The organism is Janthinobacterium sp. HH106 (genome assembly GCF_001758725.1).
GTDB lineage: Bacteria > Pseudomonadota > Gammaproteobacteria > Burkholderiales > Burkholderiaceae_D > Janthinobacterium.
Map to the genome: position 1 here is coordinate 1 of NZ_LRIC01000025.1, position 56,056 is coordinate 56,056.

At 64.4% G+C, this 56,056-nt stretch carries 53 protein-coding genes (1 of these 53 cut by a window edge); 29 read left to right on the forward strand and 24 right to left on the reverse strand.

What is annotated here, in order from left to right; all coding sequences use genetic code 11:
- From JAB8_RS11165 to ompA, 3 genes are all read right to left on the reverse strand, one after another.
- A partial coding sequence (locus tag JAB8_RS11165; protein WP_175445187.1) for an HAD hydrolase-like protein occupies positions 1-450 on the reverse strand: 450 nt, incomplete at its 3' end.
- Between the two features lie 68 nt (positions 451-518).
- On the reverse strand, positions 519-1,214 hold the full coding sequence (gene ubiG / locus JAB8_RS11170; RefSeq protein WP_070219394.1) for a bifunctional 2-polyprenyl-6-hydroxyphenol methylase/3-demethylubiquinol 3-O-methyltransferase UbiG: 696 nt from the start codon (positions 1,212-1,214) through the stop codon (positions 519-521).
- 125 nt (positions 1,215-1,339) lie between these two features.
- Positions 1,340-2,050, reverse strand: coding sequence for an outer membrane protein OmpA (gene ompA, locus JAB8_RS11175; RefSeq protein WP_070219395.1), 711 nt, complete (start codon positions 2,048-2,050; stop codon positions 1,340-1,342).
- 656 nt (positions 2,051-2,706) lie between these two features.
- On the opposite strand from ompA, the gene gyrA reads away from it, so the two are divergent.
- The 15 genes from gyrA to JAB8_RS11250 all read left to right on the forward strand — a co-directional run bounded on the left by gyrA (position 2,707) and on the right by JAB8_RS11250 (position 19,887).
- Positions 2,707-5,385 carry a DNA gyrase subunit A gene (gene gyrA / locus JAB8_RS11180; RefSeq protein WP_070289556.1) on the forward strand — a complete coding sequence of 893 codons (2,679 nt, stop codon included), beginning with the start codon at positions 2,707-2,709 and terminating at the stop codon, positions 5,383-5,385.
- 154 nt (positions 5,386-5,539) lie between these two features.
- The gene (locus JAB8_RS11185; RefSeq protein ID WP_070219422.1) at positions 5,540-6,124 is read left to right on the forward strand and encodes a DUF2059 domain-containing protein; all 585 of its coding nucleotides are present in this window, start codon (positions 5,540-5,542) and stop codon (positions 6,122-6,124) included.
- A gap of 24 nt (positions 6,125-6,148) precedes the next feature.
- A complete protein-coding gene (gene serC, locus JAB8_RS11190; protein WP_070289557.1) occupies positions 6,149-7,240 on the forward strand; it encodes a 3-phosphoserine/phosphohydroxythreonine transaminase in 1,092 nt (363 codons plus the stop codon).
- A gap of 83 nt (positions 7,241-7,323) precedes the next feature.
- Complete coding sequence (gene pheA, locus JAB8_RS11195) at positions 7,324-8,394, forward strand: prephenate dehydratase (RefSeq protein ID WP_070289558.1); 1,071 nt, start codon at positions 7,324-7,326, stop codon at positions 8,392-8,394.
- Positions 8,395-8,567: 173 nt separating this feature from the next.
- Entirely contained in the window at positions 8,568-9,674 is a 1,107-nt protein-coding gene (gene hisC, locus JAB8_RS11200; protein WP_070219398.1) for a histidinol-phosphate transaminase, read from the forward strand.
- 4 nt (positions 9,675-9,678) lie between these two features.
- Positions 9,679-10,587 carry a prephenate dehydrogenase/arogenate dehydrogenase family protein gene (locus tag JAB8_RS11205; RefSeq protein WP_070289559.1) on the forward strand — a complete coding sequence of 303 codons (909 nt, stop codon included), beginning with the start codon at positions 9,679-9,681 and terminating at the stop codon, positions 10,585-10,587.
- An 18-nt stretch (positions 10,588-10,605) separates the two neighbouring features.
- The gene (gene aroA / locus JAB8_RS11210) at positions 10,606-11,961 is read left to right on the forward strand and encodes a 3-phosphoshikimate 1-carboxyvinyltransferase (RefSeq protein WP_070289560.1); all 1,356 of its coding nucleotides are present in this window, start codon (positions 10,606-10,608) and stop codon (positions 11,959-11,961) included.
- A gap of 111 nt (positions 11,962-12,072) precedes the next feature.
- The gene (cmk, locus tag JAB8_RS11215; RefSeq protein ID WP_070219400.1) at positions 12,073-12,741 is read left to right on the forward strand and encodes a (d)CMP kinase; all 669 of its coding nucleotides are present in this window, start codon (positions 12,073-12,075) and stop codon (positions 12,739-12,741) included.
- Between the two features lie 119 nt (positions 12,742-12,860).
- A complete protein-coding gene (gene rpsA, locus JAB8_RS11220) occupies positions 12,861-14,573 on the forward strand; it encodes a 30S ribosomal protein S1 (protein WP_071650172.1) in 1,713 nt (570 codons plus the stop codon).
- A 17-nt stretch (positions 14,574-14,590) separates the two neighbouring features.
- Complete coding sequence (locus JAB8_RS11225) at positions 14,591-14,896, forward strand: integration host factor subunit beta (protein ID WP_008446215.1); 306 nt, start codon at positions 14,591-14,593, stop codon at positions 14,894-14,896.
- Positions 14,897-15,136: 240 nt separating this feature from the next.
- Complete coding sequence (locus JAB8_RS11230; protein ID WP_029496228.1) at positions 15,137-15,439, forward strand: LapA family protein; 303 nt, start codon at positions 15,137-15,139, stop codon at positions 15,437-15,439.
- Positions 15,440-15,485: 46 nt separating this feature from the next.
- Positions 15,486-16,661: a lipopolysaccharide assembly protein LapB gene (lapB, locus tag JAB8_RS11235; RefSeq protein WP_070219401.1), complete on the forward strand. Its 1,176-nt coding sequence runs from the start codon at positions 15,486-15,488 to the stop codon at positions 16,659-16,661.
- Between the two features lie 79 nt (positions 16,662-16,740).
- Entirely contained in the window at positions 16,741-18,108 is a 1,368-nt protein-coding gene (locus JAB8_RS11240) for a UDP-glucose/GDP-mannose dehydrogenase family protein (protein WP_070289561.1), read from the forward strand.
- Positions 18,105-19,058: a D-glycero-beta-D-manno-heptose-7-phosphate kinase gene (rfaE1, locus tag JAB8_RS11245; protein WP_070219403.1), complete on the forward strand. Its 954-nt coding sequence runs from the start codon at positions 18,105-18,107 to the stop codon at positions 19,056-19,058. Before JAB8_RS11240 ends, rfaE1 begins: the two co-directional genes overlap by 4 nt.
- 166 nt (positions 19,059-19,224) lie before the next feature.
- Positions 19,225-19,887: a helix-hairpin-helix domain-containing protein gene (locus JAB8_RS11250; RefSeq protein WP_070289562.1), complete on the forward strand. Its 663-nt coding sequence runs from the start codon at positions 19,225-19,227 to the stop codon at positions 19,885-19,887.
- Positions 19,888-19,980: 93 nt separating this feature from the next.
- Here the strand turns inward: JAB8_RS11250 and JAB8_RS11255 are convergent, their stop codons facing one another.
- A complete protein-coding gene (locus tag JAB8_RS11255; RefSeq protein WP_070289563.1) occupies positions 19,981-21,546 on the reverse strand; it encodes a phospholipase D family protein in 1,566 nt (521 codons plus the stop codon).
- 199 nt (positions 21,547-21,745) lie between these two features.
- Here JAB8_RS11255 and JAB8_RS11260 point away from each other — a divergent pair, with 199 nt between their 5' ends.
- Positions 21,746-23,110: a M20/M25/M40 family metallo-hydrolase gene (locus tag JAB8_RS11260; protein WP_070289564.1), complete on the forward strand. Its 1,365-nt coding sequence runs from the start codon at positions 21,746-21,748 to the stop codon at positions 23,108-23,110.
- Here the strand turns inward: JAB8_RS11260 and JAB8_RS11265 are convergent.
- Positions 23,107-24,876, reverse strand: a complete 1,770-nt coding sequence (locus JAB8_RS11265; protein ID WP_070289565.1) for an FAD-dependent oxidoreductase — start codon at positions 24,874-24,876, stop codon at positions 23,107-23,109. The genes JAB8_RS11260 and JAB8_RS11265 overlap by 4 nt on opposite strands.
- A gap of 252 nt (positions 24,877-25,128) precedes the next feature.
- On the opposite strand from JAB8_RS11265, the gene cysM reads away from it, so the two are divergent.
- Complete coding sequence (gene cysM, locus JAB8_RS11270; protein WP_070289566.1) at positions 25,129-26,031, forward strand: cysteine synthase CysM; 903 nt, start codon at positions 25,129-25,131, stop codon at positions 26,029-26,031.
- 99 nt (positions 26,032-26,130) lie between these two features.
- On the opposite strand, the gene JAB8_RS11275 is transcribed toward cysM, so the two are convergent.
- The 5 genes from JAB8_RS11275 to JAB8_RS11295 form a co-directional block, all read right to left on the reverse strand.
- Positions 26,131-26,463, reverse strand: a complete 333-nt coding sequence (locus JAB8_RS11275) for a hypothetical protein (protein WP_034751784.1) — start codon at positions 26,461-26,463, stop codon at positions 26,131-26,133.
- 438 nt (positions 26,464-26,901) lie between these two features.
- Positions 26,902-28,047, reverse strand: a complete 1,146-nt coding sequence (mltB, locus tag JAB8_RS11280; RefSeq protein ID WP_227742120.1) for a lytic murein transglycosylase B — start codon at positions 28,045-28,047, stop codon at positions 26,902-26,904.
- Between the two features lie 8 nt (positions 28,048-28,055).
- Entirely contained in the window at positions 28,056-30,077 is a 2,022-nt protein-coding gene (locus JAB8_RS11285; RefSeq protein WP_070289567.1) for a DUF3488 and transglutaminase-like domain-containing protein, read from the reverse strand.
- Positions 30,074-31,060 (reverse strand): DUF58 domain-containing protein, encoded by a 987-nt coding sequence (locus JAB8_RS11290; RefSeq protein ID WP_070289568.1) that lies wholly within the window; start codon positions 31,058-31,060, stop codon positions 30,074-30,076. The genes JAB8_RS11285 and JAB8_RS11290 overlap by 4 nt, the downstream gene beginning before the upstream one ends.
- 5 nt (positions 31,061-31,065) lie before the next feature.
- A complete protein-coding gene (locus tag JAB8_RS11295; protein ID WP_070219410.1) occupies positions 31,066-31,974 on the reverse strand; it encodes an AAA family ATPase in 909 nt (302 codons plus the stop codon).
- 226 nt (positions 31,975-32,200) lie between these two features.
- Between JAB8_RS11295 and JAB8_RS11300 the strand changes: the two genes are divergently transcribed.
- Entirely contained in the window at positions 32,201-33,127 is a 927-nt protein-coding gene (locus tag JAB8_RS11300) for a histone deacetylase family protein (protein WP_070219411.1), read from the forward strand.
- A gap of 12 nt (positions 33,128-33,139) precedes the next feature.
- Here the strand turns inward: JAB8_RS11300 and JAB8_RS11305 are convergent, their stop codons facing one another.
- Both JAB8_RS11305 and JAB8_RS11310 read right to left on the reverse strand, forming a co-directional pair.
- Complete coding sequence (locus JAB8_RS11305; protein ID WP_070219412.1) at positions 33,140-33,466, reverse strand: hypothetical protein; 327 nt, start codon at positions 33,464-33,466, stop codon at positions 33,140-33,142.
- A 158-nt stretch (positions 33,467-33,624) separates the two neighbouring features.
- Positions 33,625-34,365 (reverse strand): hypothetical protein, encoded by a 741-nt coding sequence (locus JAB8_RS11310; RefSeq protein ID WP_070289569.1) that lies wholly within the window; start codon positions 34,363-34,365, stop codon positions 33,625-33,627.
- Positions 34,366-34,623: 258 nt separating this feature from the next.
- Here JAB8_RS11310 and ylqF point away from each other — a divergent pair, with 258 nt between their 5' ends.
- Positions 34,624-35,571 (forward strand): ribosome biogenesis GTPase YlqF, encoded by a 948-nt coding sequence (ylqF, locus tag JAB8_RS11315; RefSeq protein WP_071650173.1) that lies wholly within the window; start codon positions 34,624-34,626, stop codon positions 35,569-35,571.
- 149 nt (positions 35,572-35,720) lie between these two features.
- On the opposite strand, the gene JAB8_RS11320 is transcribed toward ylqF, so the two are convergent.
- Positions 35,721-36,596 carry a class III extradiol ring-cleavage dioxygenase gene (locus JAB8_RS11320; protein ID WP_070289570.1) on the reverse strand — a complete coding sequence of 292 codons (876 nt, stop codon included), beginning with the start codon at positions 36,594-36,596 and terminating at the stop codon, positions 35,721-35,723.
- Positions 36,597-36,708: 112 nt separating this feature from the next.
- Between JAB8_RS11320 and JAB8_RS11325 the strand changes: the two genes are divergently transcribed.
- Entirely contained in the window at positions 36,709-37,599 is an 891-nt protein-coding gene (locus JAB8_RS11325) for a LysR family transcriptional regulator (protein WP_070289571.1), read from the forward strand.
- Here the strand turns inward: JAB8_RS11325 and JAB8_RS11330 are convergent, their stop codons facing one another.
- On the reverse strand, positions 37,600-38,484 hold the full coding sequence (locus JAB8_RS11330; protein WP_070289572.1) for a hypothetical protein: 885 nt from the start codon (positions 38,482-38,484) through the stop codon (positions 37,600-37,602).
- On the reverse strand, positions 38,481-40,733 hold the full coding sequence (locus JAB8_RS11335) for a M1 family metallopeptidase (protein ID WP_071654403.1): 2,253 nt from the start codon (positions 40,731-40,733) through the stop codon (positions 38,481-38,483). Before JAB8_RS11335 ends, JAB8_RS11330 begins: the two co-directional genes overlap by 4 nt.
- A 223-nt stretch (positions 40,734-40,956) precedes the next feature.
- On the opposite strand from JAB8_RS11335, the gene JAB8_RS11340 reads away from it, so the two are divergent.
- From JAB8_RS11340 to JAB8_RS11360, 5 genes are all read left to right on the forward strand, one after another.
- The gene (locus JAB8_RS11340; RefSeq protein ID WP_070289573.1) at positions 40,957-42,492 is read left to right on the forward strand and encodes a TonB-dependent receptor; all 1,536 of its coding nucleotides are present in this window, start codon (positions 40,957-40,959) and stop codon (positions 42,490-42,492) included.
- Between the two features lie 146 nt (positions 42,493-42,638).
- Positions 42,639-43,310 carry a thiol:disulfide interchange protein DsbA/DsbL gene (locus JAB8_RS11345; RefSeq protein WP_070219418.1) on the forward strand — a complete coding sequence of 224 codons (672 nt, stop codon included), beginning with the start codon at positions 42,639-42,641 and terminating at the stop codon, positions 43,308-43,310.
- Between the two features lie 14 nt (positions 43,311-43,324).
- Positions 43,325-43,549 (forward strand): hypothetical protein, encoded by a 225-nt coding sequence (locus tag JAB8_RS11350; RefSeq protein WP_070219419.1) that lies wholly within the window; start codon positions 43,325-43,327, stop codon positions 43,547-43,549.
- A gap of 247 nt (positions 43,550-43,796) precedes the next feature.
- Positions 43,797-44,543, forward strand: a complete 747-nt coding sequence (locus JAB8_RS11355; protein WP_070289574.1) for an SDR family oxidoreductase — start codon at positions 43,797-43,799, stop codon at positions 44,541-44,543.
- A 136-nt stretch (positions 44,544-44,679) separates the two neighbouring features.
- Positions 44,680-45,210 (forward strand): ester cyclase, encoded by a 531-nt coding sequence (locus JAB8_RS11360; protein WP_070289575.1) that lies wholly within the window; start codon positions 44,680-44,682, stop codon positions 45,208-45,210.
- A gap of 9 nt (positions 45,211-45,219) precedes the next feature.
- Here JAB8_RS11360 and JAB8_RS11365 read toward each other — a convergent pair whose 3' ends face one another.
- The 7 genes from JAB8_RS11365 to JAB8_RS29500 form a co-directional block, all read right to left on the reverse strand.
- Complete coding sequence (locus JAB8_RS11365; RefSeq protein WP_254679499.1) at positions 45,220-46,131, reverse strand: LysR substrate-binding domain-containing protein; 912 nt, start codon at positions 46,129-46,131, stop codon at positions 45,220-45,222.
- Complete coding sequence (locus JAB8_RS11370; RefSeq protein ID WP_070289576.1) at positions 46,128-47,024, reverse strand: efflux RND transporter periplasmic adaptor subunit; 897 nt, start codon at positions 47,022-47,024, stop codon at positions 46,128-46,130. Before JAB8_RS11370 ends, JAB8_RS11365 begins: the two co-directional genes overlap by 4 nt.
- Before the next feature lie 38 nt (positions 47,025-47,062).
- Positions 47,063-47,263: a DUF1656 domain-containing protein gene (locus JAB8_RS11375; protein WP_070224633.1), complete on the reverse strand. Its 201-nt coding sequence runs from the start codon at positions 47,261-47,263 to the stop codon at positions 47,063-47,065.
- Complete coding sequence (locus tag JAB8_RS11380) at positions 47,253-49,397, reverse strand: FUSC family protein (RefSeq protein ID WP_070289577.1); 2,145 nt, start codon at positions 49,395-49,397, stop codon at positions 47,253-47,255. Before JAB8_RS11380 ends, JAB8_RS11375 begins: the two co-directional genes overlap by 11 nt.
- Positions 49,398-49,407: 10 nt before the next feature.
- Complete coding sequence (locus JAB8_RS11385; RefSeq protein ID WP_070224646.1) at positions 49,408-49,914, reverse strand: MarR family transcriptional regulator; 507 nt, start codon at positions 49,912-49,914, stop codon at positions 49,408-49,410.
- 73 nt (positions 49,915-49,987) lie between these two features.
- Positions 49,988-51,400: an efflux transporter outer membrane subunit gene (locus JAB8_RS11390; RefSeq protein WP_070289578.1), complete on the reverse strand. Its 1,413-nt coding sequence runs from the start codon at positions 51,398-51,400 to the stop codon at positions 49,988-49,990.
- A gap of 132 nt (positions 51,401-51,532) precedes the next feature.
- Entirely contained in the window at positions 51,533-51,850 is a 318-nt protein-coding gene (locus tag JAB8_RS29500) for a DUF4148 domain-containing protein (protein ID WP_071654404.1), read from the reverse strand.
- A gap of 286 nt (positions 51,851-52,136) precedes the next feature.
- On the opposite strand from JAB8_RS29500, the gene JAB8_RS11400 reads away from it, so the two are divergent.
- From JAB8_RS11400 to JAB8_RS11410, 3 genes are all read left to right on the forward strand, one after another.
- A complete protein-coding gene (locus JAB8_RS11400) occupies positions 52,137-52,466 on the forward strand; it encodes a hypothetical protein (protein ID WP_070289579.1) in 330 nt (109 codons plus the stop codon).
- 115 nt (positions 52,467-52,581) lie between these two features.
- Positions 52,582-52,899, forward strand: coding sequence for a hypothetical protein (locus tag JAB8_RS11405; protein ID WP_070224630.1), 318 nt, complete (start codon positions 52,582-52,584; stop codon positions 52,897-52,899).
- A gap of 87 nt (positions 52,900-52,986) precedes the next feature.
- Positions 52,987-53,463: a DUF2244 domain-containing protein gene (locus JAB8_RS11410; protein ID WP_070289580.1), complete on the forward strand. Its 477-nt coding sequence runs from the start codon at positions 52,987-52,989 to the stop codon at positions 53,461-53,463.
- Here the strand turns inward: JAB8_RS11410 and JAB8_RS11415 are convergent.
- Both JAB8_RS11415 and mgrA read right to left on the reverse strand, forming a co-directional pair.
- Positions 53,448-53,933: a hypothetical protein gene (locus tag JAB8_RS11415; RefSeq protein WP_070289581.1), complete on the reverse strand. Its 486-nt coding sequence runs from the start codon at positions 53,931-53,933 to the stop codon at positions 53,448-53,450. The genes JAB8_RS11410 and JAB8_RS11415 overlap by 16 nt on opposite strands.
- 75 nt (positions 53,934-54,008) lie before the next feature.
- The gene (gene mgrA / locus JAB8_RS11420; RefSeq protein ID WP_070224627.1) at positions 54,009-55,049 is read right to left on the reverse strand and encodes an L-glyceraldehyde 3-phosphate reductase; all 1,041 of its coding nucleotides are present in this window, start codon (positions 55,047-55,049) and stop codon (positions 54,009-54,011) included.
- A 120-nt stretch (positions 55,050-55,169) separates the two neighbouring features.
- On the opposite strand from mgrA, the gene JAB8_RS11425 reads away from it, so the two are divergent.
- Positions 55,170-56,056, forward strand: the 5' portion of a protein-coding gene (locus JAB8_RS11425; RefSeq protein ID WP_070289582.1) for a CYTH and CHAD domain-containing protein. It continues 712 nt past the right edge of the window; 887 of the gene's 1,599 nt are visible here — the first part of the coding sequence; its start codon is at positions 55,170-55,172; the stop codon falls past the right edge of the window.

Genomic DNA, 56,056 nt, shown 5'->3' on the forward strand with positions numbered 1-56,056 from the left:
GTGGGGTTTCGGGTGGGGCATCGTGTCGCCCGAGATCACGCAGCCGGCGCCGCCCAGGCCGATCTGGCCCACCAGCGGGTCGGTGAAGCGGGCGGCCTTGTTGGTGACCACGCCCCAGGCCAGGCCCAGGGCGCTCAAGCCTTCCAGCATGGCGGGGATGCCGTCGAATAAACGGCTTTCCACGGCCAGGGCCGCTTCGTAATTGTTCAGGAAGCCGTCTTTCAGCGCTTCGTAGCCGCTTTCGCCCGGTTGGACGCCATACGATGCGCCTATCATGCCGCGCGCGCCGGCCGAGGCCGTGGGGCGCAGGATGTCATACGGAGTCGGCGCCAGGCCGGCGCGCGCGCGCAGCAGGTTGATGGCCGCCGCCAGGTCGGGCGCGGTGTCGGCCAGGGTGCCGTCGAGGTCGAACAGGATGGCGCGCGGGGCTGGCAGATGGTCAGTGATCATGGCGGGCAAAGTGTGTCAAGTAGGAATGAAAAATGGCGGCCGCAGCCGCCTTGTATTGTGCGTGATGGTTACAGCGGCCGGGTGCAGGCCACCAGATAATTGACGCTGGTATCGCTATTAAGTGAGTAAATCTTGGTCAGCGGATTGTAGCCCATGCCGCGCATGCTGTTGACGTCCAGGCCGGCACTGCGCAGGTATTGCGACAGTTCGGCCGGGGTGATGAATTTGTCATAGTCGTGCGTGCCCTTCGGCAGCAGACGCAGCAGGTATTCGGCACCCAGGATGGCGAACAGATACGCTTTCGGGTTGCGGTTCAGGGTCGACAGGAAAACGTGGCCGCCCGGTTTCACCAGGGTGGCGCAAGCCTTGACGATGGCGGCGGGGTCCGGCACGTGCTCGAGCATTTCCATGCACGTCACGACGTCGTACTGGCCCGGCTCTTCCGCGGCCATGGCTTCGGCGGCGATCAGCTTGTAGCGTACCTTGGCACCGGATTCCAGGCTGTGCAGGTCGGCCACTTTCAATGCCTTGTCGGACAGGTCGATGCCCGTCACGTCGGCGCCCTTGCGGGCCATCGATTCGGCCAGGATGCCGCCGCCGCAGCCGATGTCGATCACGCGTTTGCCGGCCAGCGGCACTTTCGCGTTGATCCATTCCAGGCGCAGGGGATTAATTTCGTGCAGGGGACGAAACTCGGAAGTGGGGTCCCACCAGCGGTGGGCCAGCTCACTGAATTTTTGGATTTCGAGAGGGTCGGCGTTCATAGGTCGAATAATAGCGGCAATTTTACAATTGGGCAGCCACGGACGAAAAAAAACCCCGCCGTGGCGGGGTTTTTCAGCTGTTCTTGACTTGCGCGATGATTTGCGCCGAGTCGAGGGGGCAGCTATTACTTGTTGCGGGTACCAACAACTTCGATTTCCACGCGACGGTTTTTCGCACGGCCTTCGGCAGTTTTGTTATCAGCAACAGGTTGTTTTTCGCCTTTGCCTTCGGTGTACACGCGGTTGCTTTCAACGCCTTTGGTAACCAGGTAGGCTTTGACAGCATCAGCACGACGTACCGACAGTTTTTGGTTGTAAGCATCGGTGCCGACGGAGTCGGTGTGACCCACAGCGATGATGACTTCCAGGTTGATGCCGCCCAGTTGTGCGGTCAGCTCGTCCAGCTTGGCTTTGCCTTCTGGCTTCAGCGTAGCTTTGTCGAAATCGAAGAATGCATCAGCGGCGAAGCTGACTTTTTCCGAGGTAGGAGCAACGACGACTGGCACTGGCACGACTGGTGCTGGTGCTGGTGCAGGTACGACTGGCGCTGGAGGTGCTACGCATTTGCCGTCTTGCAGGGTTTCTGGCTCTACGCACAGTGGTACGTCGCAACCTGGCACTGCGTCAGCAGGTGTCCAGTAGCCGGTGCGCCAGCACAGGCCGAATGGGTCACGCACGATCACGCCGCGGGCATCTTGCACGTAAGCGCTTTTCGGGCTTGGTGCTTGGATGTCAGTGGTAACTGGCGCGAATGGTGGGGAGGTTGGGGTTTGGGCCGAAGCCGAGCCAGCAATCACTGCGGATGCAGCGAAAAACAGCGTTACAAATTTATTCATTCTTTTTTCCTTTCGGGGGGTGATATCCGCAGAACAACACTGCGCTACTGGTGCTACGTGCCAAGATTTTATCATGTAGACCATATGCGCTCGTTTCAGATTGCGAAACTAGCAATTAACTTCCCAGTCATTTTGCCACACGCATCAGGGGCGCACGACCGTGGTTAAATCAAAGCTTGCCCGATTTTAGACCGTGCGTTGTTTTTGCGCAACGAAAATGCCCATTTGTAACGCATCTGTAACAATTGATCGCTTTTCTTGCCACTTTTAAGGGCAGGTGTCTTGAACTGACATTGCCGTTGTGCATTATCGGCAGAGCAACATGCACGACCCCGGTGCAAACTGCCAATGTTGCTGGTCTGGCCAATTTGTACAGGTAGCTGGGCGCGCATGCTAAAATCGTGCGCTTGACTGTTAAGAGTGCCGGGCAAATGCCCACGGCGGCACTGCATGGCCAGCACGTACCCTTGCGGTACCCGTACTGGCCTTGCCGCCAGCCCGCCGATTTGTTTTGGCACTCTGCGACATGGAAGCCGGGCCACGCCAGCAGCGCGCGGCGCGGCGTCCACGACGACAGCCACCCAGGATATGCAGTATTGCGTCATACATTGCGTAACAGATAAGTTAACCACAGCCTGAGATCAGTCGAACCGCCAATGGATCAATTCGCAAAAGAAACAATTCCTATTTCCCTCGAAGAAGAGATGCGCAAGAGCTACCTCGATTACGCCATGAGCGTGATCGTCGGTCGCGCCTTGCCCGATGCGCGCGATGGCTTGAAGCCAGTGCACCGCCGCGTCTTGTTCGCGATGCATGAAATGAATAACGTGTGGAACCGCCCTTACGTCAAGTGCGCCCGCGTGGTCGGCGAAACCATGGGTAAATACCATCCCCACGGCGATGCCTCGATCTACGACACACTGGTACGCATGGCGCAGGATTTCTCGCTGCGCTACATGCTCGTCGATGGCCAGGGCAACTTCGGTTCCGTCGACGGCGACGGCGCCGCGGCGATGCGTTACACCGAGTGCCGCCTCGACAAGATCGCCGGCGAGCTGCTGGCTGATATCGACAAGGACACCGTCGACTTCCAGCCCAACTACGACGGCAAGGAAAAGGAACCGACGGTCTTGCCGACGCGTATCCCGAACCTGCTGATCAATGGCTCGTCCGGTATTGCCGTCGGCATGGCGACGAACATTCCGCCACACAACATCACCGAAGTCATCGACGGCGCGCTGCACGTGCTGCGCAACCCCGATTGCACGATCGATGAATTGATCGAGCTGATCCCGGCGCCGGACTTCCCGACGGCCGGCATCATCTATGGCGTGTCCGGCGTGCGCGACGGCTATCGCACGGGCCGCGGCCGCGTTGTCATGCGCGCCAAGACCCACTTCGAGGAATACGGCAAGGATGGCGGCCGCATCGCCATCATCGTCGACGAGCTGCCCTTCCAGGTCAACAAGAAATCCTTGCTGGAACGCATCGCTGAAAACGTGCGCGACAAGAAGCTCGATGGCATTTCCGACATCCGCGACGAATCCGACAAGTCGGGCATGCGCGTGGTGATCGAGCTGAAGCGGGGCGAAGTGCCGGAAGTGGTGCTGAACAACCTGTACAAGCAGACCCAGTTGCAAGACACCTTCGGCATGAACATGGTGGCCCTGGTCGATGGTCAGCCGAAGCTGCTGAACCTCAAGCAGATGCTGCAATGCTTCCTGTCGCACCGCCGCGAAGTGGTCACGCGCCGCACCGTGTTCGAACTGCGCAAGGCGCGCGAACGCGGTCACGTGCTCGAAGGCCTGGCGGTCGCGCTGGCCAACATCGATGACTTCATCGCCATCATCAAGGCCGCGCCGACGCCGCCGATCGCGAAGGTCGAGCTGATGGCCAAGGCCTGGGATTCGTCCGTCGTGCGCGAAATGCTGGCCCGTACGGGCGACGGCACGACGCCGGGCGGCGTCGATGCCTACCGTCCGGAAAACCTGCCGAAGCACTACGGCATGCAGACGGATGGCCTGTACAAGCTGTCGGACGACCAGGCGCAGGAAATTCTGCAGATGCGCCTGCAGCGCCTGACCGGCCTGGAGCAGGACAAGATCGTCAACGAGTACAAGGACGTGATGGAACATATCGCCGACTTGCTCGACATCCTGGCCAAGCCGGAACGCGTCACCGTCATCATTACCGATGAAATGACCCTGGCGAAGAACGAATACGGCGCCGGCAACAAGGACGTGCGCCGCTCGCAGATCGAGCTGAACGCGACCGACCTGGAAACGGAAGACCTGATCACGCCGCAGGACATGGTCGTGACCCTGTCGCACACCGGCTACATGAAGGCCCAGCCGATCACCGAATACCGCGCGCAGAAGCGCGGCGGCCGCGGCAAGCAGGCCATGGCGACGAAAGAGGAAGACTGGATCGACCAGCTGTTCATCGCCAACACGCACGACTACATCCTGTGCTTCTCGGATCGCGGCCGCATGTACTGGCTGAAGGTGTGGGAAGTGCCGCAAGGCTCGCGCAACTCGCGCGGCAAGCCGATCGTCAACATGTTCCCGCTGCAGGACAACGAAAAGATCACCGTGATCCTGCCGCTGTCGGGCGAGAACCGCACGTTCCCGGAAGACCATTACGTGTTCATGTCGACCAGTCTGGGCACCGTCAAGAAGACGCCGCTGAAGGACTTCAGCAATCCACGCAAGGCCGGCATCATCGCGGTCGACCTGGACGACGGCGACTTCCTGATCGGCGCGGCGCTGACGGACGGCCAGCACGACGTGATGCTGTTCTCCGATTCGGGCAAGGCAGTGCGCTTCGACGAAAACGATGTGCGTCCGATGGGCCGCACGGCGCGCGGCGTGCGCGGCATGAACCTGGAAGAAGGCCAGCACGTGATCGCCCTGCTGGTGGCCGAGAACGAGCAGCAGTCGGTGCTGACGGCCACGGAAAACGGTTACGGCAAGCGTACGCCGATCACCGAATACACGCGCCATGGCCGTGGCACCAAAGGCATGATCGCCATCCAGACCAGCGAGCGCAACGGTAAAGTGGTTGCCGCGACCCTGGTCGATGCCAGCGATGAAATCATGCTGATCACCACCGGCGGCGTCCTGATCCGCACCCGCGTGTCGGAAATCCGCGAGATGGGCCGCGCGACGCAGGGCGTGACCCTGATCGCCGTGGAAGACGGCACCAAGCTGTCCGGCCTGCAGCGCGTGGTGGAAACGGATATCGACGACGTCGAGCTGACGACGGAGGCGGGCACGGATGCCGCACCGGCAGCGGCCGAACCAGCCGATCCTGTCGACCCGGCCCAGCCGGAGTAAGATGATTGGGGCTCTTTCGGGAGCCCCAATTGCTATTGGCGCGTCTTTTCGTGGTGCTGCCAGCAGAATTTCGTAGGTCGGCTTAGCCCGTCGGGCGTAAGCCGACATGCATCCGGCAGTGCCCTTTTACCAGTCATTCAACATCCCGCATGTCATGAGAAAAATCGTCGCCACCTTCTTCGCCGCGTTTTCGCTGGCCTTCCTTGCGACCCTGCCGGCCCTGGCCCAGAGCACGCAAGCCACACCCGCGCGCCAGGCGGCGCCCAGCCCCGCCATGAAAGTGGCCGTGCGGCGCATGCTCGACGCGATGCAGTTCCCGCAACTGACGCGCAGCATCTTCGACCAGATGCTGCAATCTGTGCCCGCCATGATCCGCCAGTCGGCGCAGCAGCAAATCAACAGCAACCCGAAACTGGACGAGCAGCGCAAGGCGCGCGCGCTGGCCAGCGCCGAGGAAGAAATCCCCCTGGCCATCGCCACCCTGACGCAGGTACTGGCCGACCCGACCCTGATCGACGAGCTGGGCGACGAAATGGTGCCCCTGTATGCGCGTTTTTACACGGTGCCGGAAGTCGAGCAGCTGACGGCCTTCTACAAGACGCCGCTGGGCCGCAAGATGCTGGCCACCATGCCGCAGCTGTCGGCCGAATCGATGGCCATCAGCCAGCGCGTGCTGATCCCCCGCGTGAACGCCGTGCTTGATCAGGTCATGCGGGCGGCCACGCAATCGCCCCAATAATTTCATTTCACTAAGGACCGTATCGTGACCCATATCTACAACTTCTCCGCCGGCCCCGCCGTTCTGCCCAAGGAAGTGCTGGCGCAAGCGGCCGCCGAGATGCAGGACTGGCACGGCAGCGGCATGTCGGTGATGGAAATGAGCCACCGTGGTCCCGAATTCATCTCCATTTACAAGCAGGCCGTGGCCGACCTGCGCGAGCTGCTGGCCGTGCCCGAGAACTACAAAATCCTGTTCCTGCAGGGCGGCGGCCTGGGCGAGAACGCCATCATCCCGATGAACCTCGTGGGCCTGGCCGCGCAGCAGCCGGCCACCGTCGACTTCGTGCACACGGGCTCGTGGTCGGGCAAGTCGATCCAGGAAGCGGCCAAGTATGCCAATGTGAACGTGGCCGCGTCCTCGAAGGCTGCCCGTTTCACTGGCGTGCCGCCCGTCGCCGAATGGAAGCTGACGCCAGGCGCCGCCTACCTGCACATCTGCACCAATGAAACCATCGACGGCGTGGAGTTCCAGCAGGCGCCAAGCGTGCCGCCAGGCACCACCATCGTGGCCGACATGTCCTCGCACATTTTGTCGCGCGTGATCGACGTGTCGCAATACGGCGTGATCTTCGGCGGCGCGCAGAAAAATATCGGCCCGGCCGGCCTGACCCTGGTCATCGTGCGCGAAGACTTGCTGGGCAAGGCGCTGCCGATCTGCCCGTCGGCGTTCGACTGGACCATCGTGGCCGAACATGAGTCGATGTACAACACGCCGCCCACCTACGGCATCTATATCGCCGGCCTGGTTTTCCAGTGGCTCAAACGCCAGGGTGGCGTTGCAGCCATGGAACAGCGTAATATTGAGAAAGCGGCGCTGCTGTACGCGGCGCTCGATGCGGACGACTTCTACCAGAACCGGGTCGACCCTGCATACCGTTCGCGCATGACCATCCCGTTCTATCTGCGCGATGAAAGTCTGAACGACGCATTCCTGGCCGGCGCCAAGCAGCGCGGCCTGCTGCAACTGAAGGGCCACAAGTCCGTCGGCGGCATGCGTGCATCGATCTATAACGCGATGCCGATCGAGGGCGTGCAAGCCCTGGTCACCTATTTGAACGAGTTTGCCGGACGCTGAGTCGCTTAACCGACCGCGCCGGCCCGCCGCCGGCGCAGGCCGCGCGGCCATGATTGAAGTACAGCTGACGAAACAAACCATCCATGACCGATAAATTGAAACCGCTGCGCGAACAGATCGATGCGATCGACGCGCAAATCCTCGAACTGCTGAACCGCCGCGCGCAAATCGCCCAGCAGGTGGGCCACGTGAAGGCCGAGACGCAGGCGCCCGTATTCCGTCCCGAGCGCGAAGCGCAGGTGCTGCGCGGCGTGGCCGAGCGTAATCCCGGCCCCATGGGCAACCGCGAAGTGCAGACCATCTTCCGCGAAATCATGTCGTCCTGCCGCTCGCTGGAAAAGCGCGTGACCGTGGCCTACCTTGGCCCGGCCGGCACCTTCAGCGAGCAGGCCGTGTATCAGCAGTTCGGCAGCGCCGTCGAAGGCTTGCCGTGCGCGTCCATCGATGAAGTATTCCGTTCCGCCGAGGCGGGAACGGCGGACTTTGGCGTCGTGCCGATCGAAAATTCCTCGGAAGGCGCCGTCAACCGCACGCTCGACATGATGCTGCAGACTAGCCTCATCATCAGCGGCGAGGTGGCGATCGCGGTGCACCACAGCCTGATGACGAAGAGCGGCAACATGGATGGCGTCACGTCGATCTGCGCCCATTCGCAGGCGCTGGCGCAGTGCCAGGTCTGGCTGAACCAGAACTACCCGCATATCGAGCGCCGCGCCGTGGCCTCGAATGCCGAGGCGGCCCGCATGGCCGGCGAAGACGGCACGGTGGCGGCGATTGCCAGCGAACTGGCCGGCGCGCAGTACAAGCTGGGCGTGGTCAAGGGCCATATCCAGGACGACCCGCATAACCGCACGCGCTTTGCCGTCGTGGGCACCTTGCAGACGGCGCCGTCGGGCAAGGACCAGACCTCGCTGGTGCTGGCCGTGCCGAACAAGGCGGGCGCCGTGTACCAGCTGCTGGCGCCCCTGGCCAGGCACGGCGTGTCGATGACGCGCTTCGAGTCGCGCCCGGCGCGCATGGGCAGCTGGGAGTATTATTTCTATGTCGACGTGGAGGGCCACGTGCACGATGCGGCCGTCGCCCAGGCGCTGGCCGAGCTGCAGAGCAATGCGGCGTTTTTCAAGGTGCTGGGGTCGTATCCGGTCAGTTTGTGACTTCGTTGACTGGTGTCGGATTACGCTGCGCTAATCCGACCTACGGTAAGCTGTAGGTTGGGTTAGCGCAGCGTAACCCAACAAACAACCACGGTAAGCCGTAGCTTGGGTTAGCGCAGCGTAACCCAACAACAGCCACCAGCCTAATCATTCACCAACTTTTAAAGAACACCATGTCTAAAAATATCGGTCCAGAATACGTCCGCGCCATCGCCCCTTATCAGAGCGGCAAACCGATCGCGGAAGTTGCGCGCGAATTCGGCCTCGACGAGGCAGCCATCGTCAAGCTGGCGTCGAATGAAAACCCGTACGGCATGCCGGAATCGGCGAAGCAGGCGATGATCGCCGCCATCGATGACCTGGGCCGCTACCCGGACGCCAACGGCTTCGACTTGAAAGCCGTGCTGTCCAAGCGCTACGACGTGCCTGCCGACTGGATCACCCTGGGCAACGGCAGCAATGACATCCTGGAAATCGCCGCGCACGCCTTCGTGCAGCATGGCCAATCCGTCGTCTACTCGCAGTACTCGTTTGCCGTGTACGCGCTGGCCACGCAAGGCCTGGGTGCGCGCCACATCGTCGTGCCGGCGCAAGCCTACGGCCATGACCTCGACGCGATGGCTGCGGCGATTGCCGACGACACGCGTCTGGTCTTCATCGCCAACCCGAACAACCCGACCGGCACCTTCCTGTCGGCCGCGCAGCTCGAAGCCTTCCTGCAGAAAGTGCCGGCGCATGTCGTCGTCGTGCTCGACGAAGCCTACAACGAATTCCTGTCGGCCGACGACCAGTACGAGTCGACGGCCTGGGTGCGCCAGTATCCGAACCTGGTGGTGTCGCGCACCTTGTCGAAGGCGTATGGCCTGGCCGGCCTGCGCATCGGCTTTGCCATCGCCCAGCCGGTGCTGACGGACCTGATGAACCGCATCCGCCAGCCGTTCAACGTCAACTCGCTGGCGCAGGCCGCCGCGATTGCCGCCCTGAACGACAAGGCATTCCTCGAGCAAAGCGCGCGCAACAACGCGGCCGGCTACCAGCAGTTCACGGAGGCGTTCGACGCCCTGGGCCTGGAATACGTGCCGTCGCACGGCAATTTCGTGCTGGTGAAGGTGGGCGACGATGACGAGGCGGGCGCGCGCGTCAACCTGGCATTGCTCAAGCAGGGCGTGATCGTGCGTCCGGTCGGCAGCTATGGCTTGCCGCAATGGCTGCGCATTTCCATCGGCCTGCCGCAGGAAAACGCCATCCTCATCGCCGCGCTGACGAAAGCGCTGGCCTGACGATATGATGACGCCTGCACTGAACAAGGTAGTCATCTTTGGCGTGGGCCTGATTGGCGGTTCGTTCGCGCGCGCCTTGAAACATGTGGGCGCGGTCGGCACGGTGGTCGGCATGGGCCGCTCGCCGGCCTCGATGGCGCGCGCGCTCGAACTGGGCATCATCGACGAGATCGGCGGCGACATGGCTGCTGCCTTGCTTGGCGCCGACCTGGTGCTGGTCGCCGCGCCCGTGGCGCAGACGGGCGCCATCCTGGCGTCCATCGCGCCGCACCTGCAGCCCGGCACCATCGTCACCGACGCGGGCAGCACGAAAAGCGACGTGGTGGCGGCCGCGCGCGTGGCCCTGGGGGGCAAGGTGGCGCAATTCGTGCCCGGCCACCCGATCGCGGGACGCGAGACGAACGGCCCCGATGCGGCCATCGTCGATCTGTATCAAGGCAAGAAAGTGGTGCTCACGCCGCTGGCGGAAAATAGCGCCGCCGATGTGGAGCGGGTGGCGGCCGCGTGGCGCGCCTGTGGCGCCATCCTGCACACCTTGAGCCCCGAAGAACATGACAAGGTGTTTGCCGCCGTCAGCCACCTGCCGCATCTGCTGGCCTTTGCGCTGGTCGACGACATCGCCAAGAAACCGCACGCGGGCCTGCTGTTCCAATACGCGGCCAGCGGCTTTCGCGACTTTACGCGCATCGCCGGCTCATCGCCGGAAATGTGGCGCGACATCAGCCTGGCCAACCAGCCGGCGCTGCTGCATGAACTGGACGCCTACCTGGCGCAGTTGACGACCTTGCGCGCCCATCTGGCCGCGCACGACGGCGCCGCCATCGAGGGCGTGTATGCGAACGCCCAGCACGCGCGCCAGCAATGGATCGAGGCGATCGAAACGGCGGAAATACCGGCCGCGCCCCCACGATAAATACTCAAGGATTCCAGCATGACCCAGACCAAGCACTATCCCCACCATATCGATCTGAAGCCGGTGATGCACGCCGAAGGCACGGTGCGCTTGCCCGGCTCGAAAAGCATTTCCAACCGCGTGCTGCTGCTGGCCGCGCTGGCCAAGGGCACGACGAAGATCATCGACCTGCTCGCCTCCGACGACACCTTCGTCATGCTGACTGCCCTGACGTCGCTGGGCGTCAAATGGACGCAGGATGAATTGACGGGCGACCCGGCCACGGCCCACCAGGTGCACCACGTGGAAGGCTGCGGCGGCGTGTTCCCGCACCACGAGGCGGACCTGTTCATGGGGAACGCCGGCACGGCGATCCGCCCGCTGACGGCGGCGCTGGCCGTGATCGGCGGCGACTACACCTTGCACGGCGTGTCGCGCATGCACGAGCGCCCGATCGGCGACCTGGTCGACGCGCTGAACGCCGTCGGCACGCAGATCGAGTACACGGGCGAGCAGGGCTTCCCGCCGCTGCGCATCCGCCGCGGCCACATCCACGCGCAACGCATCGCCGTGCGCGGCAACGTGTCGAGCCAGTTCCTGACGGCCCTGCTGATGGTGGCGCCGCTGATGGCGCGCGACCATGCGATCACCATCGATGTCACGGGCGAGCTGATCTCGAAGCCGTATATCGAGATCACCCTGAACCTGATGCGCCGCTTCGGCGTGACCGTCGAGCATGACGGCTGGCAGTCGTTCACCGTGCAGCCGGGCCAGCACTATCAAAGCCCGGGCACGATCCACGTGGAAGGCGACGCCTCGTCGGCCTCGTATTTCCTGGCGGCCGGCGCCATCGGCGGCGGTCCCGTGCGCGTGGAAGGCGTGGGGCGCGACAGCATCCAGGGCGACGTGCGTTTCGTCGAAGCCTTGCAGCAGATGGGCGCGACCATCACCATGGGCGAGAACTGGATCGAGGCGCGTTCGAACGGCGTGCTGAAAGCCGTCGACATGGACTTTAACCATATTCCCGACGCGGCCATGACGATCGCCGTGGCGGCCCTGTACGCGGACGGTACCTCGACCTTGCGCAATATCGCCAGCTGGCGGGTGAAGGAAACGGACCGCCTGGCCGCCATGGCGACGGAATTGCGCAAACTCGGCGCCGAAGTGGAAGAGGGCGCCGATTACCTGCGCGTGACCCCGCCGGCCGAAATCCAGGCAGCGACCATCGACACGTATGACGACCACCGCATGGCCATGTGCTTCTCGCTCGCTTCGCTGGACGGCGCCGCGCGCCGCGGCAACGAGATGCGCATCAACGACCCGAAATGCGTGGCCAAGACCTTCCCCGAGTATTTCGCCGCCTTCGCGGGGATTGCCAAAGATACTCTTATTTAACCGAAATCCGGGGTCAGACCCTCTCCACCCGCAACGCCAGTTCAGGCGTTGACGCAAGCGGGGGTCTGACCCCAGCCCTTTTGGGTTTAGTTTTTTTAAAGTGACAAAATAATGCCAACATCCACCATCCCAGTCATCGCCATCGACGGCCCCACCGCTTCCGGCAAGGGCACGGTGGCGCACCGCGTGGCCGACAAGCTGGGCTTTCATTACCTGGACTCGGGCGCGCTGTACCGCCTGACGGCCTTGAGCGCGCTGCGCCGCGGCACGGACTTGCGCGACGAGCACGCGCTGGCCAAGCTGGCCGAGCACTTGCCTTGCCACTTCGCCAATGGCGAGATCCTGCTGGCGCAGGAAAATGTCACCGAGCAGATCCGTGCCGAAGAGGTGGGCAATACGGCGTCGAAAATTGCCGTATTGCCAACTGTGCGCCATGCTCTGGTCAGCTTGCAGCTGGGTTTTCGCAAGACGCCGGGCCTCGTGGCCGACGGGCGCGACATGGGCACGGTGATCTTCCCGCATGCCCAATTGAAGGTCTTCCTCACGGCCAGCGTCGAGGCGCGCGCGCAACGGCGCTACAAGCAATTGATAGACAAGGGTTTTTCTGCTAATATGGAAGACCTTCTGATGGATTTGCAGGCGCGGGACGAACGTGATACTCACCGTGCGATTGCGCCGCTGGTCCCCGCGGAAGGGGCGCATGTCCTCGATACGTCGGCAATGACGGCAGATGATGCCGTTGAAACCGTGTTGAAATGGTATGCAGCTGCAGCAAAATAGTGTGATTTCTATGCTATGTGGTGCCCGTTGACGGCTCCTGGCCTGTCCGGGTGTGTCAAAAACCTAACCCAGTTTAAGTCGCATCGTGCGATCTCTGCTGGATAACCTGTGTGAACCCTATGTCTACTGTTACAACTAACGAATCTACCGGTATGGAAAGTTTTGCTGCGCTCTTCGAGGAATCGTTGTCGCGTCAAGATATGCGCTCCGGCGAAGTTATTTCCGCTGAAGTCGTGCGCCTCGACCACAATTTCGTGATCGTGAACGCTGGCCTCAAATCCGAAGCATTCATCCCTGTCGAAGAATTCAAGAACGACCACGGCGAACTGGAAGTCAAAGTTGGTGACTTCGTTTCCGTGGCGATCGAATCGCTGGAAAACGGTTTCGGCGATACCATCCTGTCGCGCGATAAAGCCAAGCGTCTGGCTTCGTGGCTGGCTCTGGAAAAAGCGATGGAATCGGGCGAAATCGTCGTCGGTACCGTCAATGGTAAAGTCAAAGGCGGTCTGACCGTGTTGACCAACGGCATCCGCGCATTCCTGCCGGGCTCGCTGGTTGATACCCGTCCTGTCAAAGACACCACCCCATTCGAAGGCAAAACCCTCGAATTCAAAGTGATCAAGCTCGATCGCAAGCGTAACAACGTGGTTCTGTCCCGCCGCGCCGTCATCGAAGCTTCGATGGGCGAAGAGCGTCAGAAACTGATGGAAACGCTGAAAGAAGGCACGGTCGTGACCGGCGTCGTCAAAAATATCACCGACTACGGCGCGTTCGTGGATCTGGGCGGTATCGATGGCCTGCTGCACATCACCGACCTGGCATGGCGCCGTGTACGTCACCCGTCGGAAGTACTGACGGTTGGCCAGGAAATCACCGCCAAAGTCCTGAAATACGATCAAGAGAAAAACCGTGTTTCGCTGGGCGTGAAACAACTGGGCGACGATCCTTGGACCGGTCTGTCCCGTCGTTACCCACAAAGCACCCGTCTGTTCGGTAAAGTAACGAACCTGACCGACTACGGCGCGTTCGTTGAAGTGGAACAGGGTATCGAAGGTCTGGTACACGTTTCCGAAATGGACTGGACGAACAAAAACGTTGCTCCTAATAAAGTTGTCCAACTGGGCGACGAAGTAGAAGTGATGGTTCTGGAAATCGACGAAGAGCGTCGTCGTATTTCGCTGGGCATGAAACAGTGCAAAGCCAATCCATGGGACGACTTCGGCGTTACCCATAAGAAAGGTGACAAAGTCCGCGGCGCGATCAAATCGATCACCGACTTCGGCGTGTTCATCGGCCTGGCCGGCAACATCGACGGTCTGGTGCACCTGTCCGACCTGTCCTGGACCGAAACCGGCGAAGAAGCCGTGCGTCGCTTCAAGAAAGGTGATGAACTGGAAGCCATCGTTCTGGCCATCGACGTTGAGCGCGAGCGCGTTTCCCTGGGCGTCAAGCAACTGGAAGGTGACCCATTCAACAACTTCGCAGCCATGAACGACAAAGGCTCGCTGGTCACCGGTACCGTTAAATCGGTTGAGCCTAAAGGCGCCGTGATCCAACTGTCCGAAGAAGTTGAAGGCTACCTGCGCGCTTCCGAAATCTCGCGCGACCGCGTTGAAGATGCTGGTACGCACCTGAAAGTCGGCGACACCGTCGAAGCGATGGTGTTGAACATCGACCGCAAAGCCCGTGGTATCCAACTGTCGATCAAAGCGAAAGACAACGTGGAAACCCAGGAAGCCATGCAGAAGATGGCAGCTACCGACAACAACGCAGCTTCGGGCACCACCAGCCTGGGCGCCTTGTTGAAAGCTAAGTTCGATAACAAGAACTAAGACTGCGGATACGGCAGATGACAAAGTCCGAGCTGATCAACCGCCTCGCTGAGCGTTATTCTCAGCTGGTGGCGAAGGATGCGGAGTATGCCGTCAAGACCATTCTCGATGCGATGACCAACGCCCTGGCGACCGGTCAGCGTATCGAGATCCGCGGTTTTGGCAGTTTTGCCCTGAACAGCAGGCCCCCGCGCATCGGCCGCAACCCGAAATCCGGCGACAAGGTGATGGTTCCTGAAAAACGGGTACCCCACTTCAAACCGGGCAAACAGTTGCGCGAGCGGGTGGACGCGATGGTCGGGCAACCGATCATCGAGGATTAATCGTCTGCTGGAAGGCGACATAAAGAGCGGCGTCCTTGGATGCCGCTTTTTTTTGTTAATATGCTGTAGAGCACTGCTCAAACCTACTGCGCGTCGCGCTTTGCGGCCGGCGATGCTCACCGTACTTCAGTACGGTTGCGCTTCTCGGCCACAAATCGCTGCCGCTCGCTACGGTTTGATCAGCACTCTACGTTTGTGCCATGTGGTACGGGCATTTTTTTGTTCACTCTGGACCTATCGATGAAAATCATCTCCACCATCGTTGGCTGTGTTCTTTTCGTCCTGTTCTTCAGTTTTGCGCTGAAGAATGCGCAGGTTGTCGACCTGCATGTTTTCCTCAATTATGAAATTCGCGGCCCCCTGGTCCTGATGCTGCTGGGCTTTTTTGTCGCCGGCGCCAGCCTGGGCGTACTGGCGCTGACGCCGACCGTGTTCCGTCACCGCCGCGAAGCGAACAAGCAAAAGACCACCATTGCTGCGCTGCAGACCGTTGGCGTGGCCAGCAATGTCCAGCCGCAACCGGACAGCGTGAGCGCGCAGTAAGCGGCGCCGTCGCTCCTATCTCTCTTACTCGAATAAAAACAATCGCATGGATTTTGAACTCTGGTGGCTCTTGGGTATCCCGATGTTTTTCGCGCTGGGCTGGATCGCCGCGCGCGTGGACATTCATCAACTGGTGTCGGAATCGCGCAGCCTGCCGCGCAATTACTTCAAGGGCTTGAATTTCCTGCTCAACGAGCAGCATGACAAGGCCATCGACGCCTTCATCGAAGTCGTCAAGCTGGACCCGGAATCGGCCGATATGCACTTTGCGCTGGGCAACCTGTTCCGCCGCCGCGGCGAAACGGAGCGCGCCATCCGCGTGCACCAGAACTTGCTGGCCCGTCCGGACTTGCCGCTGGAACAGCAGGGCCACGCCGCCTACGAACTGGGCATGGATTACCTGAAAGCAGGTCTGCTGGACCGCGCCGAAGAAACCTTCAACAGCCTGGTCGACACGCAATATGCGGCCCAGGCGCGCCGCGCGCTGCTGGAAATCTACCAGCGCGAAAAGGAATGGCCACGCGCCATCGAAGCGGCCGTGGGCTTGCAGGAATCGGGCGCCGGCGCGCGCCAGAAGGAAATCGCCCAGTTCTATTGCGAACTGGCGCATGACGCCCTCGTGCACATGAAGCCGGACGACGCCATGCCGCTGCTGGAAAAAGCCTTGCAGACGGACCGCAAGAGCGTGCGCGCCACCATCCTGACGGGCGACGTGCTGCTGGCGCGCGGCGATGTGGAAGGCGCGCTGACCACCTGGCGCCGCGTGGAACAGCAAAGCGTGCCGCACGTGGCCCTGGTCGCGCAGCGCCTGATGGATGGCTACACCAAGCTGGGCCGTGCACAGGAAGGCGTCAACCTGCTGCGTTCCTACCTGGAAGAGGCATCGTCGATCGACCTGATCGAAGTCGTCTTCAAGGCCGTTATCGAGCTCGACGGCGTGGAAGCGGCGAAGCAGCTGGTCAGCGCCGAGCTGCGCCGCACGCCGACCCTGCTGGGCCTCGACAAACTGCTGGAAGCGCGCATGATGGACGCCCCGGCCGCCATCTGGTCCGAGCTGTCGATGGTGAAAAACCTCGTGCACGGCTACACGCAGAAGCTGGCCCGCTACCAGTGCAGCCATTGCGGCTTCAAGGCACGCCAGTTCTATTGGCACTGCCCTGGCTGCAACAAGTGGGAAACGTATCCACCGCGCCGCACAGAAGAACTTAACGTCATGAACTGATTCGTACACGTCACCTTGCCCTGAGCAATGTGGCGTGTACTTCTATGTAAGACCTGCTTTTTATCCATACGGTACATCCATGAAAATCACTATTATCGGCACCGGCTATGTTGGCCTCGTGACCGGCGCCTGCCTGGCGGAGCTGGGCAACGACGTCTTTTGCCTCGACCTGGACGCACAGAAGGTAGCCTTGCTCAACAGCGGCGGCATCCCCATCCATGAACCGGGCCTGGAAGAAGTCGTGGCGCGCAACCGCGCCGCCGGACGCATGACCTTTTCCACCGACGTCGAAGCGGCCGCCGCGCACGGCGCGATGCAATTCATCGCCGTCGGCACGCCGCCCGATGAAGACGGCTCGGCCGACCTGCAATATGTGCTGGCCGCCGCGCGCGGCATCGGCAAGTACATGACGGACTTCAAGGTCATCGTCGACAAGTCGACCGTGCCCGTCGGCACGGCCGAAAAAGTGCGCGCCGCCATCCAGGGCGAACTCGACGCGCGCGGCGTGGCCGCCACGTTCTCGGTGGCATCGAATCCGGAATTCCTCAAGGAAGGCGCGGCCGTCGAAGACTTCATGCGCCCCGACCGCATCGTCATCGGCGTCGACGCCACGCCGGAAGGCGAACGCGCGCGCGAATTGCTGAAAAGCCTGTACGCGCCGTTCAACCGCAACCACGAACGCACTTACTGGATGGATGTACGCTCGGCCGAATTCACGAAATATGCGGCCAACGCCATGCTGGCCACGCGCATCTCGTTCATGAATGAACTGGCGAACCTGGCCGACAAGGTGGGCGTCGATATCGAAGCCGTGCGCCACGGCATCGGTTCCGACCCGCGCATCGGCCACAGCTTCCTGTATGCGGGCTGCGGCTATGGCGGTTCCTGCTTCCCGAAAGACGTGCAGGCGCTCGAGCGCACGGCACGCGGCCACGGCCAGGAATTGCTGATCCTGCGCGCCGTCGAAGCCGTCAACGACCAGCAGAAACAGGTGCTGGGACGCAAAGTGGTCACTCGCTTCGGCGAAGATCTGACGGGCCGGCATTTCGCCGTGTGGGGCCTGGCCTTCAAGCCGAATACGGACGACATGCGCGAAGCATCGGCCCGCGTGCTGCTGGCCGACTTGCTGGGACGCGGCGCCACGGTGGCCGTGTACGACCCCGTCGCCATGGCCGAGGCGCGCCGCGTGCTGCAACTGGACTTGACGCCGGAGCAATTGGCCAGGGTGCGCTTTGCCGACAGCCCGAAGGATGCGCTGCAGGACGCCGATGCGCTGGTCATCGTGACCGAGTGGAAAGCCTTCCGCAGCCCCGACTTCGAGCAGGTCAAGACGCGTCTGAAGCAGGCCGTGATCTTTGACGGACGCAATCTGTTCGAGCCGGCCGTCATGGCCGAGAACGGTATCGAATACCACGGGATCGGTCGCTCGATCCTGACGCGCGCATGAGCGCCCAGGAGGTAGTCGCCTTGACGGCGCCGGCCGCGCTGGCCCAGGTACGCCTGCTGGTGGTGGGCGATGTGATGCTGGACCGCTATTGGTTCGGCGATGTCAGCCGTATTTCGCCGGAAGCGCCGGTGCCCATCGTGCGTATCGAGAAGCGCGAAGAGCGCCTGGGCGGCGCGGCCAACGTGGCGCGCAACGCGGCCGCGCTGGGAGCGAAGACGAGCTTGCTGGGCGTGGTGGGCGACGACGAGGCCGGCAGCCAGGTCGAGCGCCTGCTCGAAGGCGGCGGCATCCACAGCTATCTGCAGCGCGATGCGGCCATTTCCACCATCATCAAGCTGCGCGTGATCGGCCGCCAGCAGCAGATGCTGCGCATCGACTTCGAGGATGCACCGAGTGATACCGTGCTGCGCGACAAGCTCAAGCAATTCAATGCCCTCTTGCCGCACTACGACGTGGTGATCCTGTCGGACTACGCCAAGGGCAGCCTGGTGAACGTGGCCGAGATGATCAAGGCGGCCCGGGCGGCCGGCAAGATCGTCATGGTCGACCCGAAAGGCGATGATTTCAGCCGCTATACGGGAGCGTCAGTGCTCACTCCGAACAAGTCGGAACTGCGCCGCGTGATCGGCAACTGGAGCACGGAAGAGCAGCTCACGGAACGCGCGCAGCAGATGCGCGCGCAGCTGGGCCTGGACGCCTTGCTGCTGACCCGTTCCGAAGAGGGCATGAGCTTGTACACGGCCGACGAGGTGCTGCACATGCCCACCGATGCGCGCGAAGTGTTCGACGTCTCGGGCGCCGGCGACACGGTGATCGCCACCATGGCGGCCATGCTGGGCGCCGGCATGGGCCTGGGCGACGCCGTGCGCACGGCCAACCGGGCCGGCGGCATCGTCGTCGGCAAGCTGGGCACGGCCACCGTCACCCGCGACGAGCTGTTCTCCCAATAACCATGCTGTACCACCTGCGCCGGAGCGTTTGATCTGGCGCAGGTTTTCCCATCCTTCCGCCGTCCCGTCTTGTCAACCGTATCACGTCCCAGCCGTTAAAGCCGTTAAGGCGCTGCTCTTCCCTTGCGTTCGAGTCATCTTGAAACCACACCACGGAGAGATACCCATGTTCAAAAAAATACTGCTGGCCATCGCCACCTTGATCGCGACGATGGGCTTTGCCTTTGCCCAGGTCGATGTCAACAAGGCGGACCAGGCGGCACTCGACAGCGTCAAGGGCATCGGCCCCGTCACGTCGAAAGCCATCATCGACGAGCGTGCCAAAGGCGGCGCCTTCAAGGATTGGGCCGATTTTGAAAGCCGCGTGAAGGGCATCGGTCCGAAAAGTTCCGTGAAGTTGTCGGAAGCGGGCTTGCAAGTGAATGGCCAGGCCAAGTCCGGCGCGCCGGCGGCACCCGCTCCGGCGGCGAAAGCTACCCCGGCAAAAAAGGAAGCTGCTGTGAAGGAAGTTGCAGCGAAAGAAGCCGCACCGAAGCCAGCTGCTGCGACCGACACCGCTGCGGCGCCAGCCAAGACAGCCGCTGAAGCGAAAAAAGAAGCTGCTGCCGCGAAGAAAGAAGCCAAGGCTGCCGCCGCTGCCGCCAAGAAAGAAGCTGCCGCCGCGCCTGCCGCTGCAGCGGCCGATGCCGCTCCCATGAAAACGGCTGCCGAAGCGAAGAAGGAAGCTGCCGCTGCCAAGAAAGAAGCGAAGGCTGCTGCCGCTGCCGCGAAGAAAGAAGCGAAACTGGCTGCCGCCGAGGCGAAGAAAGCGGAAGCCGAGAAAAAATAAGCGTTTTGTCGTAAAGCGTGTTGCGTGGTGGTGCCGCGCAGCACGAGAAGAAAACCCCGCGTGGTACCGGCCGCGCGGGGTTTTTTTATACACCTACAGCTGCGATTCGATCGGCAGCCAGCGCATCACGGACACCAGCAGGCGGCGCCAGAAGCCGGACTCCGGATCGTGCGTCCACACTTTGGCGGGCTGCTCGGTGGCGTCGGACCAGCGCAGGGCGCCGTTGTCGAGGAACAATCGATAGCTGGTGTCGCTCGCCGTCGAATGCAGGAACAGCGCGCGCATGTCGGCCGCCAGCGCGGCATCGTCGAACAGCACGCCCATTTCCGTATTCAGCTGGGCCGAGCGGGGATCGAGGTTGAAGGAACCGACGAAGCCCCGCTGGCCATCGACCACCACGGCCTTGGTATGCAGGCTGGCGCGGCTCGACCCCATCAGGCTGATGCGCTTGCGGTGCTGGGTCTTCAATTCGAACAGGGCGACGCCGCCACCCAACAGCGCCTGGCGGTAGCGCGCATAGCCCGCATGCACGAGGGCCACGTCGGTGGCGGCCAGCGAGTTGGTCAGCACCTGGACCTGGACGCCGGCCGCGATCTTGTCGGCCAGCATCGTGCTCAGCGCCGCGCCGGGCACGAAGTAGGGCGAGGTCAGCAGCGCTTCCTCGCGCGCGTCCGTCAGCAGCGGCAGCAGGCTGTGCATGAGCCAGTGCTCGCTGCGCTGCAAACTGGCCACGGGCGCGGCTTTTTCCGGCGGGTCCGACAGCACCTGCACTTGCCCGCTCCAGTGCAGGCGCAGCCGGCCATCAAGGTGGGCCTGCAGCTGGCCCGCATCGGTCAGCTGCTGGAGGTAGGGGGAAGCGCCCACTTCGCCCGTGAGCGTATCGAGGCGCGCACGCACAGCCTGCAGTTCCGGCGCGCCCGCGTCCTTGCCGGCGTGCAAGGCGCGTATGGGGAGGACGGCGCGGCTGTTCCAGAAGCGGTCGAAGATGTCGCTCGTCTGCTGCACGGCGGGTCCCACCAGCAGCAAGTCGGCATCCTGGAAATTGACTTGCTCGGCGGCATCAAAATATTCATCGCCGATATTGCGCCCGCCGACGAGGGCCACCCTGCCGTCGACGATCCAGGCCTTGTTGTGCATGCGCCGGTTCAGGCTGACGGCGCGCAAGGCCATTTCCACGGCGCGCCACCAGATGCCGTCGCGGTTGCGGCTTGGATTGAAGATGCGCACGTCGATCAGCGGATGGCTGTCGAGCGCGAGGATGGCGGCGTCCTGGCCGCGTGCGTTAATGTCGTCGAGCAGCACGCGCACGCGCACGCCGCGGTCAGCCGCGCGCAGCAGTTCGCGCACCAGCAGGCGTCCCGTGACGTCGTTATGCCAGATGTAGTATTGCAGGTCGATGCTGCGGCCCGCTTCGCGCGCGCTCAGGGCGCGCAGGGCAAACGCTTCCAGGTTGTCGTCGATCAGGGCCGTGCCGCTGTGGCCCGGGCGTTGCGCCAGCTGCGGCGCCAGCACGCGGTCGAGCAGGGTGGCATCCGTCGCCACGGGCAAGGCCGTTCCCGGCGCGCCCAGCGAACGTTCGGCGAAGCGCCCGTAGCTGTACAGGGCAGCGATGCTGAGCACGGCAAACAAGGTGGCCAGCAGCAGCAATTTGACGAGCATGCGGCGCACCGTCAGCGGACCGCGCGCATGCTGCGGCGTGCGGGATGGAGGGCGGTCTGGCGCATGCGTGCCTTTCGTGAACGGGGGAGTGGCCGATTGTAGCAGTTTCTACAATGCACGATTTTCGACCTGGAACATCCTTGCCTGCCGTCAAAAATGCGAGAATGGCCAGCTCAATCAATCATCGGGAGACGGCGGCATGGCAGGGATTGTGACGGCAATGACGGCAATGACGGCAGCCATGCTGTCGGCGAGTGTGGCGGCTGCGCCGGGCGCCGAACCGGCGCAGCAGCAGATACGGCAAGTGGTGGCCGACATCTCGCCGCAGCGCATCGAGGCGCATGTGCGCAAGCTGGTCAGTTTCGGGACGCGCCACACCATGTCCGATACCGTGTCCGACACGCGCGGCATCGGCGCGGCCCGGCGCTGGATCAAGGCGGAGCTGGAGCGCTGCGGCGCGCAGGCGGGCGGACGACTGCAGGTGGCGTTCGACAGCCATGTGGCGCCCGTGTCGAAACGCATTGCGCGGCCGACGGAAATCGTCAACGTGGTGGCGACCTTGCCGGGCAGCCAGCCGCAGTCGGCCGGGCGCATCTATGTCGTCAGCGGCCATTATGACTCGCGCGCCACCGACGTGATGGATGCGCAGGGCGACGCGCCCGGGGCCAACGATGACGCCTCGGGCACGGCGGCCGTCATTGAAATGGCTTGCGCGATGGCGCGCCACCAGTTCGACGCCACGCTCGTCTTCATGGCCGTGGCGGCCGAGGAACAGGGTTTGTTGGGTTCCGGCCACTGGGCGCAGCAGGCAAAGTTGAACAAGCTCAACATCGCCGGCATGCTCAATAACGACATCATCGGCAGTTCGCGCGCGGAAGACGGCACCGTCGATGGCGGCCAGGTGCGCCTGTTTGCCGAGGGTATCCCGGCCGTGAAGGAGATGAGCGACGGCGTGCGTGCCCTGGTGGCGACGGGCGGCGAAAACGATTCGCTCTCGCGCCAGCTGGCGCGCCATGTGAAACAGGTGGGCGAGCGCTACGTTCCCGGTTTCAAGGTCAACGTCATCCAGCGCGCCGACCGCTACCTGCGCGGCGGCGACCATATGCCGTTCCTGGCGCAAGGCTACGCGGCGCTGCGCTTTACGGAACCGCACGAGGATTTTGCTCACCAGCACCAGGATGTGCGCGTGGAAAATGGCGTGCAGTACGGCGACCTGCCGCAATTCGTCGATGACGAGTATGTGGCGAAAGTGGCGCGCGTGAATGCGGCGGCGCTCGCGTCACTGGCCCTGGCGCCGGCCGCGCCCGCCGGCGTGCAGGTGCGCACGGCCCAGCTGGAAAACGCCACTGCACTGGTCTGGCAGCCGAACACGGAACCGGACCTGGCCGGTTACCGCATCGTGTGGCGCGCCACGACGGCCGACCAGTGGCAGGGCGCGCAGGATGTGGGCAAGGTCACCGAGGCCAAGGTCAAGCTATCGAAAGACAGCTATTTCTTTGGCGTCCAGGCCATCGACAACGACGGCAATGTCAGCGTGGCCACCTATCCCATGCCCTTGCGCTAGGCGCTGTTGACAGGCAAGCGGGCAAGGAAACCGTGAATCTGGGAAACGACGGCCGCGCCTTCGCCCACGGCGGCAGCGACGCGCTTGGTGGAACCGGCGCGCACGTCGCCGATGGCGAACACGCCCGCCACGCTCGTTTCCAGCGCGGCCCGTTCCGGCAAGTCCGGAGGCGGGTAGGCTAAATGCGCGCCGTGGCCATGGGCGCGGCATTCGGCGCGCGTGACGTCGAAGCCCGTGCGGATAAAACCCTGCTCGTCGACGGCCACGGCGCAGTCGTGCAGCCAGTCCGTGTTCGGATCGGCGCCCACGAACAGGAATACACGGCGCACGGCGCAATCGCACTCCTTGCCCGTCTGGTTGTTGCGCCAGCGCACCTCCGTCAAGCCGTCGTCGTCGCCTTCGAGGGCGATGATTTCCGTGTGCGTGTGCAAGGTGATATTGGGCGTGGCGGCGATGCGCTCGATCAAATAGCTCGACATGCTGGCCGCCAGTCCCTCGCCGCGGATCACCATGTGGACCTTTGCGGCGTGGCTTGAGAGAAACACGGCGGCCTGGCCGGCCGAGTTGCCGCCGCCCACCAGGATGATTTCTTCCTGCCGGCACAGCTTGGCTTCGATGGGCGAGGCCCAGTAATACACGCCCCGTCCCTCATACGTTTTCAGGTTGGCCAGCGAGGGACGGCGATAGCGCGCGCCGCACGACAGCACCACCGTGCGGGCGCGCACCTGGGTGCCGTCGCACAGCTTGACGCGCAGCGGCCAGCTGTCGCACAGCAAGTTGGCGGCGCTGGCCGGGGTGGCGATCTCGACGCCGAACTTTTGCGCCTGCACGTAGGCGCGTCCTGCCAGTGCGCGGCCGGAAATGCCGGTGGGAAAGCCCAAATAATTTTCGATGCGCGCGCTGGCGCCCGCCTGGCCGCCGTACGCGCGCTGCTCGAGCGCCAGCACCGATAGCCCTTCCGAGGCCGCATACACGGCCGTGGCCAGGCCGGCGGGACCGGCGCCCACCACCAGCACGTCGAAGAGTTTGTCGCCGGACAAATCGGGCAGCATGCCCAGGCAGCGTCCCAGTTCCGCATTGCCGGGATTCTTCATGATCTTGCCGTCCGGACAGACCACCAGCGGCCATTCCTGCGGCGTGGGCTGGTAGCGCTGGGCCAGCGTGGCGGCCGCCGCATCGGTGGCCGGATCGAGCACCGTGTGCGGATGGCCATTGCTCGATAAAAAGCTTTGCAGATGGAACAGATTACCATTGCCGCGCGGGCCCACCAGCACGGGCCCACCCGAATTCGATTCGATCAGCGCCACGCGGCGCAGGATCAGGGCGCGCACGATGCGTTCGCCCATCTCCGCCTCGGCCACGATCAGCGCGCGCAGGGATTCCGAACTGATGTCGAGCAATTCCACCTCGCCCACGGCGCTGCCGTTGACGAGGGTGGGGCGGCCGGACAATTGCGCCACCTCGGCAATGAAGTGGCCGACGCCCACTTCGCGCAGCACGGACGCCTGCCCCAGCACTTCGTGGCGCGTGATGCTGACCCGCCCGGACAGTATCACCAGCATGCCGAAGCTGCTGCTGCCCGCCTCGAACAGCGTTTCGCCATCGGCAAAGCGCCGCCGCGTGCCGTAGCGCTGCAAGCGCTGCAGTTCGAGCGCATTGAAGACGGGCGAGATCTGGTGGCTGCGGCCCTGCAAGTCGAGGGTGGCGAGCTGGACGGGATCGTCCTGCGTCGTTTCGGGAATGAATTCGGGTGTGCTGCTGGCCATGGCGGGTCCGTTCGGAGGCTGAATAAGCAAATAACAAAAATAACTAACAGTGACGAGTCTAGCGCATGCGGCGCGCGCCTGCCGCAATACCCTTTGCGCACGCCCGGAAATGGCGGGGCGGCAGGCGCCATGCGGCGCGTCGCGGTGCAGCCGCATGCATACGCGGGCCCGGAAGCGGCCGCCGATCAGCGATACGCCGTCCAGCATCTCATATTAGAATGGGTCTTTGTTGAATCTACTCAAACAGACACGATGGCTTACAAGACACTTGAAGATACGATAGGCAATACCCCGCTGGTGCAACTGACGCGCTTGCCGGGTGCCGATGCGCTCGCGCGCAACAACGTCATCCTGGGCAAGCTGGAAGGCAACAATCCGGCCGGCTCCGTGAAGGACCGCGCGGCCATGTCCATGCTCAAGCGCGCTGAAGAGCGCGGCGTCATCAAGCCGGGCGATACCCTGATCGAGGCGACCAGCGGCAATACGGGCATCGCGCTGGCCATGGCCGCTGCCTTGCGCGGTTACAAGATGCTGTTGCTGATGCCCGACAATCTGAGCGTGGAGCGCCGCCAGAGCATGGCCGCCTACGGCGCCGACATTTTATTGACGCCGAAGACGGGCGGCATGGAATATGCGCGCGACCTGGCCGAGCAGATGCAGAAGGACGGCCGCGGCGTGATCCTCGACCAGTTTGCCAACGAAGACAATTCGCGCGCCCACTATGAAAGCACGGGGCCGGAAATCTGGCGCGATACCAATGGCCAGGTCACGCATTTCGTCAGCGCCATGGGCACGACGGGCACCATCATGGGCGTGTCGCGCTATTTGAAGGAGCAAAATCCCGCCATCCAGATCATCGGTGCCCAGCCCGAGGACGGTTCGCAGATTCCCGGCATCCGCAAGTGGCCGGAAGCGTACTTGCCGAAAATTTACGACAAATCGCGCGTCGACCAGGTGGAATACGTGAGCCAGGGCGTGGCCGAGCGCATGGCGCGCAGCCTGGCGGCGGAAGAGGGCTTGTTCTGCGGCATCTCGGCAGCCGGCGCGTGCGAAATCGCGCTGCGCATCTCGCAAACGGTGGAAAACGCGACCATCGTGTTCGTCGTCTGCGACCGTGGCGACAGATATCTGTCCACAGGTGTTTTCCCTGCGTAACGGGGAAGGATGTGAAGTGAGGTCGGCCAGAACGGCCTGAGAACTGCTGGAAATACCCCCTCCCCATGGCGGGGAGGGAAAACCTGCGAACTGGCAGGATCAGCCTTGTGGCGTTTCGCCTTCTTTTGGCTTGAATTGCTTGTCGCTGATGCGGAATTTGTTACGACGGTCACCCATCAGGTAACGCAGGTCGCGGATGCTCAGGTCGCTGACTTCGTGCATGCGGATCAGCAGCGATGCGCCGACCGGCAGGCGGTGGTGGCGAATTTTACTGATGACCGGTGGCGCCACTTCCAGCGCGCGGGACAAGGCTGCGTCGTTTTTCAGGCGCAGGTTTTCGATCAGGGTATCGAGCAGTCTGTTTGGGTTGTACTGGAGCAGATCGTCGGAGTCCGAATCGCTGTTCATATCAATGCCGACTTGGTTTGTCATGATGTTATTGTTCCTTCTGTAGTTGCACTGCAAAGTAAAAAACACTCGGAGCTCGCTCTTGCTGCGTTCATGTTCATTCTTTACTAAAAGGAACGAATTCACACACGGTACGATCCGGGATACAGTTTTTCATGATATATACACAATTGTACAACAGGATTCAATTTCAGGCGGGAAAGCCCGCTAATCTTGCTTTGTACAGAACCGGTGTTGTCTAGCTGCAACACCTATTTATTCTTTATTATGCTCTATGATAGAGCAAAAATTGTACTTTGACAAAAGTTAAGTATAAAACCACTACTGCATCCCGTGCCGCACAAAGGCTGGCGAGCGAGGCTGGCACATGTTATCGGCCCCACCATAGACCTGTTTGCCGGTCGCTTCAACATCGCTTACGCTTTCTTACAAGTAATATTATAACTTTACACTGACTTTCGGTTAGCGTGCGCGCACTTGACTGATGGCCTTGCCCAGGTCAATCACTGACATGGCATAAAAATAACTTCTGTTGTACTGAGTTATAGCAAAGAAGTTATTGGTTGCCAAGTGATACTCAGTTGCTTCTGAACCATTTTGTAAATCGATCAAGCCAAACAACATGTTCTGGGGCGTGGCCACGACGGTACTCACGCCGGCTTCCTGCAATTCACCCAGCCGGTATTTTGCTTGCAAGCCCTGGCCGACGAACTTTTCCCATGTGCGGCTGGCCGACACGGTGACGGGATACGTGCTGATGGCCGGGTCGTCGCGCCGCCAGCCATGTTCGACGAGGAAATGCGCGACGCTGCCGATGGCGTCGGCCGTGGAATTACGCAGGTCGATATGGCCATCGCCATCGAAGTCCACCGCATATTTCATGATGCTGCTGGGCATGAATTGAGGCAGGCCGATGGCGCCCGCATACGAGCCGAGCAGGGTCAAGGGATCGATGCCATCCTTGCGCGCGTACAACAGCGCGTTTTCCAGTTCTCCCTTGAAAAATTCCATGCGCGCGGCGCGGGTCGGGCTGTCCGGATAGGAAAACGCCAGGGTCGTCAGCGCGTCGAGCACGCGGAAACGGCCCGTATTGCGTCCGTACACGGTTTCCACGCCGATGATGCCGACGATGATCTCGGCCGGCACGCCATATTCGCGCTCGGCGCGCGCCAGCGCTTCCGCATTCTCTTCCCAGAATTTCACGCCCGCATTGATGCGCACCGGCTCGATGAAGCGGGCGCTGTACGCTTGCCAGTTCTTCGGCTTGCCGGGCGGCGCCGGCTTCATCAGCTGCACGGTCGATTCGACATAGCGCACCTTGCCGATCAGGGTATCGAGCCCGGCGCGGTCAAAGCCATGCTTGGCGGACATGTCGTCGAGGAAGGCGCGTACTTCTTTCCAGTTGGCATAGTCGACAAACTCGCCTTCGAAGTCGAATTTTGCCGGTGCTTTCTTGGCTGTCGCCTTGGCGGGCGGGGCCTTGGCCGCGCGCACGGCGCGGGCGCGGTCGGCAGCGGAAATATGGCTGTTTTCCCCAGCGTGCGCGGTCGTCAGGCACAGGGGAAGGGAGAGGAGCAGGGACAGGGCGGAGGTTTTGATCGGTAACAAGGAGCGTCTCATCGGCATTGGGTTAACAGGCGGCGCAAGCTGCGCCGCGCGCGGAGTTGTTCGTCTGGGTGGGCATTACCATACTTCATCGCGGCATAGATTGCCAGAAACTGTGCGATGGCGGCGTGCGCCTCTTGTGTGGCCTTGCCTGCGGCCAACCGTGCAGCATAGCCGTGCGGACCTTCATGCGGCGCACGGCTGTAGCCGCGCCGCGCCTGCTGGCGGCAAAATTGTGCGTACAGGGCGTCGAGCGGATCGCCTTGCCGCGCCTGCCGCCACCAGACCAGTCCACCGGCCACGGCGGACAGCACGGCCAGCACGGCGCAAGCGACTGCCAGCTGCTTCGCTGGCAAGTTTTTCAAGTGATCGAGCATGGCGCGCTGGCGTTGTGTCGTGGTGTCGAGCACCCAGCTGCTCCAGGCGTGCTCGGCCTGCTGCCATTGCTGGCGCCAGGCGGCAAGCGCCCCGTGCGCGCCGCCGTCGAGGCCGGCCAGGGCGCGCCACGCCGTCAGCGGCGACGGGGGCGGCGGCAGGGCGGCGTCAAGGCTGCGTTCCGTGCGCAGGGGCGCGACGGCGCCAGTGGGATCGATGCGCACCCAGCCCCGGCCCGCCAGCCACACTTCGCTCCAGGCGTGGGCGTCGGACTGGCGCACCGTCAGGCTGGCGCCGTCACTGTTGCGTGCGCCGCCCTGGTAACCGGTGACGACGCGCGCGGGAATGCCCATGGCGCGCATCAGCACGACAAAGCTGCCCGCGTAATGTTCGCAAAAGCCCGCCTGCGTGCGAAACAGGAAGTCGTCGACGCCATGCTTGCCCAGCAGCGGCGGTTGCAGGGTGTAGCGGAAGGGCGCGCGGCGGAAGTGATCGAGCACGGCGGCGATGGCGTCGGCGGGCGCCAGCGCATGCGCGCCGCTGCCGCGCAGGGCGCGGGCCCAGGCCACGCTGCGCGGATTGCTGCCAGCGGGCAAGGCCAGCCATGGCTGTTGCTGCGCGGCCGACAAGCCGGCCTGCAGCCGGTAGCGCGCTTGGGAACTGGCGCGGTAACGCACGGTCGAAGTAATGGGCTGTATGGTCAGCACTTCCAGCGCCGACGACACGACATACGGGTTGCCGGGCAAGCGTTCGATGCTGCGCGGCACGTCAAGCGCGAAGATGCGCCGCTGGCCGCTCGCCTGCAAGGTGACTTCGTATTGGCTGGGCTGGCCTTGCAGCGCGATGTCGATGCGGCTGTCGCCGGCAGTCGGGCGCCTGCCTGCGCCCCTGCGCGTCCAGGTGGCGCCGTCGAAGTCGCCCAGCACCACGCCGCGCCAATACAGCTGGTCTTGCGGCGGGATCGGCGTGCTGAAACGGGCCGTAAAGACAGGGTCGCTTGACAGGGCCAGCGAGGCGATGGCGCCCGGCTGCATGCTGTCGGACAAGCCCGTGCGTGCCTGCGCGTCTTCTGGTGCGGCGCCCCACAGGGGGCCGTCGACGCGCGGCACGGCAAGAAACATGACGGCCGACAGGGGGACGGCCAGTGCCAGCATGCGCCCCAGCAAATTTAACCGTTGCGCCAGGCGGGGCTGCACGGCGCCGTACTGGGCCGACAGCAGGGCGGCCAGCAGGACGATGACGGTGGCCAGCATCCAGGCAGCGCTGAGGATGCCTTGCGTATGGAAAAAGTTCGCCAGCAGAAGGAAAAAACTGAGGAAGACGAAGACGAAGATGTCGCGCCGGCCATGCATTTCCAGCGACTTCAAGGCCAGCAGCAGGGCCAGCATGGCCACGCCGGGATCGCGTCCCAGCACGGTGCCATAGCTGGCGTAGACGCCGGCGATGCCGAACAGGGCCAGCGGCGCAAGCAGGGTTAGCTGCGGCTGGCGCCTGCCCCGCACGGTAATGACGGCGCGCCACAGCAGCAGGGCGGCGCTTGCCATCGACAGCCATGGGGGCAGGTGCAGCGCGTGCGGAGCCAGCACCATGGCGGCCGCCAGCAACAGCAGCACAATGTCGGCTTTCTCGCGCGGCAAGCTGTTGAACCAGCGGATCATGGTGACTCCTTGCTGGGAGGTGAGTCGTGCAGGGCCAGTGCGCGCAAACAGGCGTCGCGCTGGCTGGCGCCCAGGGCCGGTGCCAAGGTCAGCGCGCCCAGGCGCAAGCCATATGGCAAGCCCGTGCGTTCCGCCTGCAGCACCCAGGCGGCCAGGCGCGACAGGCGCGCTTCCGGCGCCAGCGCGTGCAGCGAGGCGTGCTCGAACACGATGCTGCCATGGGATGCGCCTGCCGGCGCGCCGGCGGCAGGCTGGAATTGCTTGCTGAATACGTGCTCGCCGTCGTGGCGGGCGATCTGGCGCCAGGCCAGGCGGTGCAAGGGATCGCCTGGCCGGTAGGCGCGCACGCCGGCCAGTTCCAAGGTGCCATCGGGCGGGTCTGGCTGCCGTGCCTGCTTTGCCTGCTGCACCGTGAAGGCAGGCAAGGGCAGCGGCGGCGCGCCCTGTTCTGGCTGCGGATACACGAGCACGCGCGCGTCGGGCTGCCAGTGGCACCATGCCACAAACAGGCCCAGCGGAAAACTGCCGGACAGGCGCACGGAGGGTGCATCGAGCCATCCCCGCTGCGGCGCCGCCACGACGATGCTGACGGCCGCTTCCCCGTGGGCGGCGATGTCGGCCAAGCTGGGCGCTGCCTCTACACCGCTGATGGCAAGGTGGATCGCATGGCGCGGGCGCGCGCTGCGGTTGATCAGGCGCAAGGTGAACAAGGCGTGGCTGCCCGCGAACACGGGGTTGCCCGGCGTGGCGGCCAAGGCCAGGCCCGCCAGGTTGCGGCTGGCAAACAGCATGTCGGCGATGGCGCAGGCGGCGGCGAAATACGTGAGCGCATAACCGAGGCCCAGGCGGTAATTGACGGCGGCGATCCACAGCGCCAGCAGCAGCGCGGCAAACGCCAGGCCCGCGCGCGAAGGGCGGATGTGCACGCGCTGCGCGCCCAGCCAGGGACGCGCCGGCAGCCAAGAGATATTGCGCCAGCGCATGCCGCTCAGACGGGAATGCTCAACAGCATGTGCTGCAGCAGCGCGCGGCTATCCAGCGAGCCTTGCGCCGCATGCAGGCGGTGGGCGCAGACGGGCAGCAGCACGGCTTGCACATCGTCGGGCGTGACGTGGTCGCGTCCGGCCAGCGCGGCCCAGGCGCGCGCCGCCTGCAGCAGGGCCAGCGCGGCGCGCGGGCTCAGGCCATCGGCAAACACGCCCGGCGCGCGCGTGGCATGCACGAGGGCCAGCACGTAGTCGACGACGGCGGCCGAGGCGTGGATGGCGCGCAGGCCCGCTTGCGCCTGCAGCAATTCTTCCGCGTTCATGACGGCAGGCAAGGTGTGCAGCATGGCGCGGCGGTCGGCGCCCAGCAGCAGCGCCCTTTCCGCGGCCGCATCGGGGTAGCCCAGGGTGACGCACATGAGAAAACGGTCGAGCTGCGATTCGGGCAGGGGGAAGGTGCCCAGCTGGTGCGCGCAGTTCTGCGTGGCGATGACGAAAAACGGCTGCGGCAGCGCATGCGTGACGCCGTCGAGCGTCACTTGCCGCTCCTCCATCGCTTCGAGCAGCCCCGATTGCGTCTTCGGCGTGGCGCGGTTGATCTCGTCGGCCAGCAGCACTTGCGTGAACAGGGGGCCGGGATGAAAGAGGAAGCTGCCGCTGCCCCGGTCATACACGCTCATGCCGGCCACATCGGCGGGCAGCAGGTCGCTGGTGAATTGCTGGCGCTTCCATTGCAGGCCCAGCGAGATGGCCAGCGCATGGGCCAGGGTTGTCTTGCCCACGCCGGGCACGTCTTCGATCAGCAGGTGGCCGCCGGCCAGCACGCAGGCGAGGGCCTGGCGGATCTGCAAGTGTTTGCCGACGAGAACTTCGCCGATCTGCTGTGCGGCCTGGTGTATTTTCGAAAACATGCTATTTCTATCACAGTAAGTCGGATTATTTAATTTACAATCGCTTTGGCCAGGTCAAGTCGTGCCGCCCGCCCGTTGCGCGCACGTGGTAGATTAGAGAGGCAGCAAGGACGCCAAGGGCGGCACAGACCAGCCAGTGATTTTATGCGAGAACGCGCAGGGCGAACAGGAATGCCATGCAGTGTTCCCGGAGAATGGACAGAGACAGAGGTAACCAGTACAGCGCATGAGCACAGCCATTTATACCCATCCCGATTGCCAGCGCCATGAAATGGGCGACTGGCACCCAGAATCACCGGCCCGCTTGCAGGCCATCAACGATCAATTGATCCTTGCGCACATCAGCGACCTGGTCGAGCATCGCGACGGCGTGCGCGCGCAATTGTCCGATATCGAGCGCAACCACAGTGCCACGGCCATCGGCCTGGTGCGCGACAATGTGCCGCAGGAGGGCGATTACTATCCGCTCGACGGCGACACCCTGCTCAACGCGCACAGCTACGAGGCGGCACTGGCTGCGGCCGGCTCGGCCGTGGCAGCCACGGATGCCGTCATCGATGGCGAGATCAGCAACGCCTTCTGCGCGATCCGCCCGCCCGGCCACCATGCGCGGCCCAGCGAACCGATGGGTTTCTGCCTGTTCAATAATGTCGCCATCGCCGCCAAGCATGCGCTCGACGTGCGTGGCCTCGAGCGCGTCGCCATCGTCGACTTCGACGTGCACCATGGTAATGGCACGGCCGAGTCCGTGGCGCACGACCCGCGCATCCTGATGGTGAGTTTTTTCCAGCACCCGTTCTATCCGTACAGCGATGTGGAATCCTACACGGACACGCGCGTCAACGTGCCCGTGCCGGCCCGCTCGAAGGGCGATGCCGTGCGCCAGCTGGTGCTCGACCACTGGCTGCCGGCGCTGCACCGGCAACAGCCGCAGATGATTTTCATTTCCGCCGGTTTCGATGCCCACCGCGAAGACGACGTGGGCGGCATGGGCCTGGTGGAGGCCGACTACACGTGGATGACGCAGCAGATGATGGCCGTGGCCCATCAGTATGGCAAGGGCCGCATCGTCAGCTGTCTCGAAGGGGGCTACAACCTGTCGTCCCTGGGCCGCAGCGTGGCGGCGCACGTGAAGGCGCTGGCGGAACTGTAACGGCGCAACGCACTACAGCAAGGTGGGACGGCGGCTGGAATGCGTGTGGCGGTGGGTCTGATAGTCGAGCGCGTCGCCGGCCATGAAGCGGCGCCATGCTTGCGTGTAGACAAGCGATGATTTATCCGCATCGAAGCTGTCGAGCTGCAACATGTCGCGGTGGTGCTTGATTTCATTGACCAGTTGGTCATACAGCATTTGCAAGCCATAACTGTCGGCGCTCTGACGTTTCAAGCGCTCCTCGAGCTGCGCCACTTGCCCCTGCAGCTGCCTGCATTCCTTCTTCCAGTCATTGCGCGGCACGCGCTTGGGCGCCATGCCAGTGTGTTCCATCATCATATCGAGCTATCCCATCGCCTGTCTCCGTGCGCCTGTGCCAGCCAGTCCGGAAAACATTGCTTTTCATTTAAGAGGCGATATTAGAGCATACTTTTTTGTTTCTTTCAGTAAATATAAAAGTCCGCGTAGAAATATTTGACCCGGTTCCCGCGCGCGTATCACTGGCGCAGCGCCGCCTTCTTGGGTGGTGCCGGGGCGGCTTCCGCCATGTTGCCGTCATCGGCATACGTGAGGGTCAGCAGGGTATTGTCGTCCCAGCTCACGTCATGCAGCGGCGGCACGTAGCGCTGGCGGTCTTCCGTGATGCGGATGTCCAGCGTGCGCTCGCCCGAGCGCGCCTGCACGGCAAGCAGCTTGCGGAATACGGGAAACGGCACGTGGATCAGCGACGAGTGGCAAGGCCCGCCCGCCAGACGGAACAGGTTGCGCCGCACAAACGGCAGGTCATCCTGCTCGACGGCCCAGCGGATTTCGCATTCCAGGCGCAAGTCGCCCAGGCGGCGCACGTTCTGGGGCAGGCCCGGCGTGTGAATGTCGGCGCGCCAGCGCACGGTGTCGCGCTTCTTGTTGCTGACCAGGTCGGCATTTGCATCGTAGGCGGTCTTGTCGCGCGTCAAGGTGAAACCGCCGTCCGCTGCCAGCGGCACGGGGATGGACAGATTGTCGGCCGACAGGTGCAGGGTCACGCCTTCGAGCCTGGCCTTCGGCGTGGCGGGGATCAGCATGAAGCGCAGCGGCGCGCCTGGCGCCAGGCGCTGGTAGTCGGCGTACGCGTCAAGTCCCTTGAGCATGGTGCGGTAGGGGCGCAGGTCGGGATCGCGCGTGCCTTGCACGTCGACAATCTGTTGTATTTCCTGGTTCGCTGCGTCGCCTGGCGCCGCCGCTTGTTCCTGGGCCATGGCGGATAGCAGACAGGCGCAAAGGGGGACGAGGAGGAGAAAACGGGGAAGATGCATGGAAGGCGTGCCAGGTTGTACTTGCAATGTGGAAACCGGCCAGGCTGGACGGACTGCGGATATTATCATTCGTGTAACTGCCAAATTATCACCAATTGTCTCGTTCGCGTCGCACGGCTGGCGCTGGCGGCGGAAAATGGGACGTCGCGCCGGCAACCACGTAAAATAGCGGATTGACCGAACGATTTTGAAAGCAAGAGCATGGCGATACAATGGTACCCAGGACACATGAACGCGGCCCGCAAGAAAGCGGCCGAAACCATGGAAAACACCGATCTGGTGATTGAAGTGGTGGACGCGCGCCTGCCGGCAGCCAGCTGCAATCCCATGGTGGACGAGCTGCGCCTGTTCCGCCAGCGCCCTTGCCTGAAAATCCTCAACAAGACCGACCTGGCCGACCCTGCCGCCACCGCCGCCTGGGTGGCCTATTTCAATGCCCAGGAAGGCGTGACCGCGTATGCGATGACGACCAAGAAGCCGGGCGACGTGGCGCGCATCCCGGACCTGGCCAAGTCGCTGGCGCCGCACCGTGGCGTGCCGACCAAGCCGCTGCGCATCATGATCATGGGTATTCCCAACGTGGGCAAGTCGACGCTGATGAACGCGCTGCTGAAAAAACGCGTGGCCAAGGTCGGCGACGAGCCGGCCGTGACGAAAATGCAGCAAAAGCTGTACCTGGACAAGAACACCATTCTCGTCGACACGCCAGGCATGCTGTGGCCGAAGATCGCCATCCCCAGCGACGGCCTGATGCTGGCGGCCAGCCACGCGATCGGCTCGAACGCGCTGATCGAAGAGGAAGTGGCCGTCTTCCTGGCCGAGGAATTGCTCAAGCGCTACCCCGACTTGCTGGCAACCCGCTACGGCACCAAGATCGGCGAAGTCGACGCCATCGGCGTGGTCGAGGGCATCGCCGCCAAACGCGGCTTCCGCATCAAGGGCGGCGACTACGATTTCGAGAAAGCCTCGCACACCCTGCTGCTCGACTACCGCAGCGGCATCCTGGGCCGCATCTCGCTGGAAACGCCGGACACGCGCGCGGCCCTGATGGCCCAGCATGCGGCCGAAATGGCGGAAAAAGCGGCGAAGGCGGCGGAAATTGCCGCTGAAAAAGCGAAAAATGCGGCGCGGGGCAAGCGCGGCACGTAATGAAACAAAAGCCGCTAGCTAGCGGCTTTTTTAAATTCTGGTGTCAGACCCCCGGTGACGTAGGCGTCGAACCTGCCGTTGGCGGTGTTGCGGGTCTGACCCCGGCTTCCGAATTCACTCCAAAGCAAATTCTGGGGTCAGACCCCCGGTTACGTTGACGCTGAACCAGCCGTTAGCGGTGTTGAGGGTCTGACCCCGGCTTGCTGCTCATTTCCGCTCGCCGCCCCGAACCTGAAACTGGTCACGGCCAGCGCCCCAAAGAAATCCTCTTCGTGGTAGACGACGTGGGCCGCTTCCTGCTCGGCCGCGCCGAGCGCCACCATCAGCGGCAGCAGATGGTCTTCTTGCGGGTGGGCCTGGCGCGCGCCCGGGGCCCGGTCCCAGGCCAGCAACTGTTGCAGCCGCTGTGCCGGCGGCAAGGCCATGGTCTGGCGCAGCCACGCGTCGAACTGATGCGAGGCGACGGCGCCCGCCTGGCCGAACTGGCGCAGGTTGTGGTAACTCAGGCCGCTGCCGACGATCAGCACGCCTTGCCGGCGCAGGCCGGCCAGCGCGCGGCCCACCTCGACGTGCGTCAGCGGGTCGTAGCCGTGCTTGAGCGACAGCTGCACCAGCGGCACGTCCGCCTGCGGGTAGATGGGGAACAGGGCGCTGAAGGTGCCGTGGTCGAAGCCGCGCTCGTGGTCGAGGCGTGCCGGGTGGCCAGCCGCATCGAGCAACTGTTTTACCTGCGCCGCCAGCTCCGGCGCGCCAGGCGCCGGGTACTGGATTTGATAGGTGTGCGGCGGAAAGCCCGAATAATCGTAGATCATGCCCGGCTTGGGGCTGGCCGAGACGAGAAATTGCGGCCCTTCCCAGTGCGCCGTGACCACCAGCACGGCTTTCGGACGCGCGCCGATCTGGCGCGGGATATCCTGCAACGACGCTTCCAGCACGTCGTAGCGGCCGCCGAACTGGTCTTTCATGAACGGCCACGGGCCACCGCCGTGCGACAGGAAATAGGTGGGGAAGGTGTGCTCTTGCATGGCGGCTCCGCAGTGGAATGACTGATGCTATCGATGATAGTCATGCGCGCTCAGTTGATCAAGATCGCAATTATTGATATATCATTTCCATTTTGTTGATGATGGGGCAGTCATGGATACCTTGCGCAGCATGCGCGTGTTTCGCGCCGTGGTGGAGCTGGACAGTTTTGTGCGCGCCAGCGAGCGCCTCGATCTGTCGCCGGCCATGGTCAGCAAGCACGTGATGCACCTGGAACGCCACCTGGGCGCGCGCCTGCTGAACCGCAGCAGCCGCCACCTGAGCCTGACGGAAATCGGCAAGGTGTACTTCGAACAGTGCCGCGACATGCTCGACAACCTCGACGAAGTGGAAGCGACCGTGGGCCGCACGACGGTGGTGCCGCGCGGCATGCTGCGCCTGAGTGCCCCTGTCTGGTTCGCCAACGCCATCTTTACGCGCACCCTGGTGGCTTACCGCGAGCGCTTCCCGGAAGTCACGTTCGACATCGATTTGAGCGGGAGAGTGGTCAACCTGGTGGAAGAAGGTTTCGACCTGGCCCTGCGCGTGAGCCAGGCGCCGTCGCCGGCCCTGATCGCGCGGCCCATCGGCAGCATTGCCTTTCACCTGGTGGCCGCGCCCGCCTACCTGGCGCGCGCGGGCCGGCCGCAGCTGCCGCAAGACCTCACGCAGCACGCCATGATCAGCTATTCCTTGTTGGCGAACGGCAATGAGCTGGCCTTCGACGGGCCGCAGGGACGCGAGACGGTGAAGTTTACGCCCGTGCTGCAATGCAATAACGAAAGCCTGCTGCACGCGGCCGCGCTCGACGGCATGGGCATCGCCCTGCTGCCGTCGTGGCAGACGGATGACGACCTGGCGGCGGGGCGGCTGGTGCGCCTCTTCGACGATTTCAAGCTGGCGGGCGGCAAGGTGTACGCCGTCTATACGAGCCGCCGCTACCTGTCCTCGAAGGTGCGCACCTTCATCGACTTCCTCGCCGATGAAGGGCGCCTGGGGGCCTGACTAGGCGATTGAACGCCTGACGTCGATCAGCGCGAACAGGCGCGCGCTGCGCATCCACGCCAGCACCAGCGCCGCCAGCTGCGTGACCAGCAAGCCGGCCGCGATGGCCAGCGGACCGGGGCCGGCCAGGTTCAGCCGTGCCACGCCCAGCAGCGCATACAGCGCCAGTCCCAGCACGGTGATGACGAGGTAGATGGCCAGGCAGGCCAGCGGACGCCGGCGCAGCATGCCCAGACCCCGCCACCAGGCCTTGACGGCCGACGTGCGGCGCCGGTCGACGGCCAGCGCCGCGCGGCCCGCGTCGAGCGTGGCGCAGGCCAGCAGGAACAGCACGCCTGCGAGCAGCAAGGCCAGGTGACGGGCCAGGTCGGCGTCGGCTTCCAGGATGGCTGTCGCCGCATGCCTGTCGGCCAGTTTCAGCGCGCCGGCGCCGATCGCCAGTGCCACGCCCAGCGGCACGATGCTCCACAACAGCATGCGCAGCATGCGGCCGTATTCGCTGAAGGCGCCGGTCAGCAGGGCACCGAAGCCGGGTGGCGCGGGGGCGCGCGCGGCCGTCACCACCAGGCCGCTCAGCAGCGGCGACAGCAGCAGGGTCAGGACGATGGCGGCGATGGCGGCCTGGCTGATGGCGGCCCCGTTGCGGCTGGCATTGGCGGCCAGGTCGGCCAACGTCATCAGGTCGAGCCGCTGTGCCAGCGCTGCCGCATGCACGGCCTGGTCGAGGCTGGCGCTCAAGGTGCGCCAGACGGGAATGACGGCAACGATGGTCGGGATCAGCAGCAGGCCGGCCCACAGCAGCAGCAAGCGCCATTGCAGGGCGGCGCGGCTGGCGCGCGTGGTCAGGGTCAGGCCGCTGGCCCGTGGCGTGGAAGTGGCGCTCATACGATGGCGATCAGGGAAAGCAGGTATTGGAAGGCGGCGGCGATATCGAGGCTCCAGCGCCGCGCGGCGGACGTATCGGCTTTCAGGGTGCGGCTGTCATCGAGCTTGTTGACGTCGAGGTAGTGCACGCGGTCGGGATCGAGTTCGGCCGAGACGGCCTTCACGGGCTTGCTCCAGGTGTAGCGCTGCCACAGCTGGTCGTTGTCCCACACCACGCGTTCGGAACTGCCGTCGGCGAATTTCACCAGCAGTACCTGCGGCACGGGCGCGCCGCGGCGGCGCAGCACCACGCTGGTCAGATAGGGATACGGTCCCGTGCCGGGCTTGGCGTCCGGGTGCGCCTTGTCCCACGCTTCGCGCACCTTGTCCTCTTCTTGTTCCAGCGCCTCGGACGTGCGTTCCACGCGCTTGCCGTTCACCAGCGCCAGGCCGGCCAGCGGCGTCTGCTCTTCGCTAGTGAAGCTGCCGATGCGGTCGTCGATATTCGCGCTGGCATGGACTTGCTGCGCGAAGACCTGTTCCACGATGCGCCGCTGGCCCGTCGCCTCGGCCAGCGCTTCGCGCAGGTCGGCCACGCTGGGGTGGCGGAATTTCCATTGTTCGTAATAGGCCTTGAAGCCCCGTTCCATGGCCTCGCTGCCGATGCGCGCTTCCAGGTCGCGCAGGGTGGTGGCCGTGCGGCTGTAGACGGGCCCCACGCCCTGCAGGCGGTCCCACGCATTCTGGCCCAGCGGGTCGGCCGCATCCTGGCGTGGCGCGGCCATGCGTTCGGCCTCGAAGACCTTGAAGGCGGGAGCGAAGCCCAGGCGCTTGAGCAGGGGCGTGGTGGCGTGGATGTCCTGGCCGCGCGCGCGCAGCATGCGCTGGTCCCAGTACTCGTTCAAGCCTTCGTCGAGGATCGGTTCCTCGAATTCGTTCGAGGCCAGGATGCCGTAGAAATAGCCATGGCCGAATTCGTGGATGGTGACGAAGTCGAGGCCGAATCCGGCGATGGTCTTCGGCTGCAGGCTGGCGAAGCTCGAGGCCGTGATGAAGGTCGGGTATTCCATGCCGCCTGCTTCGGCCGCATTGAACGGCGGGATCACCACCGTCAGGGTCTTGTACGGATACGGACCCAGGGTACGCGAGAAATATGTCAGCGAGTCTTTCGCCGCCTGCAGCGCGGGCGCCGCGTTCGACGCATACTCGGGCGGGTACAGCACCTTGATGGCCACGGGCGGGCTGCCAGGGGCGCTCCAGCTGCCCGTCAATGGCGCTGCGCTGCGCTTGTCGGCCGTCCAGGCGAAATCGTGCACGTCGCCCTGCACATAGTGGTGCGTGAGCATGCCGTTTTTCTCCTGCGGCGCGCCCTGCAATTCACCGGTGGCGCCCACCGTGTACTCCCTGGGTACGGTCAGCTTCACGTCGTAGCGGCCGAAGTCGGCGTAGAACTCCGAATTGAGGTGAAATTCATGCGCGTTCCAGCGCGGCGCGGTGGCGCCCCGTTCGCCGGGCAGTTCCAGCACGGCGATCTTCGGGAACCACTGGCCCACCAGGTGGAAGCTGCCGAAATAGCCGGTGCGCGCGATGACGCGCGGCAGCTGGTCGAAGAAGCGCATGTCGAGCGTCGTCTCGGCGCCCGGCGCGACGGCCTGTGGCAAGTCGACGCGCACGACGGTGCGGTCGGTGGCCGGGCCGTTGTCGGGCTGGACGAAATGCCAGGGCGCCTTGGCGCCGTTCTGCGTCACGCTGCGCAGTTCCATGTAGCCCCACTCGCCGTCGCGCGTGCCGACGCCCGAGCGAAAGCCCGTATCGAGCTTGCGCTTCTCGGTAAAAAAGGTCGAATGCTCGCCCTCGAAGGCGTTCAGGTACAGGTGCAGGTACACGCTGCTGACGGCTTGCGCGCTGCGGTTGCGCCAGCGCAGTTTCTGCCGGCCTTCTATCGTGTGCTTGACGGGATCGAGCGTCGCTTCGATCTGGTAGTCGACCACGCGGTCCGACAGGGTCGCTTGCGCGCCCGTGCGCGCGCCGCCCCAGGCGTTGCTGGCGCTGGGCGTGGCCACGGCGGCCGCATGCGGCGAAGCGAGGGCGATGCCGTCGGCCGACGGCGCCGGCGGCATGGGTGCGCTGGCCGGCTTGCCCTGGTCCGGCTGGGCGAACAGCTCGGCCTGCAGGGCCAGGCCGGCCAGCAGCAGGGCAGCGATGGCAAGGGCTTTGAGCTTGCCTTCGAGGGGGACAATGCGGCGGCGCGGCGTGCTACGACTTTCCATGCGTGACTCCCACAGTGACTTGTTGATTTTCAAATGCAGTCGGCTGCGCCCAGGATCGCCGGGTGCTCGTTAATATACCTGTAAAAATTACAAATAAGCAATGGATTATGCTGGCAGCCCAGCTCGCTGTTGCGGCGCCGCGCGCCGTGCGTATAATGATTCGCTTTTGCCATCCTCCTACTACCGTGCGTTCGCGCCCAGGTAGCGCACCCAGCTTTCCGCCATGATGCCTGCCCCTTCCGCCCTGACCATCGCCGCGCGCATCTTGCTCTTGTGCACCCTGACCATGCCTGCGCGCGCGCAGGACGGCGCGGATGGTGGCGCGGCCGGCGTCACGCACGGCGATTTGTCCGCCGAACTGGCGCAGGGCGGCCAGCACAGCATGCGCGGCGCCCTGTCGCGCGACCAGGGCGGCATGTCGCTCGACGTGGCCATCGATGGCCTGCGCAATGGCAATTACCGCGATGGCAGCGTGTTTCACCAGCGCGGCTTCAACGGCGGCGCGGAATGGAAGCTGCGCCAGGGCCGCTTCGGCTTCAGCGCCGACCAGCTGAAGCAGGACACCCGCTATCCCGCGCCCGAAGCACCGTTCCTGGCCTTGCTGGCGGCCCGCCCGGAAGACCTGTACCGCTATGAGGTGCGGCGCGCCAGCGCCTTCGTGCAGCGCTATGTGGGCAGTTTCGAGCTGGGCGTGGAACTGTCGCAGCGGGAAAAGCGCGCCACGGCCCACTATGCGGGCGAGGACGGCAGCATCGAATCGACGTACAGCAGCCGCCGCCGCCAGCTGGCGCCGCGCCTGCGCCATTACGGCAAGGTGGCTGGCGTGGGCACGGACACGGAAGTGGGCCTGGACCTGATGCAGTGGCAGCGGCGCTCGGGCCGCGCGGGCGATGCGCAGCGGCGCCAGTACTCGCGCGCGCTGTTGCTGCGCGAAGAGCTGGCCTTCGGCGGCCTGTATGCGCCGCGCCTGCTGCTGGGACTGCGGCATGAACAGTTCCAGTTCGACCCGGCCGACATGCCCGCCGGCGGCAGCGACTGGGAAAACCAGAATGCGTGGGACTTGCAGGGCAGCCTGCAGCTGCGCCCGCAGCTGAGCGTGTACGCCAGGGCCGCGCGCAGCTACCGCATTGATGACGATGGCTATACCCGCGCCGGCTACCGTCCCCTGGCGGGGCAGCTGCGGCGCGAAATGGAAGTGGGCGCCACCTACGGCGACGCGGCGCGCAGCGCTTCCGTGCGCGTGTTCAGCGAGCGCCTGAGCAACCAGATCGTCTTCGACCAGAACCTGGGCCAGCTGGGCTTTGCGGGCAACCTCGATCCCTCGCGCCGCGCAGGCATCGCCATCGAGGCCGGCATGGCGCTGGCGCGCGACTGGCGCCTCGACGCTCAGCTGCGCCAGGTGCATGCGCGCTATGACGATTACGCCTATGACGGCCCGGACATCGCCCTCGTGCCGAAAACCCTGGCCAGCCTGCGCCTGTACTGGACGGGGCAGGGCGGCGCCAGTGCCGACGTGGGCGTGCAATGGCTGCGCGCCCTGCGTTACGGCCCCGATTTCGCCGGCAGCTGCCTGGCGCAAGTGCCTGCGTTTGCCACCGTGGACGGGCGTTACGTGCGCAAGCTGGGCGCGTGGGAGCTGGAGCTGGCCGGCAGCAACCTGGCCAACCGCCGCCATTACGGCGATGCGCCGGGCTGCCGCTCCAGCATTTACCTCAACGATGCGCGCCAGTTGCGCGTGGCCGCGCGCTACCATTTCTGAGGCACGGGCACGGCGGCGCTTAAGAGCGGCTTAATCGGGCGCAAACGGAGCGCGCAAAAACGCCTTTTTTCCGCCCGGGCTTCATCGCCCGGCGCAAAAAGTGGTAATCTCGCCCCGTTCACGACCACTTATGATGAAGGATTATTATGCGTTTTCTGCGTTTCTTGCGTCCCCTGCTTGCCGCCGTCACCCTGGTGGCGGCCACCGGCGGCGCCATGGCGGCCGATACCGGCTTTACCACGCTCCCGACGCCAGTGCGCACGGACACGGGCAAGAAGGTGGAAGTGGTCGAGTACTTCATGTACTCGTGCCCGCATTGCTACGCGCTCGATCCGCTGATGCACGACTGGGTCAAGAAGCAGGGCGACAAGATCGCCTTCCGCCGCATCCACCTGGCCTTCTCGGGTCCGAAGGATCCGCAGGCGCACGCTTATGCCACCCTGGAAGCGATGGGCCAGCTGGACCAGTTCCACGACAAGATCTTCCGCGCCATCCACGTCGAGCGCAACCGCCTGAACCGCGATGACGCCATCCTCGACCTGCTGGTCAAGAACGGCATCGACAAGGCGAAATACCTGGACATGTTCAATTCCTTCGGCGTGCAGACCAAGCTGAAACGCAACGAGCAACTGATCGCGGCCAGCAAGATCGACAGCGCGCCGACCATCGTCATCGACGGCCGCTTCGTGACGTCGCCGGCGCAGTTGTCGCGTCCTGGCCAGTCCGAGCCGCAAACCCAGGCCGCGACCCTGCGCGTGATGGATGAACTGGTGGCGCGCGTCCTGAAAGAGCGCGCTCCCGCGCCAGCGAAGAAGTAACACCGGAGAACACCATGAAACAGCTGCCCTGGACCCTGTGCGTACTGGCCGTCGCCCTCGTGGCGTGGTTGTCGATTGCCATCGTCAACGTGGAAAACCAGCGCAATGCGCTGGCCAGCAAGGCTTGCGTGGACCCCGCGTTCAAGAGCGAGGTCGATGCGAAATGCCTGTCCAGCGTGCAGACGCGCGAACACTGGTGGCAGCACCTGACTTATGCCATGACGCACTTCAGGTCATAGAACGCCGGATAAAATCTACTGCGCGTCGCGCTTTGCGGCCGGCGATGCTCACCGGCTCGGCGCCCCCGTACAAAGTACGGTTGCGCTTCTTGGCCACAAGGGGGCGCCGAGCCTCACTGCCGCTCGCTACGATTTTCTCCGGCGTCGTGACGATGAGGGATGGATCGGCAAACTGCCCGCTTTGTGCGGGCTTTTTTACGTCTGCAGCTTGCGGGTATCATGAGACCAAAACCATCGAGGAGGGACAATGAAGGAAGTGATCGTGATTACCGGCAGCAGCCGCGGCATCGGCGCGGCGACGGCGCTGCTGGCGGCGCGCCAGGGCTATGCCGTCTGCGTCAACTATGTGCGCGATGCGCAGGCGGCCGGGGAACTGTGCGCGCGCATCGTGGCCGAGGGCGGCGAAGCGATCGCCGTGCAGGCCGACGTCAGCGAGGAAGCGGACGTGGCGCGCCTGTTCGATGAAGTCGATGCGCGTCTGGGCACGCTCACGGCGCTGGTCAACAATGTGGGCGTGCTGGAGCGGAAATGCCGGCTGGCCGAGATTTCCGTGCAGCGCCTCGAGCGCGTGCTGCGCACCAACGTGATCAGTTACTTTTTGTGTTGCCAGCAGGCCGTGCGGCGCATGTCGACGGCAAACGGCGGGCAGGGAGGGCGTATCGTGAATGTCTCGTCGGTGGCCGCGCGCATCGGCTCCCCGGGCGAATACATCGATTACGCGGCCTCGAAAGGCGCCGTCGATACCCTGACCCTGGGCCTGGCGAAGGAAGTGGCGGCCGAAGGCATCCGCGTCAACGGCGTGCGGCCCGGCATCATCTACACGGACATCCACGCCTCGGGCGGCGAACCGGGACGGGTGGCGCGCCTGGCATCGGGCGTGCCCATGCAGCGCGGCGGCCAGCCGGAAGAAATCGCCGATGCCATCCTGTACCTGCTGGGGCCGGACGCGACGTATGTGACGGGCAGTATCCTCGACGTGGCGGGCGGGCGCTGATTTTCAACGCATTTTTAACTTATTTTCAACCCTGGCAAGCAATTGCTTCAAGTGTGGGGCCAATTATCAAGCAGGGCAAGCGAGTCCAGAATGACGGTGTGCCATATGCACGCCGATCAACTCATTTGGAACCACCATGTCCACTTTTGCTCCCGCCATCCTGGCCCTGTCCCTGCTGGCCGCCGCGCCGGCCCATGCCGCCATCAATCTGCCCATGCCCGCCCATTTGTCCGGCGCGAAAGCCGACGCCGCGGTGGCGCTGGCCGCGCGCCGCTATGCCGCGTTCTGGGAAAGCGGCGACCCGGCCCTGGCGCGCCTGGCGCTGGCCGACGATTTTACGGACCGCACCTTGCCCGCCGGCCGCCCGCAGGGATTGGCCGGCCCGCTGCAGGCGTCGCAGGTGTTTCACGCGGCCGTGCCGGACTTGAAGGTGGACATCGAGGAGATGCTGGTAGCGGGCGACCGGGTGACTTTGCGCCTGCATTTCACGGGCCGCTTCACGGGCGTCTTCCCCACGCCGCAGGGACCCTTGCAGGGGCAGGGCCAGGCCATCGATTTCCATGCGTTTGATCTGTACCGTGTCAATGCGCAGGGGCGCATCAGCGACAACTGGCACCTGGAAGACAACCTGACCTTGCTGCGCCAGCTGGGCGTGCTGCCGCAGTAAGGGCGGCCGTCAGGCTTGCAGCGCGGCGAACTGCTGCACGAGGAAGTCGGCCAGCAGGGCGACGCGCGGCGGCTGGAAGCGGCTGCGCCGGTACAGCAGGTTCAGGGGGACGCTGTCGGCAAAATAATCGTCGAGCACCGTCTGCAAGCGCCCCGCGCGCAGGTCGTCGCCGATGTCGAGCAGCGATTTGTAGGCGTAGCCATGGCCGGCCACGGCCCAGCGGCGGATGATTTCGCCGTCGTTGCTGTGCCAGTCCCCCGGCAGGCGCAGGCTGTGGCGCTTGCCGTTTTCGCGATAGCGCCATTCCTGCGGCGCGCCGTCGCCGGCCGTGAGCACGAGCGTGGGCAGCTGTGCCAGGTCGCGCGGCGCGGCCGGCACGCCCACCTTGGCGGCCAGCGCGGGCGCCACGCACACGACGCGCCGTCCCCGGTGCAGCAGGCGCGCCACCATGTCGCTGTCGGGCAGCTCGCCGTAGCGGATGGCCAGGTCGATATCGTCCTGCACCAGATTGGCCGTCATGTCCGTCAGGGTCAGCGCATGGCGCAGCTGCGGGTGCAGCGCGGCAAAGCGGTCGAGCATGGGCAGCAGCAGCTGGCGGCCGATGTCGGACGGCGCCGAGATGCGTACCACGCCGCGGACGGCGCCGCCGCCCGCGTGCAAGCCGTCTTCGGCCTGCGCCAGCAAGTCCAGCGCCTGTTCGCTGTACTGGCGGTAGTGCAAACCTTCTGCCGTCAGGCGCAGCTGACGCGTGGTGCGCTCGAACAGGGTGGCGCCCAGCGCCGTTTCCAGGCGCGCGATGGCGGCGCTGGCGGCGGCCGGCGACAGGCCGTGCTTGCGGCCGGCCGCGGAAAAGCTGCCCAGCACCGCAGCGTCGAGGAACAGGGCGATTTCCGCCAGGCGTCCGGCGCCGCCGCGCATCATGCCGGGTGCGCCGCCGCTGGTTTCGGCGCCGGTGCCGAATGGGGCGTGATCACCACGGTGCAGGTGGTGCCGGCTACCAGGACCTGATTCCTGTCTTGTTCATCTATGTGGATGCGCACGGGCACGCGCTGCGCCAGGCGCACCCAGTTGAAGGTGGGATTGACGTCGGCCAGCAGTTCGCGGCCCGTGGCGGCGTCGCGGTCGGTGATGCCGCGCGCGATGCTCTCGATGTGGCCGTGCAGGGTGCCGCCGCTCATCAAATTCATTTCCGCCTTGTCGTCCTGCGCCAGCATGCCCAGCTTGGTCTCTTCGAAGTAGCCGACGACGTAGTACGAGGCGCTGTCGATGACGGCCAGCTTGGGCGCGCCGACGGCGGCGAAATCGCCCTTGTGCACGTTCAGGTTCGTCACGTAGCCGCTGACGGGGGCGCGCACGGTGGTGCGTTCCAGGTTCAGTTGCGCCAGCGCGCGCGCGGCCACGGCGGCCTGCACTTGCGACGAGGCCGAGCTGGCGGCGTAGGCCGCGCTTTCGCGGCTTTCCGTCGAGATGATGCTGGCGTCGAGGCCTGCGCGGCGCTGCGCTTCCTTGCCGCGGCGGCCCATTTCCGTTTTTTGCGCGGCCAGCACGGCGTCGGCCTGGGCCAGTGCGCTCGCATAGCGTTCCTTGTCGACGACGAACAGCACGTCGCCTTTTTGCACCACCTGGTTGTCGCGCACCAGCACGTCCGTGACGGTGCCGGCCACGTCGGCGCTGATGTTGACGATGTCGGCCTTGATGCGGCCGTCGCGCGTCCACGGCGACTCCATGTAGCGGTCCCAGACGGTCTTGCCTATCCACAGGGCTGCTGCCAAGAGCAGCAGGGTGATTGCATAGCGTGTCAGTTTGCTTACCATGTCGGCAGCCTTTCCTTGATTGGGTTGAACAGTTTTTTTTATTTGTAAAGCGATAGAGCCAGCGCGCCGAAGATGGCGATGAAGATGCACAGCCGCGCCAGCGACGGGTGCCATACCATGCGGTACACGCCCAGCCAGCCCAGCACGCGGTCGAGCAGGGTTTGCAGGCCGATGCTGAGGATGAACAGGGGCAGCAGGGTAGGAATCAGAATTCCGAACAGGGCGAATTCACGCGGCATGGTGGTCTCCGGCGCCAGGCGCCATGTGGTCGAGTAATGAGGTGTAGATCGAATGCAGGTCGGCCAAGGCCGTCTGCAACCGTGCGCTGCGTTCGGCTGTCGCTTCCGCTTCCGCTTGCGCCGCGCGCACCACGGCGCCCGCCTGCAGGGTGGCCGCCAGCGCCGCCTGCAGTTGCGCATCGCCGCGCGTGCGCAGCCAGGCGGCGATGCCGTCCACGCACTGCTGCAGCGCATGGCGCGTGGCGCCCGGGCGGGCGGTCGCGATCAGTTCGCGCAATTCGATCACGGAATGGCCGATCTCCAGCAGGGTCAGGGCCTGGCGCACGACGGCGCGCGTGGCCTCGCCCGGCGCCGGCCCGGCCGCCGCATTGAGCTGGCTGAGCAGGTCGCGCACGCGGTTGTCGAAGCGGTGCTTGACTCGTCGCGCCGGGGCCGTGCACGCCTGCAGCGCTTCGCGCCACAGGGCCGGGCCGATGTGGTCCTTGTGCCCCATCGTATGTTCGGGCAGCAGCACGGCAAACACGAGGGCGGCCAGCATCAGGCCGACGATCAGCGCCATGCCCGTGTTCAAAAAGGCCGCGCCGTCGACGTGCATCAGATTCGTCGGCGCCATCTGCGTGATGAAGGTCGACACGCCCAGGCCCACGCCCAGCTTGGCGGGATTCGTCATCAGGTACAGGCCGACGGCGAGGAAGGGCGCAAAGCTGAGTACCAGCATGGGGAAGCCGTCGCCGTGCACCAGCACGAAGTACACGCAGACGAGCGACAGGGGCATGGCGATCAAAAAACCCGTCAGCACTTGCCGGATCATCAGGATGGGGCGCGGCGAGGACGAGGCCAGCGCGCAGAACACGGCCGCCATCAGCATCGCCGTGCTGGCGTAGGGCCAGGCGAGGAAGTAGGCGCCCAGCGCCAGCAGGGCCAGGCTGATGCCGGCGCGCGCGCCGCTGGCGAGCACCAGCGCGGGCGGCGTCTTCGGCGCATATGCCTGCGGCGTGCTCACGTCGAGCGGCGTGTCGTGCACGAGGCTGAAATACACTTCGTGAAAGCGGCTCATGTCGCGCGCGAAGCGCTCGAGCAGCTCGCAGACGGTGTCGAAATCGATGCGCTGCGCATGCGCGATGGCCGCGCCGTCGATGTCCGCGCGCGCCTGCGCCAGCGCCGTCTGCAGATGCCGCTGCATGGTGTCGAGCGAGTCTTGCGAAGGCGTCGTCTGCAGCGCCTCGGCGACGATGGCGTACAGGGGTGCGCAGACCTGCATGACCTGGGTTTCGCCATCGCGCTGCAGGCGGTCGAACAGACGGTGGAAGGTATAGAAGGTGGTCAGCGCCGTCATGAAGGTGGCGTTGAAGGCGTGCAGCTTGCGGTTTTGCGCGCGCACGTGGCTCACTTTGCTGGTCACTTCGAACAGCGCAGCCGAGCGCCCCAGTTCCAGCGCCGCCACGTCGGCGGCAAACTGCAGATGCGTCAGTTCCACCTGGGCCGGCGTGAGCTTTTGCTGCAGCACGTCATGGCAGAAGGCGAGGAATTTGCCGTAGCGCGCCTGCACCGTGCGCATCACCTGCGTGCCCTGGTGGCGCGGCAGCAGCACGCTGGAGACGGCGGCCGAGCAGATGATGCCCAGGCCCACTTCAGCCACGCGCGTGACGGCCAGCGAGAACACCTGCATCGGCTGTTCGATGGCGGGCAGCACGATCATGCAGGCCGTGTAGCCGGCCAGCACGTACACGTAGGACTGGGCGTTGCGGTGCAGGGCCGAGCCGCTCGTGCACAGGCCCACCCACAGGGCCAGGCCGGCGAACAGCAGCACGGGCTGCTGCGGGAACAGGCCGATCAGGGTCAGCGCTGCCGTGCAGCCGAGCAGAGTGCCGCACAGGCGGTAAAAGCTTTTTTCCAGCACCATGCCGCTGCTGGGCAGGGCCAGGATGATGGTGGTGGTCATCGCCGTGCTCGGCGAATCGAGGCCCAGGCGGTAGGCCAGCCACAGCGCGCAGAACGCGGCGATGAGAGTCTTGCCGACGTAGATCCAGCGTTCGCCTTCCGTCGCGCGCCAGTCCTGCAGCGCCATCGCCAGCCAGTGGGCCGCCCGGTTCAGGGGGCCATATGTGGGTTTTGTTGCTGTGGCTGGCGTCATCGATAGGCTATCAGTTCTGGTTGTTGAGATTGTTCAGGTTGCGCAGCTGGCGCATGTACAGCTTGTCGAGCACTTGCAGCTCTTCTTCCGTGAACCCGTCGTACAGGGCCGAGGTTTCCTGGTACACGTCGGGCAGCGCCGTTTCGATCAGCGCGCGGCCCTTGTCGGTCAGCGAGATCATCACGGAGCGGCGGTCGCCGGGGCGCGTGCCGCGGTGGATCAGGCCGCGCGTTTCCAGGTCGTTGCACACGCGCGTCAGGTTGGCCGGCTTTTCATGGCACGCCATGCCCAGGGTGCAGGCGTTCGAGGTTTCGTCGTCCGTGCCGTACAGCACGGCCAGCACCATGTAGCTGGCATCGACCAGGTCGTGCTTTTTCAGCGCGGCATTGGTCAGGTCCTTCATGCCTTTTTGGATGTGGTACGTCATGCGCAGCAGGCGCATCAGTTCCATGGGGAAGCCTGGCATGCGCGTGCGGATGTTTTGCAGCCGCTTGGAGGTGGCGTCAAAAGCGGTCATGTCATATTCCTTCATGTGTGAATAAAGTTCCGATTGTATCTTGTTGGGCTAGGGCAATGCCAGGATTGCAAGCTTAGATGCCGCCTCCTAATGCATTCATCAAGGAAACGTACAGATCGAGCTCGCGCGCCCCATTTTGCGCCTGCTGCTGTTCTTCCGCCAGCAGCGCCACTTGCGTGTTGAGCATGGCGATGGCGTCGCTCATGCCCGCCTTGTACGCTTTTTCCGCCAGGTCGCGCGCGCGCTGCGCCGTGGCCAGCGCCTGCACGGTCAGCTGATGCTGTTTGGCCAGCGACTGGGCGCGGGTGACGGCGTTGGCCACGTCCGACATGGCATTGATGACGGTGGCGTTGTACTGCTCCACGGCACCGTCGTACACGGCCGTCTGGCTGCCCAGCTGGGCGCGCAGGCGGGCGCCGGCAAAGATGGGCAGGCTCAGCGCGGGTGAGGCGCCGCGGACCTCTGAGTTGGCGTCGAGAAAGTGGCTGAAACCGAAGGCCTGGAAGCCGGCGAACGCCACCAGGTTGACGTTAGGGTAAAACTCGGCCTTGGCCGCGTCGATGCGCTGCGCCGCCGCTTCCACTCGCCAGCGCTGGGCGGCGATGTCGGGACGTCGGCCGATCAGGTCGGCCGGCAGGGCGGCGGGAATGGCCAGCGGCTCGTCCAGGCGCAGCACGGGGCGCGTGAGCGCCGCGCCGGCCGCCGGCCCCTTGCCCGCCAGGGCCGCCAGCTGGTTGCGCAGCAGGGCCAGCGACTCGGCCGACTGCTCCAGCTGGCGCCGGCCGGCCGGCAAGGTGGTTTCGATTTGCGCCACGTCAATGTCCGTGCCGATGCCGGCCGCCTTGCGCTGGCGCGTGATGTCGAGGATGCGGGCGCGCTGCGCCAGACTGCGTTCGATCACGTCCTGCAGCTGGAATTCGTATGACAGCTGGATGTAGGTGCGCACCAGCGCCGTTTCCAGGGCCAGGCGGGCCATCTGCGATTCGGCCGACGCCATCTGCACGTCGCCCAGGGCGGCGGACAGGGCGGCGCGGTTGCGGCCCCACAGGTCCAGGTCGTACGAGGCCGTGACGGTGGCCTGGTTGCGCCACGCGTAGTTGCCGGCCAGCGGCGCCGGCGTGCTGCCGTGCTGCGAATACAGTTCGCGGTTGATGGAGACGTTCGCGTCCGCCTGCGGGCCGGTCTTGTCCTCGGCCGCGCCGGCCAGCGCCTCGGCCTGGCGCACGCGCGCCTGGGCGCCGCGCAGGGTGGGGCTGTCGGCCAGCGCCTGGTCCATCAACCGGTTCAATTGGGGGTCGTGCAAGTCTTGCCACCATTGCGTGCGCGGCCATTGTATGGCGGCGCTGGCGGCCGCATCCATGGCCTGGCTCGCCTGCAGCTTGTTGGCGTCGAGCATGGCCGATTGCGGCGCGATATGGCCCATGTCGGCGCAAGCGCTCAAGGCAAGGATCAGGCTGGCGGCAAGCAAACGGCGGTGCAGGGACATGCAGGGACTCCGGGAGAGGTAGTGTTGGGGGTGCTGCTGGGGTATCACAGCTCGCCGCGGGGAGCTTCGGGAGTGGCCCGAGTGCTGCGCCGCAACTGAGTTGTTACTGACTGAAACCGGCTGACTGGTTTCTTATTGCACGACGTGCTTGGCCGTTTGTGCGACATCAAAGTCCGCTTCCGTTTGCGGGATCAGGCCAGCCTTGCGGGCGGCGTAGAACTCGGCCATGACTTGTTCGCGCGTCACTTTGCTGGCGGCGGTGGCCGGCGTTTTCGGATAGTCGACTTCGCTGGTGGCGATTTCGCCGGCGTTGCGGGCACGGATGTATTCGGCCGTGACGTCAGCGCGCGTGAGTTGCTGGCTGGTAGCGGCAGGCGCGGCGCTCTGGGCAAACGCCGAAGTAGCGGTGGTAATGGCAAACAATGCTGCGATGAGTGATTTGGCTTGCATGATAAGACTCCAAAATGTGCATGATGGCTGGGTGGATGGGCCGGATCGCCACGTACCGGTCGGTTCGGCGGCATGGCGCTGGTGGGCGCCGTGCCGCCGATGAAGCAGTTTCTGGATGAGAAGATGCTTACTTGGATTAACTATAGCAATGAATAGTACATTTGTGAAGTAAATTCTGAAAATAGTTGTGCGCCGCCGCATTTGCCCCTCGGAAAAGGTCGGGCAGGCGTGCGCCACTGGACTGGCCAGGAGAGTAAGCTGGTTTTTTTGTTAACGGGAGTCAGCCATGAGCAGCAGCACACTCGATCCGGACAATTTGCCCGTCACGCCCGACCGCGTTCTGGGCTCCGGCCATGGCAAGGGCGCGCTCGGTCCGAGCGACAGTTCCGACAGCGGCAGCGACATGCAGGGCGTGCCCGGCCAGGATGCGGAAGAACTCGATAACGACAGCGATGCGGCCGGCACGGGCGAACGGGCCGGCGTGGAGCCGCGCAATACGGCGCCCGACGGCGGCGATATCGATGTCGATCATGTGGAAAGCCTGGCACCCGTGCGGCCCGCAGAGGAGGGCGATGGCGAACCCGGCGTTCTCCAGGCGCCAGCGCCGCGCCCCTGATGCCGGTGGCCGGCCGCAAATTGCCGCCCTTCTGGCGCCATCAGCGTAAAATGCTGGCAAGGCGGCGTGCGCGCCGCCATGGCCAGCCGGCCGGCACAGGATAGGATGTCAGAGGATGCAAACGCAGATGTCGGAAGAGAAAGAAAAAGGCTTGATGTCGATGTACCGCGAGACGCGGCCGCGCGAGTTTTTTGGCGAAAAAAGTAACACCAATCACCTGGCCTGGAGTGCGCTGGTGGTCTTGCTGGCGCTGGCGTTCTGGCTGATCGTGGCCCTGGCGGCGGCGGAAAACCAGCGCTATGCCCTGGAAACGAAGGCGTGCCAAGATCGCGTGTTTCCGACGGAAATCGACACGTCTTGCCTGAAACAGGTCAAGTCGCGCGATCACTGGTGGCAGCACGTGGGCCACGCGCTGGTGAGGATGGGCGCCTGACCCGGGCGCACGCTGGCTGAACGATCCGGCGGAACCTGGCGGCGGCGAAGGCCGCCGCGGTGATGGAGCGATAGTGCGGGAGGCGCCATGCCACGCGATCACTCGCGCGAGCAGCCGCAATGGCTGCTCGCGCGCCACAGTGCCTTGACGGCGCGCCAGTTGCTGCGCGCCTATGGCTTGCTATGCCTGTTTTCCCTCGTCATTGCCGCCGCCTTTGCGCTGCGCGGCCTCTGGACCATTCCCGTCTTTTCGTTCGCCGAACTGGGCCTGGTGGCCGCCGCTCTGCTGCACTACCTGCGCCACGCGCGCGACTATGAACACATCGCCCTGCGCGACGGCGAGCTGATCGTCGAACAGGTCAGCGCCGGCCGCTGCCGGCGCCACCACTTTTCGCCATGGCGCACGCGCGTCGAAGTGCCGCAAGGGCCGCGCCAATTAATACATATCAACGATATGTGTGATGCTACCCGTCATGTGGCGGTGGGCGTGTTCGCCACGCCCGAGCGGCGCCGGCAAGTGGCGCAGGAGTTGGGCGCGCTGCTGCCGCCCTATTTGGGCCCGTAAAACTGGAAAGTCTGTACTACCAGCAAGGTGGTGGGAAAGCCCGTGATGGTCTTGAACTCCTTGACGCCGGTAATCTTGTAGGCGCCGGCCTGGAACGCTTCGCCTTCCTCCCAGCTGTGATCCTTCATGGCAAACTGCAGCAGGCGCTTGTCGTTATAGCGGTAGCTGAAGATGGTGTAGGCGCCGACGCGGCTGGTGACGACGAAGCGTTCATCCTGCGCGTCGGCGATGAGCAGGATGCCCGGATAGCGCCCGATGCCGGCCTCCTCGTTCTGGATGCGCAGGATCACATCGGTAAAACTGCATTCGGCGTCGCGGATCTTGTCGCGCTTCGTGGCGATCTGCATGACCTCGTCGTAGCTCTTGTTATGCACGATCGACCATTGCGGCGAGTCGCAATAATTGGCCGCGCTGGCAGGGGCCGCACAGGAAAGCAGTAAACACACGGTGATGGCAGGGATGGCTTGCATGGAACCTTGTCGCGGATGTCGTGGGAGGCGGCAGTCTACCTGCTGGCTGCCGCCGCCACAAGCGCGGGACGATCCTCAGGTGGCCCGCGACGGGCCTTCCCACAGATTGATATGGCCTTCGCGCGCCTGCACGTCGATGGCGGCCAGCTCGTCGGCCGTGAACGACAACTGCTGCAGCGCGGCCACGTTTTCGCGGATTTGCGCGCTGCTGCTCGCGCCGATCAGGGTCGAAGTGACGCGTGGATCGCGCAGCACCCAGGCCAGCGCCATCTGCGCCAGGGTCTGGCCCCGCTGCGCGGCGATCTGATTCAGGGCGCGCACGCGGGCCAGGTTTTCCGCGCTCAAGTGCTGTTGCGTCAGCGAACCGCCGCCGGGGCGGTTGACGCGCGCATCCTGCGGCACGCCGTCCAGGTATTTGTCGCTCAATAAACCCTGCGCCAGCGCCGTGAACGTGATGCAGCCCATGCCCTGCTCTTGCAGCGTGTCGAGCAAGCCGTCTTCCTCGATCCAGCGGTTGAGCATATTGTAGGCAGGCTGGTGGATCAAACACGGCACTTTCCATTCCTTCAGCAGGGCGGCCGCCTCGGCCGTCTTTTGCGGCGAATACGAGGACAGGCCCACGTACAGCGCCTTGCCCTGCTGCACGGCGGTCGCCAGCGCGCCCATGGTTTCTTCCAGCGGCGTGTCGGCGTCGTAGCGGTGCGAGTAAAAGATGTCGACGTAGTCGAGACCCAGGCGTTGCAGGCTCTGGTCCAGGCTGGCCAGCACGTATTTGCGCGAACCGCCGCCCTGGCCGTACGGACCCGGCCACATGTCCCAGCCCGCCTTGGTGGAAATGATCAGCTCATCGCGGTACGGTAAAAAATCGTCGCGCAGCAGCTTGCCGAAATTGCTTTCCGCGCTGCCGTACGGCGGGCCGTAGTTATTGGCCAGGTCGAAATGCGTGATGCCCAGGTCAAACGCGGTGCGCAGCATGTCGCGCTGCGAAGCCAGATTGTTGCTGTCGCCAAAGTTATGCCACAGTCCCAGGGACAGCAGCGGCAATTTCAGCCCGCTGCGCCCGCACGTGCGGTATGGCATGCTGTCGTAGCGGTTCTCGGCGGCGTGATAGGTCATGGCGTCTCCTTGTAAATGAATCGCCTATTTTGGCGCAAAATCAAGGTGTGCGTGCGTGCGCCTTGCGCGCGGCGGGACGCGCCTTACAATGGGCGTTCAGGAATCTCGCAAGGAGCGGACATGGAAATCGAATTGAAATTGCTGCTGGCGCCGCAGGACGCGCCCCGTCTGCGCGCCCACCCGCTCTTGGCGCAGGCTGCGCAAGGTGCGCCGCAGGTGCTGCAGATGCACGATATCTATGTCGATACGCCCGATTTGCAGCTGTGCCGCCACCATGCGGGCTTGCGCGTGCGACAGGTGGACGGGCGCTGGGTGCAAACGCTGAAGGCGGGCGGCACCGTCAACGGCGGCCTGCACAGCCGCCACGAATGGGAAGGCGACGTGCCGGGGCCGCAGCCGGATCTGGCCGCGCTCGACTCGGCCATCGGCCGCAAGCAGCCCATCCGCGCGCTGCTGCGCCGGGACGCCGTCCGCGACGCCTTGCAGCCCGTGTTTACCACGCGCATCGAGCGCACCGTCTGGCAGCTGCGCACGCCGCAGGGCGACCAGATCGAATGCGTGCTGGACCAGGGTGTCATTGAAAGCGGCGCGGATGGGGCCGATGGTGCCGATGGTACCGTATACAGCGTGCCTGTCAGCGAGGTCGAACTGGAATTGAAGCAGGGGCAAGCGGCCAGCCTGTTCGACGTGGCGCTGGCGCTGCTGCGGGACGTGCCGCTGCAGCTGGGCCACATGAGCAAGGCGGAACGCGGTTACCGCCTGGCGGTGCCGCAGCCTTTGCAGGCGGTCAAGGCGCAGCCGCTGTCGCTGGATGCGGCCATGTCGGTGGAGCAAGTGTTTGTGGCCATCGCCGGCAATTGCCTGGAACAGGTCAGCGGCAACCAGGATGGCGTGGCGGCGGGCGAGGATGTGGAAAGCGTGCACCAGATGCGCGTGGGACTGCGCCGTTTGCGCTCGGCGCTGGGCATGTTCAAGTCCCTGCTGGCCTTGCCGGACGCCTTGAAGGC

Excerpts from the sequence above, each read along its gene's own strand:
- ubiG (WP_070219394.1), bottom strand. The coding sequence starts at position 1,214 with ATGAACGCCGACCCTCTCGAAATCCAAAAATTCAGTGAGCTGGCCCAC.
- ompA (WP_070219395.1), bottom strand. The coding sequence starts at position 2,050 with ATGAATAAATTTGTAACGCTGTTTTTCGCTGCATCCGCAGTGATTGCT.
- gyrA (WP_070289556.1), top strand. The coding sequence starts at position 2,707 with ATGGATCAATTCGCAAAAGAAACAATTCCTATTTCCCTCGAAGAAGAG.
- JAB8_RS11185 (WP_070219422.1), top strand. The coding sequence starts at position 5,540 with ATGAGAAAAATCGTCGCCACCTTCTTCGCCGCGTTTTCGCTGGCCTTC.
- pheA (WP_070289558.1), top strand. The coding sequence starts at position 7,324 with ATGACCGATAAATTGAAACCGCTGCGCGAACAGATCGATGCGATCGAC.
- hisC (WP_070219398.1), top strand. The coding sequence starts at position 8,568 with ATGTCTAAAAATATCGGTCCAGAATACGTCCGCGCCATCGCCCCTTAT.
- JAB8_RS11205 (WP_070289559.1), top strand. The coding sequence starts at position 9,679 with ATGATGACGCCTGCACTGAACAAGGTAGTCATCTTTGGCGTGGGCCTG.
- aroA (WP_070289560.1), top strand. The coding sequence starts at position 10,606 with ATGACCCAGACCAAGCACTATCCCCACCATATCGATCTGAAGCCGGTG.
- cmk (WP_070219400.1), top strand. The coding sequence starts at position 12,073 with ATGCCAACATCCACCATCCCAGTCATCGCCATCGACGGCCCCACCGCT.
- rpsA (WP_071650172.1), top strand. The coding sequence starts at position 12,861 with ATGTCTACTGTTACAACTAACGAATCTACCGGTATGGAAAGTTTTGCT.
- JAB8_RS11225 (WP_008446215.1), top strand. The coding sequence starts at position 14,591 with ATGACAAAGTCCGAGCTGATCAACCGCCTCGCTGAGCGTTATTCTCAG.
- JAB8_RS11230 (WP_029496228.1), top strand. The coding sequence starts at position 15,137 with ATGAAAATCATCTCCACCATCGTTGGCTGTGTTCTTTTCGTCCTGTTC.
- lapB (WP_070219401.1), top strand. The coding sequence starts at position 15,486 with ATGGATTTTGAACTCTGGTGGCTCTTGGGTATCCCGATGTTTTTCGCG.
- JAB8_RS11240 (WP_070289561.1), top strand. The coding sequence starts at position 16,741 with ATGAAAATCACTATTATCGGCACCGGCTATGTTGGCCTCGTGACCGGC.
- rfaE1 (WP_070219403.1), top strand. The coding sequence starts at position 18,105 with ATGAGCGCCCAGGAGGTAGTCGCCTTGACGGCGCCGGCCGCGCTGGCC.
- JAB8_RS11250 (WP_070289562.1), top strand. The coding sequence starts at position 19,225 with ATGTTCAAAAAAATACTGCTGGCCATCGCCACCTTGATCGCGACGATG.
- JAB8_RS11255 (WP_070289563.1), bottom strand. The coding sequence starts at position 21,546 with ATGCTCGTCAAATTGCTGCTGCTGGCCACCTTGTTTGCCGTGCTCAGC.
- JAB8_RS11260 (WP_070289564.1), top strand. The coding sequence starts at position 21,746 with ATGGCAGGGATTGTGACGGCAATGACGGCAATGACGGCAGCCATGCTG.
- JAB8_RS11265 (WP_070289565.1), bottom strand. The coding sequence starts at position 24,876 with ATGGCCAGCAGCACACCCGAATTCATTCCCGAAACGACGCAGGACGAT.
- cysM (WP_070289566.1), top strand. The coding sequence starts at position 25,129 with ATGGCTTACAAGACACTTGAAGATACGATAGGCAATACCCCGCTGGTG.
- JAB8_RS11275 (WP_034751784.1), bottom strand. The coding sequence starts at position 26,463 with ATGACAAACCAAGTCGGCATTGATATGAACAGCGATTCGGACTCCGAC.
- JAB8_RS11285 (WP_070289567.1), bottom strand. The coding sequence starts at position 30,077 with ATGATCCGCTGGTTCAACAGCTTGCCGCGCGAGAAAGCCGACATTGTG.
- JAB8_RS11290 (WP_070289568.1), bottom strand. The coding sequence starts at position 31,060 with ATGCGCTGGCGCAATATCTCTTGGCTGCCGGCGCGTCCCTGGCTGGGC.
- JAB8_RS11295 (WP_070219410.1), bottom strand. The coding sequence starts at position 31,974 with ATGTTTTCGAAAATACACCAGGCCGCACAGCAGATCGGCGAAGTTCTC.
- JAB8_RS11300 (WP_070219411.1), top strand. The coding sequence starts at position 32,201 with ATGAGCACAGCCATTTATACCCATCCCGATTGCCAGCGCCATGAAATG.
- JAB8_RS11305 (WP_070219412.1), bottom strand. The coding sequence starts at position 33,466 with ATGATGATGGAACACACTGGCATGGCGCCCAAGCGCGTGCCGCGCAAT.
- JAB8_RS11310 (WP_070289569.1), bottom strand. The coding sequence starts at position 34,365 with ATGGCCCAGGAACAAGCGGCGGCGCCAGGCGACGCAGCGAACCAGGAA.
- ylqF (WP_071650173.1), top strand. The coding sequence starts at position 34,624 with ATGGCGATACAATGGTACCCAGGACACATGAACGCGGCCCGCAAGAAA.
- JAB8_RS11320 (WP_070289570.1), bottom strand. The coding sequence starts at position 36,596 with ATGCAAGAGCACACCTTCCCCACCTATTTCCTGTCGCACGGCGGTGGC.
- JAB8_RS11325 (WP_070289571.1), top strand. The coding sequence starts at position 36,709 with ATGGATACCTTGCGCAGCATGCGCGTGTTTCGCGCCGTGGTGGAGCTG.
- JAB8_RS11330 (WP_070289572.1), bottom strand. The coding sequence starts at position 38,484 with ATGAGCGCCACTTCCACGCCACGGGCCAGCGGCCTGACCCTGACCACG.
- JAB8_RS11335 (WP_071654403.1), bottom strand. The coding sequence starts at position 40,733 with ATGGAAAGTCGTAGCACGCCGCGCCGCCGCATTGTCCCCCTCGAAGGC.
- JAB8_RS11340 (WP_070289573.1), top strand. The coding sequence starts at position 40,957 with ATGATGCCTGCCCCTTCCGCCCTGACCATCGCCGCGCGCATCTTGCTC.
- JAB8_RS11345 (WP_070219418.1), top strand. The coding sequence starts at position 42,639 with ATGCGTTTTCTGCGTTTCTTGCGTCCCCTGCTTGCCGCCGTCACCCTG.
- JAB8_RS11350 (WP_070219419.1), top strand. The coding sequence starts at position 43,325 with ATGAAACAGCTGCCCTGGACCCTGTGCGTACTGGCCGTCGCCCTCGTG.
- JAB8_RS11355 (WP_070289574.1), top strand. The coding sequence starts at position 43,797 with ATGAAGGAAGTGATCGTGATTACCGGCAGCAGCCGCGGCATCGGCGCG.
- JAB8_RS11360 (WP_070289575.1), top strand. The coding sequence starts at position 44,680 with ATGTCCACTTTTGCTCCCGCCATCCTGGCCCTGTCCCTGCTGGCCGCC.
- JAB8_RS11365 (WP_254679499.1), bottom strand. The coding sequence starts at position 46,131 with ATGATGCGCGGCGGCGCCGGACGCCTGGCGGAAATCGCCCTGTTCCTC.
- JAB8_RS11370 (WP_070289576.1), bottom strand. The coding sequence starts at position 47,024 with ATGGTAAGCAAACTGACACGCTATGCAATCACCCTGCTGCTCTTGGCA.
- JAB8_RS11375 (WP_070224633.1), bottom strand. The coding sequence starts at position 47,263 with ATGCCGCGTGAATTCGCCCTGTTCGGAATTCTGATTCCTACCCTGCTG.
- JAB8_RS11380 (WP_070289577.1), bottom strand. The coding sequence starts at position 49,397 with ATGACGCCAGCCACAGCAACAAAACCCACATATGGCCCCCTGAACCGG.
- JAB8_RS11385 (WP_070224646.1), bottom strand. The coding sequence starts at position 49,914 with ATGACCGCTTTTGACGCCACCTCCAAGCGGCTGCAAAACATCCGCACG.
- JAB8_RS11390 (WP_070289578.1), bottom strand. The coding sequence starts at position 51,400 with ATGTCCCTGCACCGCCGTTTGCTTGCCGCCAGCCTGATCCTTGCCTTG.
- JAB8_RS29500 (WP_071654404.1), bottom strand. The coding sequence starts at position 51,850 with ATGCAAGCCAAATCACTCATCGCAGCATTGTTTGCCATTACCACCGCT.
- JAB8_RS11400 (WP_070289579.1), top strand. The coding sequence starts at position 52,137 with ATGAGCAGCAGCACACTCGATCCGGACAATTTGCCCGTCACGCCCGAC.
- JAB8_RS11405 (WP_070224630.1), top strand. The coding sequence starts at position 52,582 with ATGCAAACGCAGATGTCGGAAGAGAAAGAAAAAGGCTTGATGTCGATG.
- JAB8_RS11410 (WP_070289580.1), top strand. The coding sequence starts at position 52,987 with ATGCCACGCGATCACTCGCGCGAGCAGCCGCAATGGCTGCTCGCGCGC.
- JAB8_RS11415 (WP_070289581.1), bottom strand. The coding sequence starts at position 53,933 with ATGCAAGCCATCCCTGCCATCACCGTGTGTTTACTGCTTTCCTGTGCG.
- mgrA (WP_070224627.1), bottom strand. The coding sequence starts at position 55,049 with ATGACCTATCACGCCGCCGAGAACCGCTACGACAGCATGCCATACCGC.